This window comes from Nonomuraea sp. MG754425, assembly GCF_021699195.1.
Lineage (GTDB): Bacteria > Actinomycetota > Actinomycetes > Streptosporangiales > Streptosporangiaceae > Nonomuraea.
The window spans coordinates 1-47551 of record NZ_SSXE01000058.1; the positions used below are offsets into that span (position 1 = coordinate 1).

Annotated in this window: 49 protein-coding genes and 1 pseudogene; 25 read left to right on the top strand and 25 right to left on the bottom strand. The window is 71.2% G+C overall.

Annotation, left to right across the window (positions count from 1 at the left end; genetic code table 11):
• Nucleotides 1-253: 253 nt before the first annotated feature.
• A complete protein-coding gene (locus FAF44_RS20955; RefSeq protein WP_237104910.1) occupies nt 254-1399 on the bottom strand; it encodes a sensor histidine kinase in 1146 nt (381 codons plus the stop codon).
• A 137-nt stretch (nt 1400-1536) separates the two neighbouring features.
• Here FAF44_RS20955 and FAF44_RS20960 point away from each other — a divergent pair, with 137 nt between their 5' ends.
• Both FAF44_RS20960 and FAF44_RS20965 read left to right on the top strand, forming a co-directional pair.
• Nucleotides 1537-1731 carry a hypothetical protein gene (locus tag FAF44_RS20960; protein ID WP_237104911.1) on the top strand — a complete coding sequence of 65 codons (195 nt, stop codon included), beginning with the start codon at nt 1537-1539 and terminating at the stop codon, nt 1729-1731.
• A gap of 99 nt (nt 1732-1830) precedes the next feature.
• Complete coding sequence (locus tag FAF44_RS20965; protein ID WP_237104912.1) at nt 1831-2970, top strand: cystathionine gamma-synthase; 1140 nt, start codon at nt 1831-1833, stop codon at nt 2968-2970.
• 10 nt (nt 2971-2980) lie between these two features.
• Here FAF44_RS20965 and FAF44_RS20970 read toward each other — a convergent pair whose 3' ends face one another.
• Entirely contained in the window at nt 2981-3412 is a 432-nt protein-coding gene (locus FAF44_RS20970) for a hypothetical protein (RefSeq protein ID WP_237104913.1), read from the bottom strand.
• A 10-nt stretch (nt 3413-3422) separates the two neighbouring features.
• On the bottom strand, nt 3423-3554 hold the full coding sequence (locus FAF44_RS54820; RefSeq protein ID WP_272894802.1) for a hypothetical protein: 132 nt from the start codon (nt 3552-3554) through the stop codon (nt 3423-3425).
• Nucleotides 3555-3688: 134 nt separating this feature from the next.
• Between FAF44_RS54820 and FAF44_RS20975 the strand changes: the two genes are divergently transcribed.
• Complete coding sequence (locus tag FAF44_RS20975) at nt 3689-4105, top strand: DUF6292 family protein (RefSeq protein WP_237104914.1); 417 nt, start codon at nt 3689-3691, stop codon at nt 4103-4105.
• Between the two features lie 10 nt (nt 4106-4115).
• On the opposite strand, the gene FAF44_RS20980 is transcribed toward FAF44_RS20975, so the two are convergent.
• Nucleotides 4116-5087: a threonine/serine dehydratase gene (locus FAF44_RS20980; RefSeq protein ID WP_237104915.1), complete on the bottom strand. Its 972-nt coding sequence runs from the start codon at nt 5085-5087 to the stop codon at nt 4116-4118.
• A gap of 79 nt (nt 5088-5166) precedes the next feature.
• Between FAF44_RS20980 and FAF44_RS20985 the strand changes: the two genes are divergently transcribed.
• Complete coding sequence (locus FAF44_RS20985; protein WP_237104916.1) at nt 5167-5655, top strand: MarR family winged helix-turn-helix transcriptional regulator; 489 nt, start codon at nt 5167-5169, stop codon at nt 5653-5655.
• A 70-nt stretch (nt 5656-5725) separates the two neighbouring features.
• Nucleotides 5726-7165, top strand: a complete 1440-nt coding sequence (locus tag FAF44_RS20990; protein WP_237104917.1) for an MFS transporter — start codon at nt 5726-5728, stop codon at nt 7163-7165.
• Nucleotides 7166-7226: 61 nt separating this feature from the next.
• Here FAF44_RS20990 and FAF44_RS20995 read toward each other — a convergent pair whose 3' ends face one another.
• The 3 genes from FAF44_RS20995 to FAF44_RS21005 all read right to left on the bottom strand — a co-directional run bounded on the left by FAF44_RS20995 (nt 7227) and on the right by FAF44_RS21005 (nt 8509).
• On the bottom strand, nt 7227-7505 hold the full coding sequence (locus FAF44_RS20995; RefSeq protein ID WP_237104918.1) for a GNAT family N-acetyltransferase: 279 nt from the start codon (nt 7503-7505) through the stop codon (nt 7227-7229).
• Nucleotides 7506-7550: 45 nt separating this feature from the next.
• Nucleotides 7551-7961 carry a VOC family protein gene (locus tag FAF44_RS21000; RefSeq protein WP_237104919.1) on the bottom strand — a complete coding sequence of 137 codons (411 nt, stop codon included), beginning with the start codon at nt 7959-7961 and terminating at the stop codon, nt 7551-7553.
• Nucleotides 7962-8056: 95 nt separating this feature from the next.
• Nucleotides 8057-8509, bottom strand: a complete 453-nt coding sequence (locus FAF44_RS21005) for a carboxymuconolactone decarboxylase family protein (protein ID WP_237104920.1) — start codon at nt 8507-8509, stop codon at nt 8057-8059.
• A gap of 164 nt (nt 8510-8673) precedes the next feature.
• Here FAF44_RS21005 and FAF44_RS21010 point away from each other — a divergent pair, with 164 nt between their 5' ends.
• Nucleotides 8674-9531, top strand: coding sequence for a sigma-70 family RNA polymerase sigma factor (locus FAF44_RS21010; RefSeq protein ID WP_308193350.1), 858 nt, complete (start codon nt 8674-8676; stop codon nt 9529-9531).
• Between the two features lie 24 nt (nt 9532-9555).
• Here FAF44_RS21010 and FAF44_RS21015 read toward each other — a convergent pair whose 3' ends face one another.
• The 3 genes from FAF44_RS21015 to FAF44_RS21025 form a co-directional block, all read right to left on the bottom strand.
• Nucleotides 9556-11514: a VWA domain-containing protein gene (locus tag FAF44_RS21015; protein ID WP_237104921.1), complete on the bottom strand. Its 1959-nt coding sequence runs from the start codon at nt 11512-11514 to the stop codon at nt 9556-9558.
• 29 nt (nt 11515-11543) lie between these two features.
• Nucleotides 11544-12290 (bottom strand): hypothetical protein, encoded by a 747-nt coding sequence (locus FAF44_RS21020; protein WP_237104922.1) that lies wholly within the window; start codon nt 12288-12290, stop codon nt 11544-11546.
• 64 nt (nt 12291-12354) lie between these two features.
• Nucleotides 12355-13746 (bottom strand): sigma 54-interacting transcriptional regulator, encoded by a 1392-nt coding sequence (locus FAF44_RS21025; RefSeq protein WP_237104923.1) that lies wholly within the window; start codon nt 13744-13746, stop codon nt 12355-12357.
• A 171-nt stretch (nt 13747-13917) separates the two neighbouring features.
• On the opposite strand from FAF44_RS21025, the gene FAF44_RS21030 reads away from it, so the two are divergent.
• Entirely contained in the window at nt 13918-15093 is a 1176-nt protein-coding gene (locus FAF44_RS21030) for an FIST N-terminal domain-containing protein (RefSeq protein ID WP_237104952.1), read from the top strand.
• A gap of 27 nt (nt 15094-15120) precedes the next feature.
• On the opposite strand, the gene FAF44_RS21035 is transcribed toward FAF44_RS21030, so the two are convergent.
• The 5 genes from FAF44_RS21035 to hppD form a co-directional block, all read right to left on the bottom strand.
• Complete coding sequence (locus tag FAF44_RS21035) at nt 15121-15786, bottom strand: hypothetical protein (RefSeq protein WP_237104924.1); 666 nt, start codon at nt 15784-15786, stop codon at nt 15121-15123.
• Complete coding sequence (locus tag FAF44_RS21040; RefSeq protein WP_237104925.1) at nt 15783-16328, bottom strand: RNA polymerase sigma factor; 546 nt, start codon at nt 16326-16328, stop codon at nt 15783-15785. Before FAF44_RS21040 ends, FAF44_RS21035 begins: the two co-directional genes overlap by 4 nt.
• Before the next feature lie 73 nt (nt 16329-16401).
• On the bottom strand, nt 16402-17802 hold the full coding sequence (locus FAF44_RS21045) for a M1 family metallopeptidase (RefSeq protein ID WP_237104926.1): 1401 nt from the start codon (nt 17800-17802) through the stop codon (nt 16402-16404).
• Between the two features lie 47 nt (nt 17803-17849).
• Nucleotides 17850-18293 (bottom strand): RDD family protein, encoded by a 444-nt coding sequence (locus FAF44_RS21050; protein ID WP_237104927.1) that lies wholly within the window; start codon nt 18291-18293, stop codon nt 17850-17852.
• Nucleotides 18294-18327: 34 nt separating this feature from the next.
• A complete protein-coding gene (hppD, locus tag FAF44_RS21055) occupies nt 18328-19437 on the bottom strand; it encodes a 4-hydroxyphenylpyruvate dioxygenase (protein WP_237104928.1) in 1110 nt (369 codons plus the stop codon).
• Between the two features lie 103 nt (nt 19438-19540).
• On the opposite strand from hppD, the gene FAF44_RS21060 reads away from it, so the two are divergent.
• Nucleotides 19541-20020, top strand: a complete 480-nt coding sequence (locus FAF44_RS21060; RefSeq protein ID WP_237104929.1) for an Lrp/AsnC family transcriptional regulator — start codon at nt 19541-19543, stop codon at nt 20018-20020.
• 216 nt (nt 20021-20236) lie between these two features.
• Nucleotides 20237-22279: a transglycosylase domain-containing protein gene (locus FAF44_RS21065; protein WP_237104930.1), complete on the top strand. Its 2043-nt coding sequence runs from the start codon at nt 20237-20239 to the stop codon at nt 22277-22279.
• A 21-nt stretch (nt 22280-22300) separates the two neighbouring features.
• Here the strand turns inward: FAF44_RS21065 and FAF44_RS21070 are convergent.
• A pseudogene (locus tag FAF44_RS21070) lies at nt 22301-24330 on the bottom strand (thioredoxin domain-containing protein).
• 70 nt (nt 24331-24400) lie between these two features.
• Entirely contained in the window at nt 24401-24694 is a 294-nt protein-coding gene (locus FAF44_RS21075) for a hypothetical protein (protein ID WP_237104931.1), read from the bottom strand.
• Between the two features lie 199 nt (nt 24695-24893).
• Between FAF44_RS21075 and FAF44_RS21080 the strand changes: the two genes are divergently transcribed.
• Nucleotides 24894-25145 (top strand): helix-turn-helix transcriptional regulator, encoded by a 252-nt coding sequence (locus tag FAF44_RS21080; protein ID WP_237104932.1) that lies wholly within the window; start codon nt 24894-24896, stop codon nt 25143-25145.
• Nucleotides 25146-25161: 16 nt separating this feature from the next.
• Nucleotides 25162-26310: a hypothetical protein gene (locus FAF44_RS21085; RefSeq protein ID WP_237104953.1), complete on the top strand. Its 1149-nt coding sequence runs from the start codon at nt 25162-25164 to the stop codon at nt 26308-26310.
• 4 nt (nt 26311-26314) lie between these two features.
• On the opposite strand, the gene FAF44_RS21090 is transcribed toward FAF44_RS21085, so the two are convergent.
• From FAF44_RS21090 to mca, 3 genes are all read right to left on the bottom strand, one after another.
• On the bottom strand, nt 26315-26593 hold the full coding sequence (locus FAF44_RS21090; RefSeq protein ID WP_237104933.1) for a GNAT family N-acetyltransferase: 279 nt from the start codon (nt 26591-26593) through the stop codon (nt 26315-26317).
• Complete coding sequence (locus FAF44_RS21095) at nt 26594-26782, bottom strand: hypothetical protein (RefSeq protein ID WP_237104934.1); 189 nt, start codon at nt 26780-26782, stop codon at nt 26594-26596.
• A 64-nt stretch (nt 26783-26846) separates the two neighbouring features.
• On the bottom strand, nt 26847-27731 hold the full coding sequence (gene mca / locus FAF44_RS21100; RefSeq protein WP_237104935.1) for a mycothiol conjugate amidase Mca: 885 nt from the start codon (nt 27729-27731) through the stop codon (nt 26847-26849).
• Between the two features lie 134 nt (nt 27732-27865).
• On the opposite strand from mca, the gene FAF44_RS21105 reads away from it, so the two are divergent.
• From FAF44_RS21105 to FAF44_RS21160, 12 genes are all read left to right on the top strand, one after another.
• Nucleotides 27866-28285, top strand: a complete 420-nt coding sequence (locus FAF44_RS21105; protein ID WP_237104936.1) for a DUF4307 domain-containing protein — start codon at nt 27866-27868, stop codon at nt 28283-28285.
• A 108-nt stretch (nt 28286-28393) separates the two neighbouring features.
• Nucleotides 28394-28894 carry a transcription elongation factor GreA gene (gene greA, locus FAF44_RS21110; RefSeq protein WP_237104937.1) on the top strand — a complete coding sequence of 167 codons (501 nt, stop codon included), beginning with the start codon at nt 28394-28396 and terminating at the stop codon, nt 28892-28894.
• Between the two features lie 98 nt (nt 28895-28992).
• A complete protein-coding gene (locus tag FAF44_RS21115; protein WP_237104938.1) occupies nt 28993-30225 on the top strand; it encodes a C40 family peptidase in 1233 nt (410 codons plus the stop codon).
• A gap of 70 nt (nt 30226-30295) precedes the next feature.
• A complete protein-coding gene (locus FAF44_RS21120) occupies nt 30296-30817 on the top strand; it encodes a hypothetical protein (RefSeq protein ID WP_272894804.1) in 522 nt (173 codons plus the stop codon).
• Nucleotides 30818-31089: 272 nt separating this feature from the next.
• Nucleotides 31090-32871 carry a phosphoenolpyruvate carboxykinase (GTP) gene (locus FAF44_RS21125; RefSeq protein ID WP_237104954.1) on the top strand — a complete coding sequence of 594 codons (1782 nt, stop codon included), beginning with the start codon at nt 31090-31092 and terminating at the stop codon, nt 32869-32871.
• A gap of 240 nt (nt 32872-33111) precedes the next feature.
• Entirely contained in the window at nt 33112-34041 is a 930-nt protein-coding gene (locus FAF44_RS21130; RefSeq protein ID WP_237104939.1) for a TIGR04222 domain-containing membrane protein, read from the top strand.
• A 2-nt stretch (nt 34042-34043) separates the two neighbouring features.
• Nucleotides 34044-34859 (top strand): DUF692 domain-containing protein, encoded by an 816-nt coding sequence (locus tag FAF44_RS21135; RefSeq protein ID WP_237104940.1) that lies wholly within the window; start codon nt 34044-34046, stop codon nt 34857-34859.
• A complete protein-coding gene (locus FAF44_RS21140) occupies nt 34856-35275 on the top strand; it encodes a hypothetical protein (protein ID WP_237104941.1) in 420 nt (139 codons plus the stop codon). Before FAF44_RS21135 ends, FAF44_RS21140 begins: the two co-directional genes overlap by 4 nt.
• A 25-nt stretch (nt 35276-35300) precedes the next feature.
• The gene (locus FAF44_RS21145) at nt 35301-36182 is read left to right on the top strand and encodes a hypothetical protein (RefSeq protein ID WP_237104942.1); all 882 of its coding nucleotides are present in this window, start codon (nt 35301-35303) and stop codon (nt 36180-36182) included.
• A gap of 77 nt (nt 36183-36259) precedes the next feature.
• The gene (locus FAF44_RS21150) at nt 36260-36757 is read left to right on the top strand and encodes a hypothetical protein (protein WP_237104943.1); all 498 of its coding nucleotides are present in this window, start codon (nt 36260-36262) and stop codon (nt 36755-36757) included.
• A 56-nt stretch (nt 36758-36813) separates the two neighbouring features.
• Nucleotides 36814-37575, top strand: a complete 762-nt coding sequence (locus tag FAF44_RS21155) for an isoprenyl transferase (RefSeq protein ID WP_237104944.1) — start codon at nt 36814-36816, stop codon at nt 37573-37575.
• A 257-nt stretch (nt 37576-37832) separates the two neighbouring features.
• Nucleotides 37833-39101: a PhoH family protein gene (locus FAF44_RS21160; protein WP_308193351.1), complete on the top strand. Its 1269-nt coding sequence runs from the start codon at nt 37833-37835 to the stop codon at nt 39099-39101.
• A gap of 39 nt (nt 39102-39140) precedes the next feature.
• On the opposite strand, the gene FAF44_RS21165 is transcribed toward FAF44_RS21160, so the two are convergent.
• Genes FAF44_RS21165 through FAF44_RS21175 form a run of 3 tightly spaced genes read right to left on the bottom strand, consistent with a single transcriptional unit; the run spans nt 39141 to nt 41721 of the window.
• Nucleotides 39141-39641 carry a hypothetical protein gene (locus FAF44_RS21165; RefSeq protein ID WP_237104945.1) on the bottom strand — a complete coding sequence of 167 codons (501 nt, stop codon included), beginning with the start codon at nt 39639-39641 and terminating at the stop codon, nt 39141-39143.
• On the bottom strand, nt 39638-41050 hold the full coding sequence (locus FAF44_RS21170) for a HAMP domain-containing sensor histidine kinase (RefSeq protein WP_237104946.1): 1413 nt from the start codon (nt 41048-41050) through the stop codon (nt 39638-39640). The genes FAF44_RS21165 and FAF44_RS21170 overlap by 4 nt, the downstream gene beginning before the upstream one ends.
• Nucleotides 41047-41721 carry a response regulator transcription factor gene (locus tag FAF44_RS21175; RefSeq protein WP_237104947.1) on the bottom strand — a complete coding sequence of 225 codons (675 nt, stop codon included), beginning with the start codon at nt 41719-41721 and terminating at the stop codon, nt 41047-41049. The genes FAF44_RS21170 and FAF44_RS21175 overlap by 4 nt, the downstream gene beginning before the upstream one ends.
• 387 nt (nt 41722-42108) lie before the next feature.
• Between FAF44_RS21175 and FAF44_RS21180 the strand changes: the two genes are divergently transcribed.
• Together FAF44_RS21180 and FAF44_RS21185 are read left to right on the top strand one after the other, a co-directional pair.
• Nucleotides 42109-42714, top strand: a complete 606-nt coding sequence (locus FAF44_RS21180) for a lytic transglycosylase domain-containing protein (RefSeq protein WP_272894812.1) — start codon at nt 42109-42111, stop codon at nt 42712-42714.
• Nucleotides 42715-42784: 70 nt separating this feature from the next.
• Nucleotides 42785-44782: a glycosyltransferase gene (locus FAF44_RS21185; protein WP_237104948.1), complete on the top strand. Its 1998-nt coding sequence runs from the start codon at nt 42785-42787 to the stop codon at nt 44780-44782.
• Here the strand turns inward: FAF44_RS21185 and FAF44_RS21190 are convergent.
• Entirely contained in the window at nt 44767-46047 is a 1281-nt protein-coding gene (locus FAF44_RS21190) for an MFS transporter (protein WP_237104949.1), read from the bottom strand. The two genes, FAF44_RS21185 and FAF44_RS21190, sit on opposite strands and share 16 nt — an antisense overlap.
• 31 nt (nt 46048-46078) lie before the next feature.
• A partial coding sequence (locus tag FAF44_RS21195; protein WP_237104950.1) for a helix-turn-helix domain-containing protein occupies nt 46079-47551 on the bottom strand: 1473 nt, incomplete at its 5' end.

Consider the following 47551-nt stretch of genomic DNA (forward strand, 5'->3'; position numbering starts at 1 on the left):
ACCGAACCCCGGCCCCGGCCCCGGTCCCGGCCTCGGCCTCGGCCTCGACCTCGACCTCGACCTCGACCTCGGCCTCGACCTCGACCTCGACCTCGACCTCGACCTCGACCTCGACCTCGACCTCGGCCTCGACCTCGACCTCGACCTCGACCTCGGCCTCGGCCGAGTTCGCCATCGGCCGGGTACCGGTCTCGGGTGGGGCGATGCCCAGGGGAGCGGGTGGGCCGGTGCCGAAGGAGTGGGTGAGTTGAGGTCAGGGGAGGGGGAACTCGGCGATCACTTCCCAGGCGCCCTGGGGGGACGGCCCCGCGTACAGCCGCCCGCCCAGCGCCTCCACCCGCTCAGCCATCCCGACCAGCCCGAACCCGCCGCCGAGCCGCGACACCCGCGGATCTGACCCGGATCCGAAGTTGCGCACCCGCAGCACCACGAGCCGCTGCTCGTGCCGCCGCAGGTCCGCCTCCACCCAGGCCGACCGGGCGGCGTGCTTGCGGATGTTCGTCAGCGCCTCCTGGAGCACCCGGTGCAGGGTGGTCATGACCTCGGGCGGGAGCGTGCGATCGTCGAGGCCGGGCCCGATCTCGAACGCCACCCTGGGCCCGTCGGCGGAGAAGCGTTCGGTCAGCAGCCGCAGGTCGGCCAGCACGACGCCGGGTTTGCGGTCCGCGTCGTCCTCCGTGCGCAGCACCGTGACCATGCGCCGCATCGACGTCAGCGCCTCCGAGCCGGCCGCCGCGATCGCGTCCAGCGCGGGGGCCACCGCCTCCGGCTTGGCCGCGGCGACCGTGCGCGCGGCCTGGGCCTGCACGACGATGCCGGTGATGTGGTGGGCGACCAGGTCGTGCAGTTCCCTGGCCAGTTCGAGGCGTTCCGCCCGTCGTACCGAGTGCACGGCCTCCGACCGGCGTTCCTGCTGGAAGCGCAGGTAGCCGCCCACCCCGGCGGCCGTGGACCAGCCCGCGAACAGCAGGAACGCGAACACCAGCCCCGAGCTCTGGTAGTCGCGCGCGCCGGCCTCGCTCATCAGCACGACCAGTGCCAGGCACGCCAGCAGGGCCGCGTGGCGTACCGGCTCGACGTGCCGCAGCACCCCGATGACCAGGACGAGCAGCGCGCCCGTCTCCGCCATGCCGGGCACGCCGTCGAGGCCGGTGAACGTGAACAGCAGGGAGGCGCCGAACGACAGGCCCAGCATGAGGGTGAATCCGCGCGCCCGGTGCCTGCGCCGCAGCGCCACGGCCACCACCCCGGCGACGCCGACGACGGCCGGGAGCCACTGGAGGCCGCCCACGACGAGGGCGAGCCCGAGGTCGAGCAGCAGGAGTGTGCCCAGCCAGCCGTACATCGCGATCTCGCTCAGCCGGCGTAGCCAGTACACGATGCGCTTCGAATCCCCCACGGCGTTGAGCCTAAGCCGGAAGTCGGACATGTCGTATCAACCATTCGGTCGAGGGCAACCGGCGGAGACCGGCCCTTCAGCGGAGGCGCGGGCCGGGCCGTCGCCCCGATGCTGGGATACGTCGGAAGGGGACGGACATGATTGCCATCGGGTTCGCGCTGCTGGGTGTCGGGCTGGTCGTCGGTGTGTTGCTGGCGCTGGCCGACCCCGTGCTGCTCTCCCGCGTCAACGGGGAGCCGGCGCAGGGCGGCAGCGGGCGGTTCGTCAACGCGGACATCGTGCGGCTGCCGCACCGTCCGGGCGAGGATCGGCCGGAGCCGAAGGCGGCCTGACAGGGGCCCAGGGGACGGGCTCCCGCGGGCGGCCCGCGATCCGGTGGGGGACCCGGATCGCGGGCCTTTCGCGCGAACACGGCCTGTAACGTGACCTGTATGAGCAACGGTTTTGAGACGCTGGCCATCCACGCAGGTCAGGAGCCCGACCCCGTGACCGGCGCGGTCGTGCCCCCGATCTACGCCACGTCCACGTACAAGCAGGACGGCGTGGGCGGCCTGCGTTCCGGATATGAGTACAGCCGCTCGGCCAACCCCACCAGGACGGCGCTGGAGACCGCGCTGGCCGCCGTGGAGGGCGGGGCGCGGGGGCTGGCGTTCGCGTCGGGGCTGGCCGCCGAGGACACCCTGCTGCGCGCGGTCTGCCGGCCGCAGGACCACGTGGTCATCCCGAACGACGCGTACGGCGGCACGTACCGGCTCTTCGCCAAGGTGCACGAGCGCTGGGACCTGCACTACGACCCCGTCCCGCTGCACGACCTCGACGCCGTGGCCGCGGCCATGACGCAGAAGACGAAGGTGGTGTGGGTCGAGACGCCCACCAACCCGCTGCTCGGCGTCGCCGACATCGCCGCGCTGGCGCAACTCGCGCACGAGGCCGGGGCGCTGCTGGTGGTGGACAACACGTTCGCCTCGCCGTACCTGCAGCAGCCGCTCGCCCTGGGGGCCGACGTGGTCGTGCACTCCACCACCAAGTACGTCGGCGGGCACTCCGACGTGGTGGGCGGGGCGCTGGTCGCCGCCGCGGCCGGGCTGGGCGAGGAGCTCGCCTACCACCAGAACGCGATGGGGGCGGTGGCGGGGCCGTTCGACGCGTGGCTGACGCTGCGGGGGCTCAAGACCCTCGGCGTACGCATGGACCGGCACTGCGACAACGCCGAACGTGTCGTGGACCTGCTGCTGGCCCACCCGCGCGTGACGGAGGTGCTCTACCCGGGGCTGCCCGAGCACCCGGGGCACGAGGTGGCCGCCAAGCAGATGCGCAGGTTCGGGGGCATGGTGTCGTTCCGCGTCGCCGGGGGCGAGGCGGAGGCGGTGGCCGTGTGCGAGCGGGCCGGGCTCTTCACGCTGGGGGAGTCGCTCGGCGGGGTCGAGTCGCTCATCGAGCACCCGGGCCGGATGACACACGCCTCGGTGGCGGGGTCGCCCCTGGAGGTCCCCGCCGACCTGGTGCGGCTGTCGGTCGGCATCGAGACCGTCGACGACCTGCTCGCCGACCTCACCCGGGCGCTGGCCTGAGCCGCTCCGCCTAGTCGGGCACGATCATCAGGAAGAGGATCACCAGCCAGATCACGGACACCAGCCCGCTGATGGCGGCGATCCTCCCCTTCTGCACGTTCGCGTCGTCGCCGGCGCTCTCGCTGGAGAGCGCCTGCACGGCGGAGCGCAGGTCGCGGTCGATGATCACCAGCAGCACGGCGGCCACGATGAACAGCGTCATCGACGCCGTCATGTACCACCGGCCCAGCAGGCCGCCGCCGAGCACGATGCCGAGCACCAGCCCGAACACGAACACGCCCAGGCTGGCGAGGCTGTAGATCCTCGTGATGCGCTGCATGACCTGCAGCGCCGGCACGTTCTTGGTGCGGATGGCGCGCGGCGCGGACATCGTGGCGGCGGTCACCGGCCCGATCGTGAAGATCGCGAACCCGATGTGCAGCCAGAGAAGCAGGGACGGCATGGCAGAGAGACTAGTCGCCGGTGATCTCGCTGTGGGCCTCGACACCCTCTTTGCCATCGGCAGAGCAGTGCATGCACAGCTCGGTGGCCGCCACCGCGACGACCATCAGCACGACGAGGAGAACCGCGACGATCATGGTCACCCCCTCCTTCCCCGTCCCGGACGTCAATATCGTCCGTAATGACTAGACGGACGTGCAACGGAATAAGTTCGTCACGGGTATCGTTGCGTTCTGCCGTTTTTGCCTTACCGAAAGGGCACAAGGGGGTGCCGTCCGTGGCCATCAAGCACGTCGAGCCGTACACCGACGAGTGGGTGCAGCAACCGATCAGCTACGTTCAGCAGGTGGTCGACGCGCTGTCCACCGAGGTCGCCGACTGGTGGGAAGGCCCGTGCGATCCCCGGGACGCCACGCTGAGACTCGCCGACGGGGCGGCGCTGGTCTGGGACGAGGAGAGCGGCTGGCGCCTGGGTGCGTTCGTCTCGGGCGGCCGTGGCCGCCACACCGAGCTGTCGGGCATCCGTTACCTGGGGCACGGGCTGCTGCCCCGGCCGGAACGGGTGCCGCCGGCCCTCGACGACGCCAGGGCGGGCGTGGGGGCCAGCTCGGCCTGGCGGCCCTGCTACCGCTCGCACCGCAACTGCCGCGACGGCTTCGACGTCGCCCTCGGCTTCTACTGCGTGCAGGTCTGACCCGCCGTCCTCAGACGGTCGCCGCGCCGACCCAGCGGTGGTAGGCGTCCACGTCGACGTTGCCGCCGCACACGATGGTGACGACGTGCCGTCCGGCGAAGCGGTCACGATCTTCGAGGATCGCCGCGATGCCGAGCGCGGCCGACGGCTCGACGACGAGCCCGGCGTGGTCGAGGAGCAGCCGCATGCCGGTGGTGATCGACGCCTCCTCGACCAGCACGGCGTCGTCGGCGACCTGGAGCAGATCGTCCAGGACGGCCGGGATGGGGCACCGCCCGGCGACGCCGTCGGCGATGGTGTCGGTCGAGTCGGTGGTGACGACCCGCCGCTCCCGCCACGAGAGCGTCATCGCGGGAGCACCCAGCGGCTGCACGCAGATCACCTCGACTCCGGGCGCGAGGGCCTTCAGCACGTGGCCGACGCCGGTGGCCAGCGCCCCGCCGCCGAGCGCGATCAGGACGGCGTCGAACGGCCGCGCGGCCCGCGCCAGCTCCAGGCCGATGGTCGCCGCGCCCTCGCAGGTCTCGATGTCGAGGCTGTCCTCGACCAGCCGGATGCCGTCGTGGCGCGCGATGGCCGCCGCCCGCTCGCGAGCCAGGTCGAAGTCACCGTCCACCAGTTCCAGCCTGGCCCCCAGGGCGCGGATGCGGTCCAGCTTGGCCGCGGGCGCGAAGCGGGAGGCCACGACCGTGACGTCGAGCCCCCGGCGGCGACCGGACCAGGCCAGGGCCTGGCCGAGGTTGCCCGCGCTGGCGCACACCGCGGCGCGCGCGCCGTCGCCGGCGAGCAGGCTCGCGAGCAGTTCGGTGCCGCGCGCCTTGAAGCTGCGGACCGGGTTCGCCGTTTCGAGCTTGACGCTCACCGCGCACCCGAGCACGGGCTCCAGCGCCTCGCAGGGGTACAGCGGAGTGTCGAGGAACATCGGGTCGATCATCTGGCGGGCGGCCCGGATCCGGGCGGTGTCGAGGCGCGTCTCGTGCATGGCACCGGAGCGTAGCGCCACCTGGTCAAGGTTGCCTCGCGGATAATCTGCTCCGGGACGGTTTGGGTAGGCTGCGGACATGACGGCGATGGCTCCCGCGCGTACCGAAGAAGACCTGTCCTTCCTGCTCGACCACACCGGTCACGTGCTGCGCACCCGGATGTCGGCGGCCCTGGGCGAGATCGGGCTGACGGCGCGCATGCACTGCGTGCTGGTGCACGCGCTGGAGGAGGAGCGCACCCAGATCCAGCTCGCCGAGATCGGCGACATGGACAAGACCACGATGGTGGTGACCGTGGACGCGCTGGAGAAGGCCGGGTACGCCGAGCGCCGCCCGTCCAGCACGGACCGGCGGGCGCGGATCATCGCGGTGACCGAGTCGGGCGAGCGGATCGCCAGGCGCAGCCAGGAGATCGTGGACGGCGTGCACCGGGCGGCACTGGAGGCGTTGCCAGGCGACGAGCGCGAGGTGCTGGTGCGCGCCCTGAACCGCCTGGTGAGCGGTCACCTCGCGACCCCGGCCGAGGGCCCCGCGCAGCCCCGCAGGGCACGGGAGCGCACAAAGTAGTTCCGCAACATATCGTCTACAACGGAACTATCTGCTACGGTCTCTCCTGTTCGCCTGAGACAGGAGAGACATGTCGAACGTGCTCAATTCGCGCTGGACCGCCCTGGGCGTGCTGTCCGCGACGGGGCTGATGACGGTTCTGGACGGCAGCATCGTGACCGTGGCCATGCCCGCCATCCAGCGTGACCTGGACTTCTCGCCCGCAGGGCTGAGCTGGATCGTCAACGCCTACCTGATCCCCTTCGGCGGCCTGCTGCTCCTGGCGGGCCGGCTGGGCGACCTCATCGGGCGGCGGACCCTGTTCCTCACCGGGAACGTGGTCTTCACGGCCGCCTCCGTGCTCGCCGGCGCGGCCACCGACTCCGGCCTGCTGATCGCCGCCCGATTCCTGCAGGGCGTGGGCAGCGCGCTGGCCTCCGCCGTGGTGCTGGGCATCCTGGTGACGCTGTTCACCGAGCCGGCCGAACGCGGGAAGGCGATCGCCGTCTTCAGCTTCACCGGGGCCGCCGGCGCGTCCATCGGCCAGGTGCTCGGCGGCGTGCTCACCGACGTGCTGAGCTGGCCGTGGATCTTCTTCATCAACGTGCCCATCGGCCTGATCACCATCGTGCTCGCGCTGCCGGCGCTGCCCGCCGAACGCGGGCTCGGCCTGTCCGCCGGCGCGGACGTCATCGGCGCCCTGCTGGTGACCGGCGGCCTGATGCTGGGCATCTACACAGTCGTCCGGGTCGAGGAGTACGGCTGGCTCGCCGCCCACACCCTCGGCCTCGGCGCGCTCTCACTCGCCCTGCTCGGGGCCTTCGTGGCCCGGCAGGCCACCGCCAGGACCCCGCTCATGCCGTTGCGCCTGCTCCGCTCGCGCAACGTGGCCGGCGCCAACCTGGCCCAGATGCTCAGCCTGTCGGGGATGTTCGCCTTCCAGATCCTGGTGGCGCTCTACATGCAGCGCGTGCTCGGGTACGGCGCGCTGGAGACCGGCCTGGCCATGCTGCCCGCCGCCGTGGGCATCGGGACGACCTCGCTGTTCGTCTCCGCCCGGCTCAACGCCCGCTTCGGGCCCCGGGCCGTCCTGATCGCCGGCTTGGCGCTGCTCGTCACGGCGATGCTTCTGCTCACCCGGGTCTCGGTGGACGCCGGTTACCTCACCCACCTGCTCCCGCCGATGCTGCTGATCTCGGGCGGCGGCCTGATGCTCCCCGCGCTGGCCACGCTGGCCATGTCGGGGGCGCGAGAGGCCGACGCCGGGCTCGCCTCCGGCCTGTTCAACACCACGCAGCAGGTGGGCATGGCGATCGGCGTGGCGGTGCTGTCCACGATGGCCGCCTCGCGCACCGGTGAGCTGCTGACGGCGGGGGCCGGCGAGGCCGCCGCGCTGACCGGCGGGTACCGGCTCGCGTTCGGGATCGCCGCCGGGCTGCTGCTCGCGGCGTTCGTGGTGGCGCTCACCGTGCTGCGCAGGCCGGCCGCCGACCAGGTCGCCCGCGAGGAGACGCCGGCGGTCGCCGGCTGACCGGGGCCCGCCCGGCCGGGCGCGCGCGGGTGCCCTCGGGCCCGGCGTGCGTTCTCGGCCGTCAGCGCAGCACCAGCAGGAGGTGCTCGTCGTCGCCGTGCCGGACCGTGCCGGACTGCTCGAACCCGTGCTTCTCCAGCAGCCGCACCGACGCGGTGTTGCCGTGGAAGGGGTCGGCGTACAGGGGCCGGACGGGTTCCTCGCCGAGGAATAACGTCATCGCCCAGGTGCCGACGCCCCGGCCCCAGAACGCCCGCCCGAACCAGTAGCCGACGAACCGGCGCAGGAACACCTCCAGATCGGCTTCCGTCACGGCTCTCAGCAGCACGACCTCGCCCATGCCGGGAGTCTGGCACCCGGGACCGACAGTTTCCCCGCCCGCCTCTCAGCGCAGCTCGTTGACGCGGATCAGGTTCCCCGAGGGGTCGCGGAAGGCGCAGTCGCGTCTGCCGTACGGCTGCTCGATCGGCTCCTGGACGACCTCTGCGCCCCCGGCCTGCACCCGGTCGAAGGTGCCGTCGAGGTCGGCGGTGGCCAGGTTGACGACGCCGTAGGTGCCCTTGTCCATCATCTCGGCGATGGTGCGGCGCTCGTCGTCGGTGAGGTCGGGGTTCGCGGCCGGGGGATGCAGGACGATGGACGTACCGGGCTGGCCCTCGGGACCGACCGTGATCCAGCGCAGCTCGCCGAACGAGACGTCGTTGCGGACCTCGAAGCCCAGGATGTCGCGGTAGAAGGCCAGGGAGGCGGCGGCGTCGTTGTGCGGGAGGAAGGTCTCGTGGATGGTGATGTCCATGGCGACGACGCTATGCGCGCCCCGCTGATCAGCGCTTCTCGATTCCTGACCACCTGATCGGACGGCGGCCCGCGGGTGGCGGGCCGCCGCGCCCGTCAGCCCCACCTGGTCCCGGCGGGGACGCGGAAGGTGGTGTTGACGCGGTTGAAGAGATTCGTCAGCCCGACCATCAGCACCAGGGCCCCGAGCTGCCGCTCGTCATAGTGCTTGGCGGCCTCGGCGTAGATCTCGTCGGTCACCGCGCCGGGCCGGTCCGAGAGCCGGGTGGCGGCCTCGGTGAGCGCGAGCGCGGCCCGCTCGGCGTCGTCGAAGATCGGGTTCTCGTACCAGGCGGCCAGGTTGAGCAGCTTCTCCGCGCTCACCCCGGACTTGGCGGCGCCGGAGACGCCGGCGTCCACGCAGGCGCTGCAGCCGTTGATCTGGCTGGCGCGCAGGTGCACCAGCTCCAGCGTCTGCGGGGGCACGCCTCCCGCGTACACCGCCTTGTAGAGCTGCTGAACGCCGCCCGTGATGTCGGGCTGGGACGAGGCGTCCTTGATACGTGTCATCTTCTGCTCCCCGGAGGGTCGTCGGATCGGTTGACGCCGCTACGACGTGCCGCGGCCCGGAAAGGTAACGTCGGCGCGCGCGTTACCTTCCGGGCACGCCGTACGTCGTAGCGGCGAGGCCCCGCCACGCGCGTGGCGGACGGCCCGGGAAGCCGAGGAGGATCGTGATCGACGAGAACGAGCTCGCCGCCGAGTTCGAGGAGCACCGCCCCTACCTGCACGCGATGGCGTTCCGGCTGCTCGGCTCGCACGCGGACGCGGACGACGCCGTGCAGGAGGCGTGGCTGCGGCTGACACGCGCGGGCGGCGACGGGATCGAGGAACTGCGTGGCTGGCTCACCACGGTGACGGTCCGGATCTGCCTGGACGTCCTGCGCAAGCACGGGGTACGGCGGGAGCAGCCGCTCGAACTCGAGGTCGGCCTGCTCCCGGGGGACCCGCTCGGGTCCGACCCCGAGCAGGAGGTCCTGCTCGCCGAGTCCGTCGCCCTGGCCCTGTACGTCGTCATGGACGTCCTGACCCCGGCCGAGCGGGTGGCGTTCGTGCTCCACGACGTGTTCGAGGTCCCGTTCGACGGGGTCGCGGCCATCCTCGGCCGCAGCACCGCGGCCACCAAGATGCTCGCCAGCCGCGCCCGGGGCCGGCTGCGGACCGGCGTGGCCGCCGCCGACGCCGCCGGACGCGAGGTCGTGGAGGCGTTCTTCGAGGCGGTCGGCAGGGGAGACGTCGCCGGGCTGCTGACCGTGCTCGCCCCCGACGTCGAGCTGAGCGGGCACGCCCCGGGAGGGGCGTTCACCGTGCGCGGGGCCAGGGAGGTCGCGACCCAGGCGACGATGTTCCGCAACCCGCGCGCGCGGCTGCACCCGGCGCTCGTGGACGGTGTCCCCGGGGCGCTCATCACCTTCGGCGGGCGGCCGGTCACGGTCGTGGCCTTCACGATCACCGACGGCGTCGTCACGGCGATCCGGGCCATGACCGACCCCGAGCGGCTGGGCCGGATCGTGCCGGCGTGGGTGGACTGAGCCCGCCCACACCGGCGGGGCGGGTCAGCGGGCCCGGCGCAGGCGCAGGAAGTCGTTGACGACGTACTCGCCGAGCCGTTCCGCGCTCGGTGAGAAGACCCGCCCGCCGTTCCTGCGGGCCACCTCGTCCACGAACTCCTTGAGCCGGTCGTCGGCCGCCAGCATGAACACGTTGAGCGTGGCCCGCCGCCGGGTCATCTTGTCCACCTCGGCCAGCGTCAGCTCCAGCGTCTCGTGCGAGGGCGGCCACTCGAACGCCGAGCGGCCGTTGCGCATGAGGTGCGCCGTGGGCTCGCCGTCGGTGACGACCAGCACCACCGGCTCGAAGTCGGGGTGGCGGTCGAGGTGGCGGCCGGCGATGAGCAGGGCGTGGTGCAGGTTCGTGCCCTGGACCATGTCCCAGTCGAGGCCCGCCAGCTCGTCGGGCTGCAGCACCCTGGCGTAGTTGGAGAAGCCGATGATCTGCACGGCGTCCTGCGGGAACTTGGAGGCCACCAGCGCCTGCAGGGCCAGCGCCGTCTGCTTGGCGGCGGCCCACGTGCCGCGCAGCGCCATCGAGTACGACAGGTCCACCAGCAGGCAGACGGCCGCGGCGCTGCGGCGCTCGGTCTCGGACACCTCGAAGTCGTCCACCGACAGCCGCACGCCGACGTGGTCGCCGAGCATGACGCCGCCGCTGCGCACGCCGTTGACCAGCGTGCGCACGACGTCGATCGGCTGCTCGTCGCCGAACCGCCACGGTCGCGTCGAGCCGGTCAGCTCGCCGGCCGAGCCCGCGTCGTGCTGGTCGTGGTCGCCGCGCCGGCCCGCGTCGAGCGAGGAGAAGACCCGGCGCAGCGCGGTCTCGCCGAGGCGGCGCACGGCCTTCGGGGTGAGCTCCAGCTTGCCGCGGCGGCGCAGCAGGTAGCCCTGCTCCTCCAGCTCCCGCTCGATGCGCTTGAGCGCCTCCAGGTCGTCGACGGCGGAGCGGCCGAGCGCGCGGCGTACGGCGGCCTCGTCGATGTCGTCGAGCCGCGCGCCCGGGTAGTCCTGGCGCAGGGCGGTCTCGAGCTGGCTGAGGTCGGCCAGCTCCTCCAGCGCGGTCACGGCGTCGCCCATGCCCAGGGGCTCCTCGCCGGTGAGCCGCTCGGGGGCGTTCCAGGCCAGGTCGGGGCGGCGGGCGTAGAGGGCCTCGCCGAGGCGGCGCATCTGGTCGGACAGGCCCGCCTGGTCGAGGGTCTGGTTGATGAGGTTGCTGAGCTCCTCGCGCTGGCGCGGGGTCATCGAGGCCAGCATGCGCTGCGTGGCGGCGGCGCGGCGGGCCAGGATGTCGACGAGCTCGTCGAGGTTGCGGGGCTTCTCGGGGAACAGGTCGCCGTATTTCCCCATGAAGGCGTCGAAGTCTTCCTGGGTGTGCTCGCCCCGGGAATCCTTGTCGAGCAGGTCGTTCAGGTCCGACATCATCTGGCGGACGCGTTCCATCGCCTGCGGATCGGGGTTGGCCAGCGCGTCGCGAAGGCCCTTGAACTGGCTGTCCAGCACCTCCCTGCGCAGCAGGTCGCGCAGCTCCTCGAAGGTCTGGCGGGCCGCCGCCGAGCGCCATCCGTACGAGTTCAGCTCCTGGATGGCGCTGGCGGTGTCCTCGGGCAGCGCGTCGAGCCCGGCCTCCCGCAGCCGCGCGTCGTCGGACGGGTCGGGGAACAGCTCGGCCCGCTCCTGCCCGATCGCCTTGTCGAGCAGCGCGCGGGCCCGCTCCAGCGTGCCGTCCAGGCGCCCCCGCTCACGCAGGTCGCGGCGGCGCCTGCGGACCTCCCTGAGCATGTCGTCGAGCCCGCGACGGTCCTGGGCGCCGGGCAGGCCGCGCTTGAGCAGATCGCGCAGGGCGTGGACCGGTGTCGAGCCCGACAGGATGGCGTCGCCCATCTCGTCGAGCGCGGCACGTACGTCGTAAGGAGGGGCCAGGGGATCGGGGCCGTCGTGGAACTCGCCATAGCGAAAGGCCATCACGAACCCACGCTACCCCCAATGCCGAGTCAGGCGTCGCCGTAGACTTCCCACACCTCGTTGAGCGCGCCCACGCCCGGCGTGAGGTCCACCTTCACCAGCACCGGGTGCCGGGCGGCCTTGAGCGCCTTCGTCAGGTCGGTCCACCCGCACTGCTTCCTGCCCAGGCCGTTCCTGTCGGCGTTGACCGGCCGGCCCGCCAGCCAGCCGTCGCCGCACCCCGCGGTGGTCCGGTAGAAGGCCGTCGTGTACGTGTAACCGAGCTTGATCTTCGTACTGCCGCTCTGGAACAGCACGGTCGTGTCGTTGACCCGCTTGATCGTGCCGCGGGCCGTGCGCGGGCTGCCCCAGTCGCCGACCAGGATCTCGTTGATCCGGGTGGCCTCGCCGTGCCGGTACTCGGCGCGCACCGGCACGGGGCCGCGGGCCAGGGTGTCGGTCAGGTCGGCGGGCTCGCACGTCGTACGGCCCAGGCCGTTGGCGTCCACCGCGACCCGGCCCTCGGTCTCCTTCAGGTCGCAGGCCGTGGTGACCCGCCGGTACGCGGCCCCGGCGTAACCGAGCCGCAGCTCCTTGGCCTTGGCCCGGGCCTTGAGGGTGAAGCTCTGGCGGGTCGCCCGGGTGGCGGACTTCGGCACGATCCGCAGGTGGCCCTGGCCGTCGGCCCAGGCGAAGCCGTACACGGCGGTCGCGGCGTCGGCGGGCCCGCCGAACGGCGCCGCGAGCGCGCCCAGGGCGAGAGCGGCGGCGGTGGCAGAAGGAACAAGCAGACGCATGAGCGGCCTCCCCCGAACAAAGTGATTCAGACAACCACTTTGACGCGGGAGAGTGCCGCCCAGTTCACGTGCGATAAACGGCGACTCCGTCAAGGTCTTCCTTCGACAGCCGCCGCATGAGGTAAAGCCCTTCGAGCGCGAACTCCAGGGCCGCCGCCGCGTGCCCCGGCGACTCCTCGCCCGCCCCCATGCCCAGCCGCGACATGACCTTGGCCAGCCCGTCCACCGGGCCGATGCGGTGCAGCAGCTCGCCGGCCGGCACCAGCTCGCCGGACTCCACCTGGTTGCCCTCGGCGAACTTGTCGGTGAGGGCCGACAGGTCCATGCCGCCCAGGCGGCCCCGGAACGTCTCGGCCGTCGCCCGGCGCAGCAGATGGGCCAGGATCTCGGTCTCCCTGCCCTCCTCGCTGACCTCGAACTCCACCTTGCCCCGCAGGCTGTGCACCACACAGGCCAGATCGACCACCCGCGTCACGGGCCGGTCCTCGCCGGTGATCGCCGCCCGGCGGGTCGCGGAGGCCGCCGAGGTCTCGGCCGCGGCGATGGCGAACCGGGCCGACACGCCGGAACGGGCGTCCACGGCGGTCGACTCGCGCACCAGGCGGGTGAAGCGGGCGATCACCTCGACCAGGTGCTCGGGGACGTCGGCCCCGATGTCCGGCACGGACTCCTGGCGGATGAGGGTGAGCTCGTGCTCGACGGTCAGCGGGTAGTGGGTGCGGATCTCGGCGCCGAACCGGTCCTTGAGCGGCGTGATGATCCGGCCCCGGTTGGTGTAGTCCTCGGGGTTGGCGCTGGCGATGAGCAGGATGTCGAGCGGCAGTCGCAGGTTGTAGCCGCGCACCTGGACGTCGCGCTCCTCCAGCACGTTGAGCAGCGACACCTGGATGCGTTCGGCCAGGTCGGGCAGCTCGTTGACGGAGAAGACGCCCCGGTTGGTACGCGGCACCAGGCCGTAGTGGACCGTCTCGGGGTCGCCCAGCGTGCGCCCTTCGGCGATCTTGATGGGGTCGACGTCGCCGATCAGGTCGCCCACGGAGGTGTCGGGGGTGGCGAGCTTCTCGCCGTAGCGCTCGTCGCGGTGCTTCCACGCGACGGGCAGCTCGTCACCCAGCTCGCGCGCCAGTTTCTGGCAGCGCGTGCAGGCCGGCGCGTACGGATGGTCGTTGATCTCGCAGCCCTCGACCACCGGCGTCCACTCGTCGAGCAGCCCGGTGATGGTGCGGATGAGCCGGGTCTTGCCCTGTCCGCGCTCGCCGAGCAGGACGAGGTCGTGTCCGGCGAGCAGGGCGCGCTCGAGATGCGGCAGAACGGTGTCGTCGAAGCCCACGATGCCGGGGAATCGCGGCTCGCCCGCCCGCAGCCTGGCGAGCAGGTTCTCCCGGACCTCGGCCTTGACGGTGCGATGAACGTGGCCGCTCTCTCGCAACTCGCGGAGAATACGTGGCTGATGCACGGGAACGAGACTACGTCCCCTGCGGGGAATGTGGCAGGGACTTTCACATCTGGCGGAGATTTCGGATCTTGACTATTGCGTGACGGTTCGTGGGCGTGCTTGTCCCTTTAGTGGGGAGAATCGGGCCTAGGGAACTTGGACAAGTCGAGGGAGGCGAGATCCGTGGCCTTGATGACGAGCCGCTTCGCCGACGGGCTCGCCGTGGGTTCCGACCTGGTGGAGGCCGCGGCGAACGCCGTCGGCCAGGCACTGTCGAGGCTCAGCGGCCGGGCCGACCTGGTCTGCTTCTTCATCTGCGGCGACGACCCCGATGACGTCTCGCGCGCCGGGGAGGCCGCGATGAAGCTGGCGCCCGAGGCGCACGTGATCGGGTGCAGCGCCACGGGGGTGATCGGCGACGGCCAGGGGGTCGAGCTCACGCCTGCCGTGAGCGCGTGGGCGGCGACCCTGGACGGGGCCAGGCTGACCACGTTCGCGCTGGAGACGCTGACCGCCGAGGACCGGTTCGTGGTCGTCGGGCTGCCGGAGCGCGGCGGCGACGACCACGTGGCGATCCTGCTGGCCGATCCGTACAGCTTCCCGACCGACGCCTTCGTGGAACGTTCTGTGGACGTGCTGGGCGACCTCCCGCTGATCGGCGGCCTGGCCAACGGTCTCCAGGGACGCGGCTCGGTACGGCTGTTCGCCGACGGCGAGATCTACACCGAGGGCGCGATCGGCGTGCTGCTCAGCGGCCCGATCAAGGTCAGCACCGTGGTGAGCCAGGGCTGCCGGCCGATCGGCCCGAGCATGGTGGTCACCGCGTCGGAGGAGAACCTGCTGCTGGAACTGGCCGGCCAGCCGGCGCTGGCCCGCCTGGAGGACATCGTCAGCGAACTGGACGAGGACGACCGCGAACTGGTCGCCTCCGGGCTGCAGATCGGCCTGGCCATGGACGAGTACGCCGAACGCCACGAACGCGGCGACTTCCTCATCCGGGGGGTGATCGGCATCGACCCCGACCGGGAGGCCGTGGCCATCGGCGACATCGTGGAGGTCGGCAGGACCGTGCGCTTCCAGGTGCGCGACGCCGCCACCGCCGACGAGGACCTGTACGACCTGCTCGACGCCCACCGCGAGGAACTCGGCAAGGTGGACGGCGCGCTGCTGTTCTCCTGCAACGGGCGGGGGTCGGCCATGTTCGGCACGGCCGACCACGACCCGGTCGCGCTGCGCGACACGCTGGGCCCCATCGGCGTGGCGGGCTTCTTCGCGGCCGGGGAGGTGGGGCCGGTGGCGGGGCACAACCACGTGCACGGGTTCACGGCGTCCGTCCTGGTGTTCTCCAGCACCGCGGCAGGGGCGTGAACCCGCGCGTGTGACGTGCCCGGGGCGTCAGCCGGTGCGGCTGGTCAGGCTCGGGCCCTGTTCCGTGCCCGAGTCGTCGCCGGGCCCTGTGCTGTCCTTGCGGGAGGTGCCGCCGGGCGGCGGAGTGGGCAGCGGGGTCGGCTCGCACTCCGAGACCGCCCCCGTGACGATCTCCAGCGCGGTCGCGAACGGCGGCCGGTCGTCGCCGTCGCGGCTCTTGGAGACGGCCAGCACCAGCGTGGAGCCCTCGGGCACCTGGCCCTTCCCGATCGTGAAGGAGATCCCGTCCCCCTCCCGCCCGACGCCCGCCGTGAACTTCCCGGAGCCGGCCCCGTGCGAGCCGCGCGGCTGCGCGCAGGTCTGCCCCTGCGGCAGGTAGTCGACCACGGCCCTGATGCCCGCGGCGGCCAGCTCCGCCTCCAGCCCCTCGGGGTCGGTGAACGCGTGGATCCGCACGCTCACCTCGCCGTCGGAGCCCGTGCTCACGGCGTACGCCGGGCTGCCGGCGACGCCGGTCGCCACCACCACCGCCACGGTGGCCGCCGCGACCCCCGCCAGCGCGGCCGACAGCCCCGCCAGGCGCCGCCGCCGGAAACCGGTCCTGGCCGGGGCCGGTGTCGTCGTGCCGTCAGCCGTCCTCGTCGCGATGTCCTCCTTGAGCGCGGCGAGAAGGCGGTCTTCGAAGTCGTTCATGCCTGTCCTTCCAGATACGCGGCCATGGGCGAAGTGAGGCTCCCGAGCGCCCGCCGGGCCCGGTGCAGCCGCACGCGGGCGGTCACCGGCCTGATGCCCAGGGCCCCGGCGGCCTCGGTGACGGTGAGCTGGTCGATCACCACGAGTTCCAGCACCGCGCGCTCGCCGTCCGGCAGGCCGTCCATGGCCGCCAGCGCGCCGCGCGTACGGCGTTCGGCGTCGATCCGCTCCTCCATGCGAGCGAGGTCGTCGTCGTCCATCAGCCGGCGGCCGGCCAGGCGGCCGGTCGCCCGTGTCTCGCGTGCGGCCCTGCGGTACTGGGCCGAGACCACGTTGCGCGCGATGCCGTACAGCCAGGCGGTCTCGCTGCCCCGCCCCGCCACGTACGTGTCCGCGGAGTCCAGCACCGCCAGGAAGATGTCCGCCGTCAGGTCCGCGGCCAGGTGGGGATCGCTCACCCGCCGGGCCACGAACCGCAGCACGCCGTCGACATGACGGCGGTAGAAGCCCTCGAAGGCCGAGGGGTCTTCGTTGAGGCGCACCGGCCTCGCTCCCTTCGTCGTTCGCCCTTACACCTCTACTTGGATCGGGCGACGGGGAGCGTTTCCGGCCAGGTCAGGCCGGTCGGCGAGGCTGGAAGAGCCAGGCGTCGAAGAGCGGGCCGAGATCTTTGCCGGACAGCCGTTCGGCCAGCGCGACGAACTCCTCCGTCGTCACGTGACCGTAGCGGTGCTCGGCGGTCCATGCTTTGAGCAGGGCGAAGAACGTGTGGTCGCCGACCGCGCGGCGCAGGGCGTGCAGGGTCATGCCGCCGCGGGTGTAGACGGACTGGTTGAACAGGTCGTCGGGCTGGGCCCGGCCGGGTGGGTAGGCCCACATCGGGTCGGACTCGGGGCGCTGGTGCAGCGCCGTGAACGTGGCCTCCGCGGTCTGCTTGCCCTTGTGCTCGGCCCACAGCCACTCCGCGTACGTGGCGAAGCCCTCGTTGAGCCAGAGGTCCTTCCAGCGCCGGATGGTCAGGCTGTTGCCGAACCACTGGTGCGCCAGCTCGTGGGCGACGATCATCTCGTCGGGCGCGAAGCCGCCGTACAGCGGCTTGGTCTGGTTCTCCAGCGCGTAGCCCGCCGAGTAGTCGTCGACCACGCCGCCGGTGGAGGAGAACGGGTAGGGGCCGAACACCTCGGACCAGTAGTCGGTGATCTCGCCGGAGACGGTGTAGAGCGAGTCGAGAGAGTCGCGGAACTTGGGGTCGGTGGCGGCCAGGTTGGGGATGCCGCCCGGGGTGTCGCCCCGGCGCACGTCGAACCTGCCCAGTGTGGCCGTGGCCAGGTAGGTCGCCATCGGGTGGCGCTCGCGCCAGCGGTAGGTGGTCTTGCCCCCCGAGGTGGTGGGCGGCTCGTCCATCTCGCCGTTGGCCAGGGCGGTGACGCCGGCCGGCACGGTGATCGTGAAGTCGAAGGTGGCCTTGTCGGCCGGATGGTCGTTGCTGGGGAACCAGGTCTTGGAGCCGTTGGGCTCGGAGGCCACGAAGGCGCCGTCGGAGGTGGGGATGAACCCGTACGTGCCCAGGTTGGCATTGTCCTTGGCCGGTTTGGGCTGGCCCGTGTAGGTGACCTTGACCTTGAAGGGGTCGCCGGCGGAGATCGCCCGGCCGGGCCGCACGGTGAGCTCGTCGCCCGCCCTGGTGAACGTGGCGGGCGCGCCGTCGACGGTGATCCCGCGCACGTGCAGCCCGGTCAGGTCGAGGTTGAAGGCGGACAGCTCCTGGGTGGCGGCGGCGCTGATGGTGGCCACGCCGTCCAGCCGCTTGGTGGTGGGGGTGTAGTCGACGACGAGGTCGTAGTGCGAGACGTCGTAGCCGCCGTTGCCGTCGCTCGGGAAGTCGGGGTCGCCGATGCCGGGCGCGCCCGCGCGCCGGTCGGCCGCGGCGGGCGGGGTCGGCGCGTCGGCGGGGGAACAGGCCAGTACGGTGACGAGTGTCGCGAGCATGGCCACCCCGCGCCTCTTGGAACGCATAGGCGTGCGAGCCCCCCTTCGGTCCGTGACCTGAATATTACGCTGAGTCAGGCGTTCACCACGACCGTGCGCGCGGCTTTGTCGTGCAGGGCCTGCTTGCGGGGGTCGAACAGGATCCAGCTCAGGTCGATCAGGAGACCGACGCAGCAGAGCCATTCGAGCACGCTGGCCACGGCCTGCCGGACGGCCGTCTGCCCGACGCCCAGCTTCCCGCCGTACTCGGACACGACACGGATGCCGAAGAGCTTCTTGCCCAGAGTCTGGCCGTTCCAGAAGGCGTGCAGCAGCCAGAAGTACAGGAAGGCGATGAGTCCGGCCACGAAGGTGTGCTCGACCGGGTAGCGTTCCCAGCCGCCGCGGGCCTCGTTCCAGGCGTACTCCCAGCTCGTCCAGCTGAAAGGTGCGGCGGCGATGTTGACGATGAGCCAGTCGAGGAGGCCGGCGAACAGCCGTCGCCAGCGTCCCGCCAGCCCTGGTGGCGGCAATCCCATGATGTCTGGATGACCACCACCAAGTCGGGACAAACTAAAGGTTGCCCCTGCGTTCCTGCTCGCGCTCGATCGCCTCGAACAGAGCCTTGAAGTTGCCCTTGCCGAAGCCGAGCGAGCCGTGCCGCTCGATCAGCTCGAAGAAGACCGTGGGCCGGTCCTGGACGGGCTGGGTGAAGATCTGCAGCAGGTAGCCGTCCTCGTCGCGGTCGACGAGGACGCCCCGCTTCTTCAGCTCCTCGATCGGGGCCCGCACCCGTCCGATGCGCTCGCGCAGTTCGGGGTCGTCGTAGTACGAGCCGGGCGTCTGGAGGAAGCGCACCCCGGCCGCCCGCATGTGGTCCACCGTGGCCAGGATGTCGTTGGTGGCCAGCGCGATGTGCTGCACGCCGGGGCCGCGGTAGAACTCGAGGTACTCGTCGATCTGCGACTTCTTACGGCTGACGGCCGGCTCGTTGAGCGGGAACTTGACCTTGCGCGTGCCGTCGGCCACCACCTTCGACATCAGCGCGGAGTATTCGGTGGCGATGTCGTCGCCGACGAACTCGGCCATGTTCGTGAAGCCCATCACCCTGCGGTAGAACTCCACCCACTCGTCCATCCTGCCCAGCTCGACGTTGCCGACGCAGTGGTCGATGGCCTGGAACAACCGCCCGTTCCTGGTCGCGGGCGGTGCGACCAGCGGCTCGGCGGGGGCGTAGCCGGGCAGGTAGGGGCCGCCGTAGTTGGACCTGTCCACGAGGGTGTGCCGGGTCTCGCCGTACGCGGCGATGGCCGCGAGCACCACCTTGCCGTGCTCGTCCTCCACCGTGTGCGGCTCCACCAGCCCTTTGGCCCCGTGGGCGACGGCGTAGGCGTAGCCGCTCTCCACGTCGGGCACCTCGATGGCCAGGTCGATGACCCCGTCGCCGTGCTCGGCCACGTGCCGTGCCAGGTCCGTGCCGGGCCGGATCGGGGCCCGCAGCTCGAAGGTGGCGCTGCCCGAGGTGAGCACGTACGCGGCCTGGTCGGGGCTGCCGTTCTCCGGCCCCCTGTAGGCCACCAGTCGCATGCCGAAGGCGGTCGAGTAGTAGTGGGCGGCCTGCCGGGCGTTGCCCACGGCGAACACCACGGCGTCCATGCCGTTGACCGGGAAGACATCACTCATGTCTCCAACTCTGGTTTTGTCTGGACGAGTTGCGCAACAGTTACCTCAATGAGTGCACAATCTGCCTAGCCAGTGGCCAAATGGGTGCGCAATTCTGTACAGCATGACGATCGACGAACTCGACTCCCGGCTGATCGCCCTGCTGACCGCCGAGCCCCGGCTGGGGATCCTGGAGTGCTCGCGGCGGCTCGGCGTGGCCCGTGGCACGGTCCAGGCCCGGCTCGACCGCCTCGTCGAACGGGGGGTGATCACGGGCTTCGGCCCCGACGTGTCACCGGTCGCGCTCGGCTACGACGTCACCGCGTTCGTCAGCATGGAGATCAGGCAGGTGGCCGGGCACGATCCGGTGGCCGACCGGCTGGCGCGCATTCCCGAGGTGCTCGAAGTGCACACGATCACCGGTGACAGTGATCTTTTGTGCCGCGTGGTCGCCAGGACGAATGCCGATTTGCAGCGCGTAATCGATCGCATCGTCGATGTGCAGGGTGTGCTCCGGACTAATTCGATCATCGCCCTTGACACGCCGGTTCCCTACCGAGTGGTGCCTTTGGTCGCCGATGTTCCGCGTCGAGAGGCTGGATAGACGTACCATCGCTAAGGGACTAGGCACCGTTATCGATCGTTTACCCTTACCATTCGCCCAGCTTGCGGGGGTTGGGTCAGGCTCTGACGAGAGGGTCGAGGGTGCGGAGTGGTGGTGGGTGACGGAATGCGGAAGCGACGGATTCTGCGAGTCGTACTGATATCTCTGGGCACGGGGATCCTCGTACTGGCCGGGCTTTTCGCTATTGCCTGGGCGTTGACTCCAATTCCCGACACAACGCAGAAGCAGGCCACCGCGCAGGGTTCGGTGATCTATTACCGCGACGGAAAGAGCGTGCTCGCCCGGCAGGGCATCGACCGCAGAAAAGTCGATCTCGCCCAGGTGCCGGAACACGTCCGCGACGCGGTCATCGCCGCCGAGAACCGCTCCTTCTACCAGGACGGCGGCGTCTCGATCAAGGGCACCGCGCGGGCCGTCTGGTCCACCCTCAGCGGGCAGCAGCTCCAGGGCGGCTCCACCATCACCCAGCAACTCGTGCGCAACTACTACAGCGGCCTGAGCCAGGAACGTTCCGTCGTCCGCAAGTTCAAAGAGATCCTCATCGCGATGAAGGTCGACCAGTCCCGGTCGAAGGACTGGGTGCTGGAGCAGTACCTCAACACGATCTACTTCGGCCGCGGCGCCAACGGCGTCCAGTCGGCGGCCCGCGCCTACTTCGGTAAAGACGTCGAGAAGCTGGCCGTCTCCGAGGGCGCCTACCTCGCCTCGGTGATCCAGCAGCCCAGCCGCTTCGCCGCCCCCAAGGGCACCGACCTGGCGGCGGCCAGGGAACGCTGGCAGTCGGTGATCAACGCCATGGGGGCGACCGGCGGGCTCACCCCGCAGCAGGCCGCCGCCGAGCGCTTCCCCGAGCTGGTCGAGCCGAAGAAGCCGTTCGAGCTCAAGGGGCAGGCCCAGTACATGCTGGAGCAGGTCACCGCCGAGCTGAACCGCCGCGGCTACACCGACGAGGACATCAACAGCGGCGGGCTCAAGATCGTCACGACCTTCGACAAGAAGCTCATGCAGGCCGCCCAGCGGGCCGTGGAGGAGACGCTGCCGGACGGCACGCCCCAGAAGGTGCGCACTGGACTGGCGGCCGTCGATCCCGCCTCGGGCGAGGTCGTCGCCTTCTACGGGGGCAAGCCGTCGCAGTCGAAGTACTACGACAGCGCCTTCTCGGCCAAGGTGATGGCCGGATCCACGTTCAAGCCGTACACACTGGCCGCGGCCCTGAACGACGGCTTCGACCTGTCCACCAGGGTCGACGGCAACTCGCCGCTGCGCGTGGCGTCGGCCTCCCAGTCGATCCCCAACGACGGCGACCGCTCCTACGGCCAGATCGACCTGATCAGCGCCACCCAGAACTCCGTCAACACCGCGTTCGTGGACCTCGGGCAGAAGGTCGGCCTCGACAAGGTGGCCAGGATCGCCGAGGCGGCCGGCCTGCCCGCCGAACAGCTCGACCAGCACAAGAGCGCCGCCGCCTTCCCGCTCGGCGTGGCCTCCGTCAGCGCCGTGCAGAACGCCTCCGGCTTCTCCACCTTCGCCAACAAGGGTGTGCACGTGGAGGCGCACGTCGTCAGGTCCGTCACCGACGCGGAGGGCCGCAAGGAGGTCGTCAAGCCCACCGAGACCAAGGCGGTGAGCGAGCAGGCCGCGGCCGACACGACGTACGCGATGCAGCAGGCCGTCAAGTACGGCACCGGCACCGCCGCCCGCCTCTACGACCGTCCGGTGGCCGGCAAGACCGGCACCACCGACGACTCCAAGTCCGTCTGGTTCAACGGCTTCACCCCGCAGCTCGCGGTGGCCGTGGACATGTTCCGCGACGACAACGCCACCGTCACGATCCCCGGGTACGGCACGCAGTTCGGCGGCCAGCTCCCGGCGCAGATCTGGCGGGCCTTCATGACCGAGGCGATGTCGGGCAAGCCGGTCGAGGAGTTCCCCGAGCCGTCGGAGTACGGCTGGGGCTCCGACTCCTACACCCAGCCCGACCGCGACGGCGACCTGCCCGGCCAGGACTACAGCCCGCCGCCGAACCAGGACGACTGGAACCAGCCGGAGCCCGGCTTCACCCAGCAGCCGTTCGGCGACCAGCCGGAACAGCAGCAGCAGAGCCCCGACGGCGACCAGACGCCCGACGAGCAGCCGCAGGAGAGCGCACCGTCGGCCACAGAGGTCCCCGAGCAGCCGTCGGTGCAGGAGAGCTCCGTGGACGACGGCAGGAACCGCCCGCAGCAGGCGAACCGCTGATCGCGTCCGCCCGCCGCGGGCTCAGCCGGCCGCCAGCTCGGCGCGCAGCTCCTCGACGGTCGTCACAGGCATCCGGCAGGTGAACCCCCTGCACACGTAGGCGGCCGGCGTCTCGCCGACCGTCCCCCGGCCCTCCAGCAGCGCGGGGAAGGCGGGTTCACGCGGCACGAGCGGATCACCGCTGCCCCGTTCGGCGGCGTCGTCGTGGCCGAGCGCCACCACGAGCCCGGGGACGTCCGCGAGCAGCGCCTCCCGGTGCAGCGCCGCCGTACGCGGGTCGTCGGCGGGCCCGACCACGGCCACCTCCACGGGCCCCGACAGCGCGGCCCGCGCCACGGCCAGCCCCCACCCAGCGAACCGGGCGTGCCCGGCGGCCAGCACGGACACGGTGCCGAGCGCGGCGTGCGCGGCGTCACGGTGGCGCATGGAGCCGGTCAGGGCCCCGTAGGACAGCAGCGCGCCAGCGGCGGCGTACTGGCCGGAGGGGGTGGCGTTGTCCGTGGGGTCCTGCGGGCGCTGGAAGAGCCGCTCGGCGTCGTCGGCGGTGTCGTAGAAGCCGCCGGCCCCGTCGGAGAAGCGGTCGAGCACGGCGTCGAGCAGGGAGCCCGCCAGGCGCAGCCACCTGGCCTCGCCGGACACGCCATAGAGCGCGATCAGGCCCTCGGCCACGTTCGCGTAGTCGTCCAGCACCCCGGCGTTCGCGCCCGCCCGGCCGTCCCTGGAGGTGCGCAGCAGCCTCCCGTCGGCCACGTGCGTGCTCGCCAGCAACTCGGCCGCCTCCGTGGCCGCCGTCACCAGGCCGGGCCGCTCGAACACGGCCCCGGCCTCCGCCAGCGCGGCGATGGCCAGGCCGTTCCACGAGGCCACGACCTTGTCGTCGCGCCCCGGACGCACCCGCCGCTCCCTGGCCGCCAGCAGCCGCGCCCGCACGTCCGCGTGGCGCTCCGGGTCCTCGGGGTCGGTCAGGAGCTGCAGCACCGAGGCGCCGTGCTCGAACGTGCCCTGCGGCGTCACCTCGAACAGCCCGGCGGCCCACCGGCCGTCGTCGTCGCCGAGCGCCTCGCGCAGCTCGCCGGGCGTCCAGACGTAGAACTTGCCCTCCACGCCCTCGCTGTCGGCGTCGAGCGCCGAGGCGAACCCGCCCTCCGGCGTGCGCAGCTCGCGCAGCAGCCAGCCGGCCGTCTCCAGCGCCACCCGGCGGGCCAGGTCGCCGCCGCCCGCCTTCCACCAGTGCGTGTAGACGCGCAGCAGCAGGGCGTTGTCGTAGAGCATCTTCTCGAAGTGCGGCACCACCCAGCTCTCGTCCACGCTGTAGCGGGCGAACCCGCCGGCGAGCTGGTCGTACATGCCGCCCCTGGCCATGGCCTCCAGCGTCGTGGCGCTCATCTCGCGCTCGCCCGAGCGCAGCAGGAACTCCAGCACCATCGACGGCGGGAACTTCGGCGCGCCGCCGAAGCCGCCGTCGGCCGTGTCGAAGGACTCCCGCAGGTTCAGCATGGCCTGCCGCAGCGTCTCCTCGCCCGGCAGCGGGCCGCTCGGCAGCGTGGTCTGCGTGTTGAGCGCCTCCACCACCTTGGCGCCCTGCTTCAGCACCGACTCCCTGTCGCCGGTCCAGACGTTGTGCACCTCGGTGAGCAGGCGCTGGAAGTGGGGACGCGGGAAGTACGTGCCGCAGTAGAACGGGTGCCCCTCGGGCGTCGCGAACACCGTCATCGGCCAGCCGCCCTGACGCGTCATGGCCTGCGTGGCGCCCATGTAGACGGCGTCCACGTCGGGCCGCTCCTCGCGGTCGACCTTGATGTTGACGAAGTGCTCGTTCATCAGGCGCGCGGTCGCGGCGTCCTCGAAGCTCTCATGAGCCATCACGTGGCACCATGTGGATGTCAAGAAGCGGGTAACCAATGGCAGGATGAGTACCCCACACTGATCAACAGGGGCACGTCCCGCCTACTCGCTTCTTGCATCGCCTCCTCTCCCCAAGGCCACCAATCAACAGGGTTGTCGGCGTGCTGGAGGAGGTAGGGAGAAGTCTCACTACCCAGCCTGTTCATAGAGCCAGGCTCTCACACCATCAGAACAGGACGATGCTGGTGCGGAGCACATGTCGACTCTCGTCCTCGCTCACCGGACACCGTGCTCCTGCCGCCGGCGCAGGACGTCGTCCAAGGTGGTGGTGGGCAGCGCTCCGGCTTCGGCCGCTGCCCGGACGCGGTCGCGATCGGGGTCGGCATCGAGCATCGCCCGCCCCCACCAGGCGTTGAGCACAGCATCCAGTTCGGGGCCCTGCCGAGCTTCGTGGAGTTCGGCGAAGAACTGAGCACGGCGACCGCCCCGCAGCGCGGCGGAAACGCCGCCGATCGTGCGCGGCACCCTGGAATCGCCGGTTGTGCCCCTGTGGACAGGCTGAGTGCTCATGTCACCAGCTTTCACGCCGTCAGCCTAGGTCTTGATCTCATCCGCACGCGGGATTCCGGTGACACGTCATGGCTGCGGGCTGGGGCTTCGCCGGGGTTTCGGGGCGTGGGTACGCTCGTGTCGTCGTCCGGACGGCCCGGCGGGCCGGAGGGTGCCCAGTGGCGTGCGGGCGTGTGGGGAACGGGAAAGGGACCGCCTGATGACATCCGAGCAGCACGACGTGGAGGTGCACCTCGACCGGTTGCTGGAGGAGCGCGGGATGACGCTGGTCCAGCTGGCCGGCCGGGTCGGCATCACCAACGTCAACCTGTCGATACTCAAGAACAACCGCGCCAAGGCGATCCGGTTCACGACCCTGGGCAAGCTCTGCGAGGTGCTCGGCTGCCAGCCGGGAGACCTGCTGTCCTACGCTCCCCGCGCGCCGATGACTCAGGACGCCGACACGGCGTAGGTTACGGGTCGTGGATATGGACTTCGTCTGCGCCCAGGCCGGTCGGCCGGCTTCCGCCCTCACCCGCAGGGATCTGGCACGCGCGCTGCTCGCCGTGCCGTCCGGCGTGGCCCTGGTCGCGCTGCCCGACCTGAGACGGGCCATGATGTCGGCGGGCAACCCGCTCTCCCTCGCGTTCTGGGAGTCCGCCAAGGCGACGCTCAGCTCGATCGAGGCGGGGGTGGCCACGGTGGGTGACGTCCAGCGGTGGGTCGAGTCCACCGGCACCGAGCCGATCCTGATGACGCCCAGCTACTTCGTCTGGCCGGAGGAGGACGAGCGCGGGCCGGTGGCGGTCGAGATGTTCGCCCGGCTGGTGGCGCACCTGGAGGAGCGGGTCGCCGACGGGGAGATCGACCCCGACGCGCTGGTCACCGGCGACCGGGCCGCCCGCGCGGCCTTCGAGGAACTGCAGGAGCGCTGGCTGAGCACGCCGCTGCCGGACGGCCGGGTGCCCGGGTTCGCGGTCAGCGACGAGCAGGACGAGGAGCTGTTCGCGGCCTGGGACGAGGAGGAGGCGTTCGCGCTGGAGGAGCTGCGCCGGATCATGGCGGAGCTGCCCAGGCGGCCCGAACTGCCGGCCGCGGAGCTGGCGGTGGCCGCGGCGCGGCTGCGGGCGCTGCTCGTCCTGCCCGGCTATCCCGCCAACGTGCTGCGGGCCTGCGCCGGGTTCGTCGACCGGCCGGTGCCGGACGACGACGAGGAGCTGTGGCTGGAGGTGGTGGCGGGCGTGGCGGGGCCGATCTCGGACCTGCCGGAGACCGAGGACGTGCTGGAGGAGTTCGCCGACCTCGACAGGGAGCTGAACGTCGAGGACACGGCGCTGGCCAACCTGTGCGCGATCCAGCACGCCGACTGGCTGGCCGGGGTGGCGGCGCTGGTGCGGCTGGGCCCCGGGGTGCTGGCCTCGCCGGAGCGGATGGCCCGGCTCATCGCCGAGTCGGAGGACATCGACATCGACGTGCAGGACGCCGACGATCTCGACACGACGGAGACGCTGTTCACGTCGGTGGTGAGCCTTTGGGGGCACCTCGGCGTCGTGGACGAGGACGAGGTGCTCACCCCGCTGGGCTGGTGGGGGCTGCCGATGGCGCTCGAACGCGCCTGGTCGCCGGCCTCCGAGTGACGGTTCAGTCGACGAGGTCGGCGAACTCGGGGTGGCGCTCGATGTACTTGGCGACGTAGGGGCAGCGTGGCTCGACGCGCAGGCCGGTGTCGGCGCTCGCCTGGAGGGCGTAGCCGACCAGCTTGCCCGCCAGCCCCTGCCCCTCGTAGGCGGGCAGCACCTCGGTGTGGGTGAAGACGATCTTGGTGGGCAGCAGCAGATAGTCGGCGAACCCGGCGACCTTGCCGTCCACGAGGAGCTCGAAGCGGCTTTCCGTCGAGTTGTCGACTATGTCGATCGGCATCTACTTCTTGGCCTTCTCGTCGTGGGACTCGTCGTGGCTCTCGGCCTCGGCCTCGCCCTCGTGCGGCACCTGGATCTTCGAGATCTGCTTGTTCATCGACTTGATCAGGATGTACAGGGCGAGCCCGAGGAAGGCCACGACGACGAACCCGAGCAGACCCGGGCTCACTTCACCTGCTGCTAGAACCATCACACCTCCAGTCTGCCACCGGGGTGCCGTGCTCCCGCCATCGGTCAGGCCCTGCTCCCGGGCCTCAGCGGCAGGCGGGTTCGACCTCGTCGGCGTGGATGCCGGTGAACAGGTCGTCCTCCGGCAGCGCGGTGTCGACCAGGGAGCGCGCCAGGTGGTAGTCCTCGGTCGGCCAGATCTCCTGCTGCAGTTCGCGCGGGCAGACGAACCAGAAGCCGTCGGGGTCCACCTGGGTGGCGTGCGCGAGCAGCGCCTCGTCGCGGAGCTGGAAGTAATCGCCGCACGGCACCCGCGTGGTGACCGGCCACTTGGCGGGGCGGTCCTCCCAGCGGGAGATCCAGTCGGCGTACGGGGAGCCGAGGTCGCGCTCGGTCATCGCCTCGTGCAGCGCCTCGAAACGCTCCTTGGTGAAGCCCATCTGGTAGTAGAGCTTGAGCGGCTGCCAGGGGTCGCCGGCGCCGGGGTAGCGGTCGGGGTCGCCGGCCGCCTCGAACGCCTCGACCGAGACCTTGTTGGTCATGATGTGGTCGGGGTGCGGGTAGCCGCCGTCGTCGTCGTAGGTGATGATCACGTGCGGCCTGAACTCGCGTACGGCCGCGACCAGCGGCGCGGCGGCGTCCTCCAGCTTCTGCAGGCCGAAGCAGCCCTCGGGGAGCGCCTCGTCCTCGTTCTCCGGCAGCCCGGAGTCGACGAAGCCCATGAAACGCTGCTCGACGCCGAGGATCTTGCGCGCTCGCGCCATCTCGGCCCTGCGTACCTCGCCGATGTTGGCGACGATCTCGGGCCGGTCCATCTTCGGGTTGAGCACGGAGCCGCGTTCACCGCCTGTGAGGGTACACACCAGGACTTCCACGCCCTCGCGCACGTAACGTGCCATCGTCGCGGCGCCCTTGCTCGACTCGTCGTCGGGATGGGCGTGAACGGCCATCAGCCTCAGCGGTGCACTCACGGGCTCGATGCTCCTCAGTTGGGACCGGTCAGTCGCCCAGACAGGTTAGTTTCTGCTGGGCGGTCGCGAGGGCACACCCCTCACGGGCGACAATTGTCTCGGATAACGCTGAGGGAGTGCAGGGAGATTCCGCCATGGTCACCAGAGATGCCGGGAACGGGCCCGTTCTCGGCACGCCCGACGACTTTCCTGACCGACCCAGACGAGGTGGCCGGCTGGTCGTCCACGTGGTGATCGGCGTGCTGGTTGCCATCATCGCAGGTGGCTGGGGCTACGTGATGTGGTCGATGACGGCCGGGGGGTCGGAGGCGCCGGCCCAGGTCGTGACGTTCAAGATCAACGGTCCGAGCAGCGCGGAGATCACCTTTGAGGTGTACAAGCCAGACGATAGGGTGGCCGTCTGCCGGATCAGGGCGCTGGACGTCAATCACGCGGAAGTGGGCAGCAGGGAAGTAAGAATCCGGGCTGGTGAGGGTAGTAAGCAGCTCAAGGAAAGCCTCGACACGAGCGGCGAGGCCACTTCCGTCCACATCCAGTACTGCAATCTCGTATAGTGAGACATTTGGGGAAGCGTTCGAGCGGTTAAGTTGTTAGCCTTTCGCAATTCAACCGTACGTAACCTCAACTGATCTCAGGGCCCCCTAGGCAAGCAAGGAGAACCCGTGGCCGACTCTCGCGATGAGAACGTCACCTGGCTGACGCAGGAGGCGTACGACCGCCTGAAGGCGGAGTACGAGTATCTCTCGGGCCCCGGGCGCGTCGACATCGCCAAGAAGATCGAGGCCGCCCGGGAAGAGGGCGACCTGAAGGAGAACGGCGGCTACCACGCCGCCAAGGACGAGCAGGGCAAGATGGAGGCCCGGATCTTCCACCTCCGGCAGATCCTCGACAGCGCCCAAGTCGGCGAGGCCCCCAAGGCCGAGGGCGTGGTGGGCCCCGGAATGACGGTGACCATCCGGTTCGTCGGCGACGACGACGAGGTCACCTTCCTGCTGGCCTCCCGCGAGGAGAGCGGCGCACCGATCGACGTCTACTCGCCCAAGTCCCCGCTCGGGGCGGCGATCAACGGCAAGAAGATCGGGGAGAAGGCGACCTACTCCATGCCCAACGGACGGCAGAACACCGTCGAGATCCTCGAGGCTGTGCCGTACATCGGCAACTGACCCCCTCCGAACATGACCGCCGGGCCCACGTCGGCCCGGCGGATTTTCCGCATTTGCCGGTAATTCACCATCCGCCGGGGATGTTACCGGGGCCCCCGATGCCGCAGGGGTCCGGGATCCGGCAGGACCTCAGCTTCTTAGTCAAGAGCCGCAAGCGGCGCAACACGTACAAGCTGGTGCCGTTCATCGTGGTGACGCTGGTCGCGGTGCTGACCGCGGACGTGCTGCTGCTGACGCAGCCGCAGACCGCCACCACGACCGGCGAGGCAGCGCGCGCCACGCCGCGGCAGACGCCGCTGGCGCAGCAGCGCCCGCTACGGCAGCAGCAGCCGGCCACGACCACGCAGCCGGTGGCGCCGCTGAGCAAACTGCACAAGCCCAACCTGTTCGTGCTCACGCGCAAGCCGTTCACCGACGAGATGTTGCGCAAGGTCGCCAAGCTGTCGGGCGTACGGGCCCTCGAACTGGCCGACGCGGCCTCGATCACCCTCGACGGCAAGCGGGTCCAGACTTTGGCCGTCAACCCCTCGACGTTCCGGTCCTACACCCCCAAGGTGACCGCCTCGTCCGACGCGTTGTGGCAGAACGTCGCCGCCGGGGACGTGGCGGTCTCGTTCGTGCTGGGCAACGACGGCGGGCTGCCCCTGCACTCCCGGGTGGCCGCGGGCTCGACCAGGCAACTGCGCATCGGCGCGTACGCGACCACCGGGTTCGGCGCGGTGGACGCCGTCGTGTCCAGGGACGTCGGCCGCGCGCTCGGGCTGCCCCGCGACAACGCGCTCATCGTCAGCGCCCCGAAGGCCGACTCCGACACGCTGCGCAAGCGGATCCTCAAGGCGCTGGGCAAGGGCACGCAGGTGGCCGAGGTCAACCCGGTGCTGCCCCAGCCGCGCCAGAACGTGACCCGGCGCAGTTGGCCGGCGGGCTCGTTCATGACCGGCGAACAGCTCACCGTGGCGCTCAAGGCGGCGGTCTCCAAGCTGGGCCGCCCGTACGTGTGGGGTGCCGAGGGGCCCGACACCTTCGACTGCTCGGGGCTGGTCCAGTGGGCCTACGGGCAGGCGGGGGTGCGCATGCCGCGGGTCACGCACCAGCAGTGGGTGACCGGGCCGCAGGTGCCGTTCGCGCAGGCGCAGCCGGGCGACCTGCTCTTCTGGCGCAACGACCCGACCAACCCCGACTACATCTCGCATGTGGCGATCTACTGGGGCGAGGGGAAGATGTTGCACGCGCCGCGTACCGGCGACGTCGTGAAGATCGCCCCGGTGAGCACCAGGAACCTCGCGGGCGTCGTACGGGTCAGCCCCGTCGCGGCGGCCAAGGTCCGCTGAGCCTTACCCGGCGTACAGGTCTGTGTTCCCTGCGCGGGCAATTCGGCCGCAAGAATGTAATGTTCATTACATGACAACAGACGATGTGACCGCGCAGGTACGCGGCTGGTTCGCCGGGCGGCTCCCCGAGGGGTGGTTCACCGGCGCGCCGGAGATCGTCAGGGACCGCGAGGAGATCGCGGTGCTCGGCACCCTGCCCGACCCGCCCGCCGACACGCCCGAGGCCGAGCGTGGCGCCCTGATCGAGGGGCTGGCCAGGAGGTTCAGGGAGGAGACGCGCGAGCGGCGGATCGAGATCGCCAAGGAGGCCGAGCGCCGGTTCCGGCAGAAGGTCTCCTGGGGCGTGGTCTGCGGCGGCGAGACTGTGATGTTCACCACACTGTCCGTGCCCGTCATGACCCGGCTGCGCCAGGCCGAGCGCCAGGTCCTCGACACGCTCGTGGCCGCCGGCGTGGCCAGGAGTCGCAGCGACGCGCTCGCCTGGTGCGTACGCCTGGTCGGCAAGAACACCGACGAGTGGCTCGCCGAGTTGCGCGACGCCCTCCAGCACGTCGACCGCGTTCGCTCCGCGGGCCCCGACGTCCATTCATGAAGCCCTCCAGCGGAAACGGCTCGGCGAAAGGACTAAACCACTCCGGGAATTGGTTTAGACCAGCTCGATTGGACTGGACCAATGCCCCGGGAGGGCCCCGGAAATTACTCTTTTAAATCGCCTCCGTGTGGGTAGGCTCCCTCAATCGTCAGGGCCGCTGCCTGCGGCGACGCACCCAGCCAAAGGTCTATGCCAATTGGCTTTCCGGGCGTCTCGTCGTTAATGATGACTGGGCCCTGAGAGAGTGGAGGAGTCAAGTCGTGTCCGTTTCCATGGATGTAGCAGCGCCCACGGCCAATAAGGAATTGGCCGCCTGGGTGAACGAGATCGCAGCCCTCACCCAGCCGGACCGCGTCGAGTGGTGCGACGGGTCCGAGGAGGAGTGGACTCGGCTGACCAACCTCCTCGTCGATCAGGGCACGCTCACCCGGCTGGCCGCCAGGCCCAACAGCTTCTACGCCAAGTCCGACCCCTCCGACGTGGCACGGGTCGAGGACCGCACCTACATCTGCTCCGAGCGCCGCGAGGACGCCGGGCCCACGAACAACTGGATCGCGCCCGACGAGATGCGCCAGACGTTCGGCAAGCTGTTCAAGGGCTGCATGCGCGGCCGCACGATGTACGTCGTGCCGTTCTGCATGGGCCCGCTGGGCGGCGAGATCTCCCAGCTCGGGGTGGAGATCACCGACTCCGCGTACGTCGCCGTGTCCATGCGCGTCATGACCCGCATGGGCGAGCGGGCGCTGCGCCTGATCGAGGAGCGGGGCGACTTCGTCAAGGCGGTCCACTCCGTCGGGGCCCCGCTGCGACCCGGCCAGGAGGACGTGCCCTGGCCGTGCAGCTCCACGAAGTACATCAGCCACTTCCCCGAGAGCCGCGAGATCTGGTCCTACGGTTCCGGCTACGGCGGCAACGCGCTGCTCGGCAAGAAGTGCTACGCCCTGCGCATCGCCAGCGTGATGGCCCGCGACGAGGGCTGGCTGGCCGAGCACATGCTCGTGCTCAAGCTGACGCCGCCCTCCGGCGAGGCCCGCTACATCGCCGCGGCCTTCCCCAGCGCCTGCGGCAAGACCAACCTCGCCATGCTCCAGCCCACGATCCCGGGCTGGAAGGTCGAGACGATCGGCGACGACATCGCCTGGATGCGCTTCGGCGCGGACGGCCGCCTCTACGCCATCAACCCGGAGGCCGGCTTCTTCGGCGTGGCCCCCGGCACCGGCGAGGTGACCAACGCCAACGCGATCAAGACGCTCTGGGGCAACAGCATCTTCACCAACGTCGCGCTCACCGACGACGGCGACGTGTGGTGGGAGGGCCTCACCGAGCAGCCGCCGGCGCACCTGACCGACTGGAAGGGCCGCTCCTGGACGCCCGGCGGCGACGAGCCCGCCGCCCACCCCAACGCGCGCTTCACCACGCCTGCCGCGCAGTGCCCGACCATCGCGCCGGAGTGGCAGGACCCCAAGGGCGTGCCGATCTCGGCGATCCTGTTCGGCGGTCGCCGCGCCACCGCCGTGCCTCTGGTGACGGAGTCGCTGAGCTGGCAGCACGGCGTCTTCCTCGGAGCCAACGTCGCCTCCGAGAAGACCGCCGCCGCCGAGGGCAAGGTCGGCGAGCTGCGCCACGACCCGTTCGCCATGCTGCCGTTCTGCGGCTACAACATGGGCGACTACTTCGGCCACTGGCTGGAGGTCGGCCGCCGCGAGGGCGCCCGGCTGCCCAGGATCTACTACGTCAACTGGTTCAGGAAGAACGACCAGGGCACGTTCGTCTGGCCGGGCTTCGGCGAGAACAGCCGCGTGCTCAAGTGGATCGTCGACCGGCTCAACGGCGTGGCCGAGGCCGTGCCGACGCCGATCGGCCTGCTGCCGGCCGAGCTCGACACCGAGGGCCTCGACCTGTCGGACGAGGACCTGCGCACGCTGCTCACCGTCGACCGGGACGTCTGGCGCGAGGAGGCCGCGCTGATCCCGGACCACTTCAACACGTTCGGCAGCCACCTGCCGAAGGAGCTGTGGGACGAGTACAACGCGCTGCTCGACCGCCTCGACTGAACCCGTCCGCACCGGCGCCGGTCGTCCTCGTGACGGTCGGCGCCGTTTCGTGTGCGCCGGCTGTGACGGGAGGGCCGGTCGGGGCGGCCGGTCCGGCTGAGGTGGCGGGCCGGGTGGCGGGTGCGGATCCGGCGGGAGCTAAACGAGCAAAACCCGGGACTCCGTGACGCGCGGTCGTACGTTGCCGGTAAGTGTCTTTCCGGCACGTGGGCTGATCGGCCGCACGAGGGGAGGCCGCACATGGATCTGTTCCTGCTCATTGTCTCGGTGGCTATCGCGGCTTACGCCGCCGTCACCATCCGGGCCCTGCGAAAGGGCCACGCCGCCATCAGGGCCGAGGGCACGGGGGCCCTTTACCGTGATCTCGGCCACTACGACCTGGCCTATCTCGTGGGCGGCCCGCGGCGGGCGGCCGACACGGCGCTGGCCGTCCTGGCCGAACGCGGCGCCATCCGCGTCTCGCGCGGCGGCCGGGTGCACCGGGTCGTGCGCACCTCGGTCGAGGGGGACCCACTTGAGGAGACGGTGCTGGGCGCGGTGGCCGCCCGGTCGGGCCTGCCGCTGGTGTCGCTCAGGGCCGAGGTCGGCGGGAGCCTCGCGATGGAGGCGATCAAGCAGCACCTCACGACGCTGGGCCTGCAACGCTCCGACGGCGCGTTCGACGTGGCCGCGCGGCTCGCTCGGCGGCTGCGCCTGCTGGCCGTGCCGGCTCTGGCCGGCTTCGTGATCGAGGGGCTGACCGTCGTCCTGGCCCCGAACCTGTCCGCCGGGCTCGCCACGCTCGTCTTCGCGGGCACGGCGCTCGTCTCGGAACTCGTCCACGCGGGGCACCGGCGGGCCACGCGGGTCACGGTCACCGCGTCCGGCCAGGAGGCGATGGACTCGGCCAGGCGGTCGCACGTCAGGGGCGTGGCCAAGGGGCCGGTCGCGCTCGCGCTCTACGGCGTCGGCGAGGTGCGCGACAAGAAGCTGCGGACCGAACTCGGCCGCCGCCAGGTCCAGCGCGGCCGGGGCGGCGGCGGGACCGCGTACGTCGGGGGCTCCACGAGCGGCAGCGCGTCAGCTTCGGCGGGCTGCGGCAGTGGGACGTCGGGCTGTGGCAGCGGGACGTCGGGCTGCGGCGGGGGCGGCGGCTGCGGCGGTGGCGGCTGCGGAGGCGGAGGGAGCTGACCATGGCGGGGCTGGGAGTGGGCATCGGCTGGCGGCCGGAGCTGGACCTGACCATCGAGCGGATGGCCGGCGTCGGCTTCGTCGAGGTGGTCGCCGAGAACATCAGTCCCGCCCGTCTGCCCGAGTCGCTGCGGGAACTGCGAGACGGAAGCATGCCGGTGATCCCCCACGGGGTGTCGCTCGGTGTCGGCGGCGCGGAGCCGCCCGACCCCGGCCGGCTGGCCTCGCTGGCCGCGTGCGCGGCGGCGCTGGACGCGCCGCTGGTCAGCGAGCACCTGGCGTTCGTACGGGCCGGCGGCGTGGAGGTTGGGCACCTGCTGCCCGTGCCGCGCACGTGGGACGCCCTGCGGGTGGTCGCCGACAACGTGCGCCGGGCCCAGGACGCGCTGCCCGTCCCGCTCGCCCTGGAGAACGTGGCGGCCGTCTTCGGCTGGCCCGAGGACGAGCTGACCGAGGCGCAGTTCCTGGCCGAACTGGTCGAGCGCACCGGCGTGGGGCTGCTGATCGACGTGGCCAACCTCTACACCAGTCAGGTCAACCTGGGGTTGCCCGCCGTGGCGGCGCTGGACGCGCTGCCGCTGGAGCACCTCGCGTACGTCCACGTGGCCGGCGGCTACGAGCACGACGGCCTCTGGCACGACACCCACACCACGGCCGCGCCTCAGGCCGTGCTCGACCTGCTCACCGAGCTGTGCTGCCGGGCCACCCCGCCCGGCGTGCTGCTGGAGTGGGACGACGAGTACCCGAGCGACGCCGTGCTGACCGATGAACTGTCCAGGATCAGGGCCGCGATGGCGATGGCCGGAAGGGCCCGGTGACACCGAGGGAGTCGCGGCGGCTCGCCGGCGAACAGGGGCCGCCGGCGCAGCCGCGGCGACCCACTCCGGAGGATCGGCTGCGGCTGGCCGAGGCGCAGAGCCGGGTGGTGGCCGCCCTGGTCACGGGGGCCGAGCCGCCCGAGGGCTTCGACCCGGCGCGCCTGCGGGCGCAGGCCGCGAGCCTGGTCGCCAAACGCCGTGGCATCGTGGTCAGGATCCGCCCGGACACGGCCGCCGCCGCGGGCCTTGGCCTGGTCGCGGAGTTCGCCGCGTACGCGCGGGCCCGCGCCACGCCGCCGCCCGGTTACCGGGCCGACGCCGACGACTTCGCCGCCTGGCTGCGCGGGCGCGGCCTGCTGCCGGACGAGCCGGCTCCCAGACGCCCCTGGTGGTCCCGCCTGCCCGGGCTACGCTGATCGTAGCAAGCGCTTGGGAGGCGAGATGCGGATCGTCAACATGGGCGAATGGCCCCTGGGCCCGGAGGACGAGCGGGAGCACGAGCCCGGCGGCGAGCCGCTGTGGAACGAGTCCTGGTACTTCGACTTCGTCTCCGAGGACGGCCGGCTGGGCGGCTACGTCCGCCTCGGCCGCTACCCCGGCTGGGGCCGCGCCTGGTACTGGGCCTGCCTGGTCACCCCGGACGGCCCCCGCGCCGCGGTACTGGACCACGAGGCCCCGCTGCCCGGCCCCGGCCTCAGTGTGCCGGGCAGCGGCTACGAGGCCGTCCACGACCTCGTCGAGCCCTTCGAGCGGGCGCGGGTCCGGCTGCGCTCCGGGCGGCTCTCGCTCGACCTCGAGTACCGCACGGTCGCCGGCGTCTACGGCTACGCGCTCACCCCCCGCTACGAGATCCCCTGCGAGGTCACCGGCACGATCGACGGCGTCGCCTTCCACGGCCACGGTGAGCGCGACCACAGTTGGGGCGTGCGTGACTGGTGGTCGTTGTCGTGGTTGTGGAGCAGCGCCCGCCTGGCGGACGGCACGTACCTGCACGGCATGCGCGCCAACCTGGGCCTGGAGGTGGCCTGGCCGGCGTTCCTGGCGGCCGAGGGGGAACTGGCCCACGCGGAGGGCTTCTCGGCGGCCACCGACTTCGACGGGGACCGTCCGGCGCGTACCGTGCTGGGCTTTCCCGGGTGCGTCACGACCGTGCGGCCCCTCGCGTTCGCCCCCGTGACGCTCACCTCGCCGCACGGGGCGGTGGCCGAGTTCCCGAGGGCGATGTGCGCGTACGAGACCGAGGACGGCCGTACGGGGCACGGCTGGACGGAGTGGCACCAGCCGCCGGGCTGGCGGGAGCACGCCTGGGTTCCGGGGGTTTAGGGGGCATTCGCCGGGAAACGCAGAGGGGGGTGGGAGGACTACGCTGCGTCGATGGTTCCTATCTGACCGTCACGCCCGTGGCGTGCACGGATAGCGTCGGCGCGCCGTACGAGATCACCCTTGAGCTGCACCGCGACGGCGCTCCCTACGGCAGTGTGGGGGAGCGCTGCGGCTGGCAGCTCGCGCGCCTGGCGCGCGGGGTCGACGAGGCCCGCCGGGGCGGGGGAGCGGCCACGCGGTGGGCCGACCCCGACGACCGCTTCCCGGGTGGCGAACCCGACAGTGAACTGTTCTCCTTCCGCTACCGCACCAGGGCGGGGCGCGGCGGCGGCGAGCTGAGCTGCCAGTTGCGCACCATCCCCATGTGGCAGCCGGCCCAGGGTGAGTGGCGGCTGACCAGGAGGGCCTACGTCGAGGCGTGGGGCGTCACGGGCGTGGGCATGCGGGCGGTCCTGACCTCGGCCGAGTTGTCGGTGTTCGTACGCGGTCTGGTGAATGAGGCGGAAGGGTGTCTGGAAGGTAGAGATCTGGCGAGGAATGCGGGAGACGGAGCAGGCACGGGCGATTCGCGGTGATAATTGCCTGTTAGGGCAAACGGCCAAGGGCAACCGCACCGCTGGGGAGGCACTCCGTGGGCCTGCGCGATCTGGTCTACCGGCTGTACGAACACCGGCTGGAGGCCAAGCTGTCGAAGGACAGCGTCCCCCGGCATGTCGGGGTCATCATCGACGGCAACCGCCGCTGGGCGCGCGCCAGAGGCGAGCGTGACGTCTCCACCGGGCACCGCAGGGGCGCGGACAAGATCTTCGAGCTGCTCGGCTGGTGCCGCGAGAGCGGCGTCGAGGTCGTCACGGTCTGGATGTTGTCCAACGACAACCTCAACCGGCCCAGGGAAGAGCTGGAGCCCCTGCTGCGCATCATCGAGGACGTGACCCAGGAACTGGTGACGCAGGGCTGGCGGGTCAGCCCCGTCGGAGCCCTTGACCTGTTGCCGGACCGTACGGCTAATGTCCTAAAAAATGCAAAAGAAGCGTCATCACACCGTCCGGGCCTGATTGTGAACGTTGCAGTTGGGTATGGAGGAAGACGTGAGATTGCCGATGCGGTGCGCTCACTGCTCCAAGAGCACGCGAGCAGGGGAGCGAGCATCGAGGACCTCGTCGAGGTGCTCGATGTCGAGCACATCGCGGAGCATCTCTACACTCGCGGCCAGCCCGACCCGGACCTCCTCATCCGGACCTCGGGAGAGCAGCGCCTGTCCGGTTTCATGCTCTGGCAGAGCGCCCACTCTGAGTTCTACTTCCACGAGGCCTACTGGCCGGACTTCCGCAGGGTCGATTTCCTGCGGGCGCTGCGCGATTACGCTGCGAGACATCGGCGATACGGTTCCTGACCCGACAATCGGGTATCCAGGACGTAACGTTGGAAGTGTCCGGTCACAGGCCGGACATTTCGGAGAGGTCCCGCCTTTGCACCAAAAACTGCCGAGGGGGCCGGACTCCGGCGCTGACGGCGGTTCGCGGTCGGGGACGTGGGTCCGGTCCGATTCCCACCTCGTCTGCAGGGTGCCCGCACCTAGGGGCACCCGGGGGAGAACGTGTGGCAGTGTCCTCGAGTAACCCTACTCACCAGTCGGCCAAGCGCACGTACGTGCTGGACACCTCGGTGCTGCTGGCAGACCCGGCGGCCATGACCAGGTTCGCCGAGCACGACGTGGTCCTTCCGATCGTGGTCATCACGGAACTGGAAGGCAAGCGGCATCACCCGGAGCTCGGCTACTTCGCGAGGAAGGCCCTGCGCTACCTCGACGAGCTACGGGTCGAGCACGGCAGGCTGGACGAGCCGATGCCCACGGGGGACGGCACGATCAGGGTTGAGCTCAACCACAGCGACCCATCCATTCTGCCGGTCGGCTTCCGCCTGGGCGACAACGACACGCGCATTCTGACCGTGGCCCGCTCGCTGGCCAGCGAGGGCTGCGACGTGGTCCTGGTGTCCAAGGACCTGCCGATGCGGGTCAAGGCCGCCTCGATCGGCCTGGCGGCCGAGGAGTACCGCGCGGAACTCGTGCACGAGTCGGGCTGGACCGGGATGGCCGAGGTCCAGGTGACCGCCGAAGACGTCGAAACGCTCTTCGACGCGGGCACCGCCGACTTCGAGGAGACCAGAGACCTGCCCGCGCACACCGGCCTGCGGCTGCTGTCGGCCAAGGGCTCGGCGCTCGGCCGGGTGCAGCCGGACAAGTCAGTACGCCTCGTCCGCGGCGACCGCGAGGTCTTCGGGCTGCACGGCCGCTCCGCCGAGCAGCGCATCGCGCTCGACCTGCTGATGGACCCGGAGATCGGCATCGTCTCGCTCGGCGGCCGGGCCGGCACCGGCAAGTCGGCGCTGGCGCTCTGCGCGGGCCTGGAGGCGGTCCTGGAGCGCCGCCAGCACCGCAAGGTGGTCGTCTTCCGTCCCCTCTACGCCGTGGGCGGCCAGGAGCTCGGCTACCTGCCCGGCACCGAGGGCGAGAAGATGGGCCCGTGGGCGCAGGCCGTCTACGACACGCTCGGCGCGATCACCTCTCCCGAGGTGATCGAGGAGGTGCTCGACCGGGGCATGCTGGAGGTGCTCCCGCTCACGCACATCCGCGGCCGGTCGCTGCACGACGCGTTCGTGATCGTGGACGAGGCCCAGTCGCTCGAACGCGGGGTGCTGCTCACCGTGCTGAGCCGGATCGGGGCCAACTCGCGGGTGGTGCTCACCCACGACGTGGCCCAGCGCGACAACCTGCGCGTCGGCCGGCACGACGGCGTGGTCGCGGTGGTGGAGAAGCTCAAGGGCCACCCGCTGTTCGCGCACGTCACGCTCACCAGGTCCGAGCGCTCCCCGATCGCCGCGCTGGTCACGGAGATGCTCGAGGACATCACGATGTGAGCGGCCGGGGCGGGCCGCCGGCGCGGCCCGCCCCGGCCGTCATTTCAGCTCGCCGCAGGTGTGCCGCCCCTCCACCCTGGAGGGGCGGCCCGCGTTCTCCCGCACGACCTTCACCAGCTCGAACGCCGCGTCCTGCTGCGCGGTGCAGACGATCTGCGCCATGCCGAGCTTGGTCAGCGTGCCCTCGCCGCTGATGTAGACGGTCAGCGTCGAGGTGCGCGGGAGCTGCATCTCGTCGCGCTGCGGCGGGTTGATCGAGTTCTTGGTCCTCATGTACGCGAAGCCGCGCAGCGCGGTGTCCCGGTCGCCCAGCGGCTGGGTGGAGGCGTCGAAGAGGGCTCCGAGCAGGCTGTCCACCGTGTCGTCCTCGACGTCGGCCGGCTCCAGCGCCAGCTCGCCGTCCCTGATCAGGTAGATCGTCTTGGACGGCGGCGGGATGCGCACGGTGGGGGCGTTGCCCATCTCCTGGACGTCGGTGGGTGAGATGCCGCAGGCCGCCGTCATGGCGAGCAGCGCGATGGCCGGGATGATGGCTTTCATGCGTGCGGGAGCCAGACCGTGAAGAGGGTTCCGGGGTTCTGGAGGCGTACGGAGATCGTGCCGCCGTGCAGTTGGACGTTGGCGCGGGCGATGGCCAGGCCCAGGCCGCTGCCGTGGCTGCGGGCCCGGCCGGCGCCGGCCTTGAAGAAGCGGTCGAAGACGTGCGGCAGCGCCTCGCGCGGGATGCCCTTGCCGTGGTCGCGGACCTTCACCTCCAGGCCGTTCTCCGTCGCCCTGGCGGTGATCACGACGGGCGGCAGGCCGTGCTTGAGCGCGTTGCCGACCAGGTTGGCCACGATGACGTCGAACCGGCTGAGGTCGAGGTTGGCAGTCAGGCCCTGGGAGGCGGTGACCGTCACCTTGTCGATCCAGCCGCGCACCTCCAGGCAGTCGTGGATGGAGTCGGCCACGGCCACCGGTTCGAGGTGCAGCGTGGCCGTGCCGGCGTCGAAGCGGCTGATCTCGATGAGGTGCTCGACCAGCTCGCGCAGGCGCTCGATCTCCCTGAGCACCAGCCGTACGGCCTCGGCGGGCGCGTCGGGCAGGTGCTCGGCCTCGTCGGAGAGCATGTCGGCCACGGCCGTCATCGCGGTCAGCGGGGTGCGCAGCTCGTGCGAGACGTCGGCCACGAACCTGCGTGACATGGCCTCCAGCGAGCGCAGTTCCGTCACGCTCAGCTCCAGGGCCGCCGCCGCGTCGTTGAAGCGGGCGGTCAGTCCCGCCAGCTCGTCCTGGCCGTGCACGGGCAGGCGGGTGTCCAGGCGGCCCTGGCCGAGCGCCTCGGCCGCGGCGCTGAGCCGCCGCACCGGCAGCAGCACCTGCCGGGCCGACAGCAGCGCCACGACCAGGGCGATCAGCACGATGACCATGCCCGTCTGGGCGAGCGTGGTCCTGAGCGTGGCGAGCTGGCGCTCGTCGTCGTGCATGGGGAAGAACACGAACGCCCGCAGGCCGGTGGCCTCGGGCCGGCCGGCGTTGTCCCGGTAGACCTCGGCGCCGACGATGAGGAACAGCTCGTTGCGGATGATCTTGCGCTGGGTGACGAGGCTCTGCTTGGCCCGGCCGTACAGCTCGTTGGGCACGTCGCTCATCGACAGGGGGCCCTCGGTGGACAGCAGGGCGCCGTACTCGACCAGCGCGCTGCGTCCGGGACCGCTGAGCGCGTGGGCCACGCGGTCGAGGTCCTTGGACGTGGGGGCGGCCTCCCCGGGCCGCGGCTTGCCGATCGAGAAGTCGATGCTGGACAGCTCCCTGGTCACCAGGTCCAGGGAGGTGGTCTCGGTCCTGGTGATGAGCGCGGACTTGGCCAGCTCGAAGCCGATCGTGGCGACCAGCAGCGAGGCGGTGACGGCGACGAGCGTGAAGGTGATGACCAGACGGGCGCGCAGCCCCGTGGGACGGGGGATCACGGAGGGTTGAACCGGTAGCCGAAACCGCGCACGGTGTGGATGAAGACGGGCTCGGCCGGTTTGGGCTCGATCTTGGCGCGGATGCGCTGCACGCAGGCGTCCACCAGGCGCGAGTCGGCGATGTGCGTGTGGTCCCAGACGGCCCGCAGCAGGTAGCGGCGGTTGAGCACCTGGCCGGGGTGCCGGACGAGCTCCAGCAGCAGCCGCAGCTCGGTCGGGGTCAGGTGGATCTCCTTGCCGGCCAGCATGACCTTGAGCGCGCCCCGGTCGATGACGAGGTCGCCGAAGGTGATGCGGTCGGAGGCGGCGGACTCGGCGCGGCGCAGGACGGCGCGGATGCGGGCGTCCAGCACGCGGGGCTCGACCGGTTTGACCACGTAGTCGTCGGCGCCCGCCTCCAGGCCGACCACCACGTCGAGGTCGTCGCCGCGGGCGGTGAGCAGGATCACGGGGAGCTGGTCGAGCTTGCGTACGCGCCGGCACACCTCGACGCCGTCGATGCCCGGGAGCATCACGTCGAGGATGGCGATCTCGGGGCGGCGGGCCCTGATGTGGTCGAGGGCCTCTTCACCCGTGGCGTACGACGTGACGGAGTGCCCCTGCCGGGTCAGCGCGAGCTCTAGAGCGGTGCGGACCGAGGGGTCGTCTTCGACGAGGAGGATGCCAGCCACGCGCACATTATTGTTCCATGTCTCGAATACCCGGGATGTGTCACCGAATTGTGACACGCCTACGACGAGATCCAGAAGATGATCCCGGACGCTGAAAGCAGCTTCCCTTCAGTGAACGGGCGCCTGAAGGGGGGCTGCCGCTTCTGTGACGAATGTCACAATTTTTGGGAAATGATGGGCCAACCTGGTGGTTGGTGAAATTCGCAGCAAGCGATTCTCGCGTTTCGGTTGCGGACCACCCCCCAACACAGGGCAAGCTCATGCATCGTGAGCCCTGGTCCGCAGTTGAGTGAGCGCCCCCGTGAGCGCCGCCGGAAGGAAGACCTTCCCTCGTCGCGCCGGCCTTCGCGCATCACTCCCAAACGCGTCATCATCACCGTGCTCTCGCTGGCGGTCGTCGGCGGCGGCGGCGGTTACGTCGCCAACCGCGCCATCGAGAACGCCAACAGGCCGCCGGCGGCCCCCCTCTCGGTCTCCGACCTCGGCAAGCTCACCACCGGCGACCTGTACGCCGCCGACCCCGAGGCCGACGTGCTCAAGGCCGAGGCCGCACAGGCCTACCGCGCCGACCAGCTCAAGAAGGACCGCGGGGGAGCGGCGGGCAAGGGCCTCGACTGGGTCGTGCCCAAGAAGGCCCCGGGCGGCGACGGCTTCCCCGCCATGAACTTCCCGCCGGGCAGCGACCCCTCACCGGGCTCCAACAAGGCCACCGCGAAGTCCATGATGGCCTCGTTCGGGTTCGGCGGGGACCAGTGGGGCTGCCTGGAACGGCTCTGGCACAAGGAGAGCGGCTGGAACGAGCGGGCCATGAACCGCTACTCCGGCGCGTACGGCATCCCGCAGTCCCTGCCCGGCAGCAAGATGGCCAGCGCGGGCTCCGACTGGCAGACCAACGCCGCCACCCAGATCAAGTGGGGTCTTGGCTACATCAAGGGCCGCTACGGCACGCCCTGTTCCGCCTGGGGCCACTCTCAGTCCGTGGGCTGGTACTAACAGGTCAACTTTCCTTCTCCAATCGGCAAGCCGCCGCGCCTGATCCGGTATACGGGCGCACCCTGGCCGCATGGGTGTGAAGGTCAGTCTGATCGTCAACATGCACAATCCGGGTGACACCGCCGACGCGTGCATCCGCTCCGCGCTGGAGCAGACGATGCCCGCGGACGAATACGAAGTGATCTTCGTGGACGACGGGTCCACGGACGGGACGGCCGAACGCCTGGACGCCATCGCGGCCGTCCGGCGCCACGTCCGGGCGCTGCACCTGCCGCACACGGGCTCGCCGGCGCGCGGGCGCAACGTCGGACTCGCCGCCGCGGCCGGCGACTACGTGCTCTTCCTCGACCCCGGCGACCGCCTGGAGCGGGAGGCGCTGGAACGCATGCACGAGCGCGCCGTGGAGAGCGACGCGGACGTGCTGGCCGGCCGCCTGACCCGCGACTCCGGCCCGCCGATGACCGCCTTCGGGCGCAGCACCGCCCGCGCCGACATCCTGCGCGACCGGCTGCTCACCCTGCTGCACCCGCAGCAGCTCTACCGGCGCGCCTTCCTGGAGGAACACGAGCTGGGCTTCTCCGTGCCGGGCGGCCGGATGGGCGAGCAGGCGTTCGTGCTGCGGGCCTTCCTGCGCGCCAAGGTCATCGCGGTGCTGGCCGAGCACGTCTGCTGCCACCTCGGGGAGCGCCCGCGGGCCGAGGAGGAGCCGCGGGCCATCGTCAAGGAACTGCAGGCGCTGCTCGACGACGTGGACGCCTACCTGGGCGAGGGCCGCCAGCGCGACCGCGTCTACGCGTACTGGCTGCGGTACGCCGTCCTGCGACCGCTGCTGACCAGCAAGTTCGCCGAATCGTCCGTCGACAGGGGCATGCACTTCCGCGTGGTGCAGGAGTTCATGGTCCGGCGCTTCCCCGAGCGGCTCGACCGTCACCTGCCGGTCCAGCTCCGCGTGGTGGCCGCCTACGTCCGCGCCGGCCGCCTCGACCAGATCGTGCTCATGTCGAACGCCTCCAAGCGCGCCGGCCTGCGGGCCGACCTCACCGAGGTGCGCTGGGACGCCCACGTCCTGGTGCTCGGGCTCACCGTGGAGGTGCTGTCCGGCGACGGCTCGCCGGACAAGTACCGCATGGACGGCGAGCGCGTGCACTGGATCCCGCCGCGCTCGCTGGACACCAGGCAACTCGGCGAGGACCTCACCGACATCACCGACGACGTCGAGCGGGCCCGCATCGAGCTCTACGTGCGCCACACCGAGACGGGCGTCGTGCACTTCCTGCCGCTCGCCCAGCGCGTCGAGCGGGTCAGCGCGGGCCGCCGCCGGATCCGGGTGCGGATCAAGGGCGAGACCCGGCTGGACATCTCCGACGCGGCCCTGGGCGAGCCGCTGAGCCCCGGCCAGTGGGAGGTGCACGTCCGCATGTTCAGCGGCGCCGGCCAGGCCAGGAGCCGCGTCAGCCGCCCCGACGGCCCGCTCAACTGCCTGGGGGTGCTGGCACAGCGGCCCAGGATGCGGCTGGTGGTGCCGTGCTGGAGCGACCAGGGCGAGCTGGGCCTGGCCATCGAGCCGCGCTCGTTCACCGAGTCGATCGCGCTGGTCTCGCCGGGCGTGGAGGTCAAGCACCTCGGCCGGCACCTGTACGTCGTGCTGCCGGTGCCGTACGTGCCGCCGAGCGGCGGGCCGCCGCTGGAGCTGGTCATGCGCGGAGCCGGCCGGCGCGCCCGCGAGGTGAGCGCGCCCGCCCTCGTCGAGGCCGGGGTGCCGGGCCGCCTCGCCGGGCAGCTCGTGGCCAAGGTGCCGGTCAAGCGGCTCTTCCCCGGCCCCGAGCATCTCGGGCCCGGCGCCTGGCTGTGCTCGCTGCGCTCCGCCGAGGAGGAGCTCGGGCTGCGCTTCTCGCTGGAGATGCGCAAGGGCAGGATCGAGGCCCGCCCGGCCGCCGCCGTCGATCCCGGACGCCGCTCGCCCATGGGCCGCGACACCGCCCTGCACCGGCTCGGCAGGCGGCTGCCCGGCGCGCGGCACCTCGTCCGCTGGGCGCGCGCCGGCGGGCGGCGCTACCTCACCGACTGAGCCGGCCCCGCGGCCAGGTCGCTGCCCCGGGTCTCGCGGGCCTTGTAGACCGCGAAAAGGGTGAGCAGCGCGGCCACGCCGAGGTAGATCGAGATGGGCACGCTGCTGCCGAAGCGCTGCAGCAGGGTGACCGCGATGATCGGGGCCAGCGCGCCGGCCACGATCGCCGAGAGCTGCGCGCCGATGGACACGCCGGTGTACCGCGTCCTGGTGCCGAACAGCTCGGAGAAGAAGGCCGCCTGGGGGCCGTACATCATGCCGTGGAAGAGCAGGCCGACGGTGACGGCCAGGGTGATCGCCAGGAAGTTCCCGGTGTCCACCAGCGGGAAGAACGCGAAGATCCACACGCCGATGCCGGCCGCGCCCGCCAGGTAGATCGGACGGCGGCCGAGCCGGTCCGACAGCGCCCCCCACAGCGGGATCGTGAGGAAGTGCACGGCCGAGGAGACGAGCACCGCGCTCAGCACGGTGGAGTTGTCGACGCCGGTCTGCTTGGCGTACGTGATGACGAAGACGGTCAGCAGGTAGAACGAGATGTTCTCCGCCAGGCGGGCGCCGATCGCGACGAGCACGTCCTTGGAGTGGTACCGCAGCACCCCGACGATGGGCGCCCTGGGCTCCGGCGGGGCCTCCCGGAAGACCGGCGACTCGCTGATCGTCAACCGGATCCAGAGCCCGATCAGCACCAGCACGCCCGACAGCAGGAACGGCACCCGCCACCCCCACGCCAGGAACGCCTCCTCCGGCTGCCAGGCGGCCAGCGCGGCCAGCACACCGGTCGCCAGCAGGTTCCCGCCGGGAGCGCCCGCCTGCGGCCAGGAGGCCCAGAAGCCGCGCCGCGCGGTGTCGCCGTGCTCGGAGACGATCAGCACCGCCCCGCCCCACTCGCCGCCGAGCGCGAAGCCCTGCACCAGCCTGAGCGCCGTCAGCACCAGCGCCGCGGCCGGCCCCAGCGTCTCGTACGTCGGCAGGCAGCCGATCAGGAACGTCGCCGCGCCCATCATCAGCAGGCTGACGACCAGCAGCGTCTTGCGGCCGACCCGGTCGCCGAAGTGGCCGAAGACCAGGCCGCCGAGCGGGCGGGCGACGAACCCGACGGCGTAGGTGAGGAACGACAGCAGCGTGCCGGTCAGGGGGTCGGACTCGGGGAAGAAGAGGGTGTTGAAGACGAGGGCGGCTGCCGAGCCGTACAGGAAGAAGTCGTACCACTCGATGGTGGTGCCGATCAGGCTCGCGGCGACGATCTTCTTGATGGAAGTGGCCATGCCGGTCACCGTAGGTTGTGACCGGGGTCACTCATATGGGGTCAGGTCCCATAGTGTCCGGCACGTATGTGTGGCCGAGCCGGTGCAGGCGCAGGGCGAGCTGGATCTCCAGCGCCCGTTCCGGCTCCAGCCAGCCCTCGCCGAGCAGCTTGCCGATCCGGTCGAGCCGCTGCGTGACCGTGTTGACGTGGATGTGCATGGCCTCGGCGGTACGCGACGGCGAGCCGCCGGTGCCGAAGTAGGCCGCCAGCGTGCCGGTCAGCGCGGTGCCCCGGCGGGCGTCGTAGTCGATGACCGGGCCGAGCGTCCTGGCGACGAAGCCGCCCACGTCGCGGCCGTCGCCGACGAGCAGGCCCACGAAGCCCAGCTCGGCCGCGCTCGCGCCCTCCCCGGCCCGGCCGAGCGCGATCAGCGCCTCCGCGCACCGCCGCGCCTCCTGGTAGGCGGTGGCCACGTCCTTCGGCTCGCCCGCGCGTGCCGCGCCCGCCGTCGCCGGGCCGTGCAGCGACGCCGTCAGCTCGCGGGCCACCCGCCGGGCCAGGCCGTCCGCGTCGTCACCGGGCAGCAGGAGCACCACCTCCTCGCCGCGCCCGGCCGCGAGCCCGTGCCGCACGGCGGCGTGCGAGGAGGCCCAGAACGCCGCCCGCTCGCGCTGCCCCGCGTGCCTGGCCACCACCACGACGTGCGGGGCCCCCAGGTCCATGCCCAGCCGGCGGGCCCGGTCGGCCAGCCCCGGCGAGCCCGGCCGCGCGATCAGGTCGTCGAGCAGTTCGCCCCTGACCCGGCCCTCGGCCTCCGCCACGCTCCTGCGGAACAGCAGCAGCAGCGCGCACACCAGCGCCGCCCGCTCCAGGATGCGCTCGTCGGCGTCGTCGCTGCGCAGGATCAGCGTGCACAGCGGCTCACCGCCCACGTCCACGGAGGCGATCAGCAGGTCGCCCCTGCGCACGGTGCGCCCCAGCGCCCTGGACGCCTGCGCCGCCTCGAACACCCCGGCGTCGAGCTCGCCCACCCCGCCGCTGATGGCCCGGCCCAGGTCGTCCAGGACGGCCAGCGACCCGCCGAGCACGTCGGTCACCACGGCCGCCACGTCCTCGATGCCGCCGCCGCGCAGCACCAGCGAGGTCATGCGGTCGTGCGCCATGGCGGCCCGCTCCACGGCCTCGCCGTGCTCCCTGGCGGTTCTGTGGGCGTGGGAGAGTTCCTCCAGCGCGTTCCTGGTCTCCTGCAGCAGCCTGGCGTTGTCGATCGCGACGGCGGCGTGCGCGGCCAGGCTGGCCAGCAACGACACCTCCTCCTGGTGGAACGGCCGCGCGCTGCGGTTGGCCGCCATCAGCACGCCGATCACCCGCTGCCCCAGCCGCAGCGGCACCCCCAGGATGGCGACCAGGCCCTCCTCCGTGACGGCCTCGTCGATGTGCTCCTTGTGCCGGAACCTGGCGTCGGCGAAGTAGTCGGCCGTCGCGTACGGCACCGCCGTCTGCGCCACGAGCCCGCCCAGCCC

What these genes read in the sequence shown, in the direction of transcription:
- FAF44_RS21045 (WP_237104926.1), bottom strand. Translation starts at nt 17,802, where the DNA reads ATGCGTTCCAAGAGGCGCGGGGTGGCCATGCTCGCGACACTCGTCACC.
- FAF44_RS21050 (WP_237104927.1), bottom strand. Translation starts at nt 18,293, where the DNA reads ATGGGATTGCCGCCACCAGGGCTGGCGGGACGCTGGCGACGGCTGTTC.
- FAF44_RS21135 (WP_237104940.1), top strand. Translation starts at nt 34,044, where the DNA reads ATGGCGGGGCTGGGAGTGGGCATCGGCTGGCGGCCGGAGCTGGACCTG.
- FAF44_RS21120 (WP_272894804.1), top strand. Translation starts at nt 30,296, where the DNA reads ATGACAACAGACGATGTGACCGCGCAGGTACGCGGCTGGTTCGCCGGG.
- FAF44_RS21080 (WP_237104932.1), top strand. Translation starts at nt 24,894, where the DNA reads ATGACATCCGAGCAGCACGACGTGGAGGTGCACCTCGACCGGTTGCTG.
- FAF44_RS21165 (WP_237104945.1), bottom strand. Translation starts at nt 39,641, where the DNA reads ATGAAAGCCATCATCCCGGCCATCGCGCTGCTCGCCATGACGGCGGCC.
- hppD (WP_237104928.1), bottom strand. Translation starts at nt 19,437, where the DNA reads ATGAGTGATGTCTTCCCGGTCAACGGCATGGACGCCGTGGTGTTCGCC.
- FAF44_RS20985 (WP_237104916.1), top strand. Translation starts at nt 5,167, where the DNA reads ATGACGGCGATGGCTCCCGCGCGTACCGAAGAAGACCTGTCCTTCCTG.
- FAF44_RS21035 (WP_237104924.1), bottom strand. Translation starts at nt 15,786, where the DNA reads ATGAACGACTTCGAAGACCGCCTTCTCGCCGCGCTCAAGGAGGACATC.
- FAF44_RS21015 (WP_237104921.1), bottom strand. Translation starts at nt 11,514, where the DNA reads ATGGCCTTTCGCTATGGCGAGTTCCACGACGGCCCCGATCCCCTGGCC.
- FAF44_RS21020 (WP_237104922.1), bottom strand. Translation starts at nt 12,290, where the DNA reads ATGCGTCTGCTTGTTCCTTCTGCCACCGCCGCCGCTCTCGCCCTGGGC.
- FAF44_RS21130 (WP_237104939.1), top strand. Translation starts at nt 33,112, where the DNA reads ATGGATCTGTTCCTGCTCATTGTCTCGGTGGCTATCGCGGCTTACGCC.
- FAF44_RS21090 (WP_237104933.1), bottom strand. Translation starts at nt 26,593, where the DNA reads ATGCCGATCGACATAGTCGACAACTCGACGGAAAGCCGCTTCGAGCTC.
- FAF44_RS20965 (WP_237104912.1), top strand. Translation starts at nt 1,831, where the DNA reads ATGAGCAACGGTTTTGAGACGCTGGCCATCCACGCAGGTCAGGAGCCC.
- FAF44_RS21095 (WP_237104934.1), bottom strand. Translation starts at nt 26,782, where the DNA reads ATGGTTCTAGCAGCAGGTGAAGTGAGCCCGGGTCTGCTCGGGTTCGTC.
- FAF44_RS21060 (WP_237104929.1), top strand. Translation starts at nt 19,541, where the DNA reads ATGACGATCGACGAACTCGACTCCCGGCTGATCGCCCTGCTGACCGCC.
- FAF44_RS20970 (WP_237104913.1), bottom strand. Translation starts at nt 3,412, where the DNA reads ATGCCGTCCCTGCTTCTCTGGCTGCACATCGGGTTCGCGATCTTCACG.
- FAF44_RS21000 (WP_237104919.1), bottom strand. Translation starts at nt 7,961, where the DNA reads ATGGACATCACCATCCACGAGACCTTCCTCCCGCACAACGACGCCGCC.
- FAF44_RS21190 (WP_237104949.1), bottom strand. Translation starts at nt 46,047, where the DNA reads ATGGCCACTTCCATCAAGAAGATCGTCGCCGCGAGCCTGATCGGCACC.
- FAF44_RS20990 (WP_237104917.1), top strand. Translation starts at nt 5,726, where the DNA reads ATGTCGAACGTGCTCAATTCGCGCTGGACCGCCCTGGGCGTGCTGTCC.
- FAF44_RS20995 (WP_237104918.1), bottom strand. Translation starts at nt 7,505, where the DNA reads ATGGGCGAGGTCGTGCTGCTGAGAGCCGTGACGGAAGCCGATCTGGAG.
- FAF44_RS21145 (WP_237104942.1), top strand. Translation starts at nt 35,301, where the DNA reads ATGCGGATCGTCAACATGGGCGAATGGCCCCTGGGCCCGGAGGACGAG.
- FAF44_RS21125 (WP_237104954.1), top strand. Translation starts at nt 31,090, where the DNA reads ATGGATGTAGCAGCGCCCACGGCCAATAAGGAATTGGCCGCCTGGGTG.
- FAF44_RS21085 (WP_237104953.1), top strand. Translation starts at nt 25,162, where the DNA reads ATGGACTTCGTCTGCGCCCAGGCCGGTCGGCCGGCTTCCGCCCTCACC.
- FAF44_RS21105 (WP_237104936.1), top strand. Translation starts at nt 27,866, where the DNA reads ATGGTCACCAGAGATGCCGGGAACGGGCCCGTTCTCGGCACGCCCGAC.
- FAF44_RS21115 (WP_237104938.1), top strand. Translation starts at nt 28,993, where the DNA reads ATGCCGCAGGGGTCCGGGATCCGGCAGGACCTCAGCTTCTTAGTCAAG.
- FAF44_RS21030 (WP_237104952.1), top strand. Translation starts at nt 13,918, where the DNA reads ATGACGAGCCGCTTCGCCGACGGGCTCGCCGTGGGTTCCGACCTGGTG.
- FAF44_RS20980 (WP_237104915.1), bottom strand. Translation starts at nt 5,087, where the DNA reads ATGCACGAGACGCGCCTCGACACCGCCCGGATCCGGGCCGCCCGCCAG.
- FAF44_RS20960 (WP_237104911.1), top strand. Translation starts at nt 1,537, where the DNA reads ATGATTGCCATCGGGTTCGCGCTGCTGGGTGTCGGGCTGGTCGTCGGT.
- FAF44_RS21185 (WP_237104948.1), top strand. Translation starts at nt 42,785, where the DNA reads ATGGGTGTGAAGGTCAGTCTGATCGTCAACATGCACAATCCGGGTGAC.
- FAF44_RS21075 (WP_237104931.1), bottom strand. Translation starts at nt 24,694, where the DNA reads ATGAGCACTCAGCCTGTCCACAGGGGCACAACCGGCGATTCCAGGGTG.
- FAF44_RS21005 (WP_237104920.1), bottom strand. Translation starts at nt 8,509, where the DNA reads ATGACACGTATCAAGGACGCCTCGTCCCAGCCCGACATCACGGGCGGC.